Source organism: Pseudomonas sp. SWRI81, assembly GCF_014268545.1.
Classification (GTDB): domain Bacteria; phylum Pseudomonadota; class Gammaproteobacteria; order Pseudomonadales; family Pseudomonadaceae; genus Aquipseudomonas; species Aquipseudomonas hamedanensis.
In genome coordinates this window covers 57,672-115,342 of record NZ_JABWQS010000011.1, presented here as the reverse complement: position 1 = coordinate 115,342, position 57,671 = coordinate 57,672, and the positions used below count along the sequence as shown (strand labels likewise).

Annotated in this window: 45 protein-coding genes and 2 pseudogenes (2 of these 47 cut by a window edge); 6 read left to right on the top strand and 41 right to left on the bottom strand. The window is 59.5% G+C overall.

Going from position 1 to position 57,671, the window contains the following annotated elements; all coding sequences use genetic code 11:
• Positions 1 to 4,395: the end of a filamentous hemagglutinin family protein gene (locus HU765_RS10005; RefSeq protein ID WP_186620079.1), read on the top strand. 8,079 nt of this gene lie to the left of the window's left edge; the window shows 4,395 of its 12,474 coding nt (coding positions 8,080-12,474); its start codon lies beyond the left edge, outside the window; the stop codon is at positions 4,393 to 4,395.
• 55 nt (positions 4,396 to 4,450) lie between these two features.
• On the opposite strand, the gene HU765_RS10000 is transcribed toward HU765_RS10005, so the two are convergent.
• The 11 genes from HU765_RS10000 to HU765_RS09950 all read right to left on the bottom strand — a co-directional run bounded on the left by HU765_RS10000 (position 4,451) and on the right by HU765_RS09950 (position 11,844).
• A complete protein-coding gene (locus tag HU765_RS10000) occupies positions 4,451 to 4,777 on the bottom strand; it encodes a type II toxin-antitoxin system RelE/ParE family toxin (protein ID WP_186620077.1) in 327 nt (108 codons plus the stop codon).
• On the bottom strand, positions 4,710 to 4,904 hold the full coding sequence (locus HU765_RS09995) for a stability determinant (RefSeq protein WP_186620076.1): 195 nt from the start codon (positions 4,902 to 4,904) through the stop codon (positions 4,710 to 4,712). The genes HU765_RS10000 and HU765_RS09995 overlap by 68 nt, the downstream gene beginning before the upstream one ends.
• A gap of 211 nt (positions 4,905 to 5,115) precedes the next feature.
• Positions 5,116 to 5,472 carry a type II toxin-antitoxin system RelE/ParE family toxin gene (locus HU765_RS09990; RefSeq protein ID WP_346727522.1) on the bottom strand — a complete coding sequence of 119 codons (357 nt, stop codon included), beginning with the start codon at positions 5,470 to 5,472 and terminating at the stop codon, positions 5,116 to 5,118.
• Positions 5,435 to 5,629, bottom strand: a complete 195-nt coding sequence (locus HU765_RS09985) for a stability determinant (RefSeq protein ID WP_186620074.1) — start codon at positions 5,627 to 5,629, stop codon at positions 5,435 to 5,437. The genes HU765_RS09990 and HU765_RS09985 overlap by 38 nt, the downstream gene beginning before the upstream one ends.
• A gap of 230 nt (positions 5,630 to 5,859) precedes the next feature.
• The gene (locus HU765_RS09980) at positions 5,860 to 6,078 is read right to left on the bottom strand and encodes a hypothetical protein (RefSeq protein WP_186620072.1); all 219 of its coding nucleotides are present in this window, start codon (positions 6,076 to 6,078) and stop codon (positions 5,860 to 5,862) included.
• Between the two features lie 109 nt (positions 6,079 to 6,187).
• Positions 6,188 to 7,867 (bottom strand): MFS transporter, encoded by a 1,680-nt coding sequence (locus HU765_RS09975; protein ID WP_186620070.1) that lies wholly within the window; start codon positions 7,865 to 7,867, stop codon positions 6,188 to 6,190.
• A gap of 178 nt (positions 7,868 to 8,045) precedes the next feature.
• Entirely contained in the window at positions 8,046 to 8,813 is a 768-nt protein-coding gene (phnE, locus tag HU765_RS09970; protein WP_186620068.1) for a phosphonate ABC transporter, permease protein PhnE, read from the bottom strand.
• A complete protein-coding gene (locus tag HU765_RS09965; RefSeq protein WP_186620067.1) occupies positions 8,810 to 9,637 on the bottom strand; it encodes an ABC transporter permease in 828 nt (275 codons plus the stop codon). The genes phnE and HU765_RS09965 overlap by 4 nt, the downstream gene beginning before the upstream one ends.
• The gene (locus tag HU765_RS09960; protein WP_186620066.1) at positions 9,631 to 10,428 is read right to left on the bottom strand and encodes an ATP-binding cassette domain-containing protein; all 798 of its coding nucleotides are present in this window, start codon (positions 10,426 to 10,428) and stop codon (positions 9,631 to 9,633) included. The genes HU765_RS09965 and HU765_RS09960 overlap by 7 nt, the downstream gene beginning before the upstream one ends.
• Positions 10,425 to 11,288 (bottom strand): putative selenate ABC transporter substrate-binding protein, encoded by an 864-nt coding sequence (locus tag HU765_RS09955; protein ID WP_186620064.1) that lies wholly within the window; start codon positions 11,286 to 11,288, stop codon positions 10,425 to 10,427. Before HU765_RS09955 ends, HU765_RS09960 begins: the two co-directional genes overlap by 4 nt.
• A 157-nt stretch (positions 11,289 to 11,445) precedes the next feature.
• On the bottom strand, positions 11,446 to 11,844 hold the full coding sequence (locus tag HU765_RS09950) for a RidA family protein (protein ID WP_186620062.1): 399 nt from the start codon (positions 11,842 to 11,844) through the stop codon (positions 11,446 to 11,448).
• Between the two features lie 113 nt (positions 11,845 to 11,957).
• Between HU765_RS09950 and HU765_RS09945 the strand changes: the two genes are divergently transcribed.
• Positions 11,958 to 12,851: a LysR family transcriptional regulator gene (locus HU765_RS09945; RefSeq protein ID WP_186620060.1), complete on the top strand. Its 894-nt coding sequence runs from the start codon at positions 11,958 to 11,960 to the stop codon at positions 12,849 to 12,851.
• A gap of 154 nt (positions 12,852 to 13,005) precedes the next feature.
• On the opposite strand, the gene HU765_RS09940 is transcribed toward HU765_RS09945, so the two are convergent.
• The 16 genes from HU765_RS09940 to tssB form a co-directional block, all read right to left on the bottom strand.
• Complete coding sequence (locus tag HU765_RS09940; RefSeq protein ID WP_346727520.1) at positions 13,006 to 13,611, bottom strand: contractile injection system protein, VgrG/Pvc8 family; 606 nt, start codon at positions 13,609 to 13,611, stop codon at positions 13,006 to 13,008.
• Positions 13,612 to 13,758: 147 nt separating this feature from the next.
• Positions 13,759 to 14,052: a hypothetical protein gene (locus tag HU765_RS09935; RefSeq protein ID WP_186620046.1), complete on the bottom strand. Its 294-nt coding sequence runs from the start codon at positions 14,050 to 14,052 to the stop codon at positions 13,759 to 13,761.
• A gap of 7 nt (positions 14,053 to 14,059) precedes the next feature.
• The gene (locus HU765_RS09930) at positions 14,060 to 14,359 is read right to left on the bottom strand and encodes a DUF2380 domain-containing protein (protein ID WP_186620045.1); all 300 of its coding nucleotides are present in this window, start codon (positions 14,357 to 14,359) and stop codon (positions 14,060 to 14,062) included.
• 78 nt (positions 14,360 to 14,437) lie between these two features.
• Positions 14,438 to 14,770 (bottom strand): hypothetical protein, encoded by a 333-nt coding sequence (locus HU765_RS09925; protein ID WP_186620044.1) that lies wholly within the window; start codon positions 14,768 to 14,770, stop codon positions 14,438 to 14,440.
• A gap of 16 nt (positions 14,771 to 14,786) precedes the next feature.
• Positions 14,787 to 19,418 (bottom strand): RHS repeat-associated core domain-containing protein, encoded by a 4,632-nt coding sequence (locus HU765_RS09920; protein WP_186620043.1) that lies wholly within the window; start codon positions 19,416 to 19,418, stop codon positions 14,787 to 14,789.
• A gap of 49 nt (positions 19,419 to 19,467) precedes the next feature.
• The gene (locus HU765_RS09915; protein ID WP_186620042.1) at positions 19,468 to 19,896 is read right to left on the bottom strand and encodes a DcrB-related protein; all 429 of its coding nucleotides are present in this window, start codon (positions 19,894 to 19,896) and stop codon (positions 19,468 to 19,470) included.
• Between the two features lie 49 nt (positions 19,897 to 19,945).
• A complete protein-coding gene (tssI, locus tag HU765_RS09910; RefSeq protein WP_186620034.1) occupies positions 19,946 to 21,877 on the bottom strand; it encodes a type VI secretion system tip protein TssI/VgrG in 1,932 nt (643 codons plus the stop codon).
• A gap of 88 nt (positions 21,878 to 21,965) precedes the next feature.
• The gene (locus HU765_RS09905) at positions 21,966 to 22,478 is read right to left on the bottom strand and encodes an Hcp family type VI secretion system effector (RefSeq protein WP_186620028.1); all 513 of its coding nucleotides are present in this window, start codon (positions 22,476 to 22,478) and stop codon (positions 21,966 to 21,968) included.
• A 105-nt stretch (positions 22,479 to 22,583) separates the two neighbouring features.
• On the bottom strand, positions 22,584 to 23,429 hold the full coding sequence (gene icmH, locus HU765_RS09900) for a type IVB secretion system protein IcmH/DotU (protein ID WP_186620026.1): 846 nt from the start codon (positions 23,427 to 23,429) through the stop codon (positions 22,584 to 22,586).
• Positions 23,422 to 24,768, bottom strand: a complete 1,347-nt coding sequence (gene tssK / locus HU765_RS09895) for a type VI secretion system baseplate subunit TssK (RefSeq protein WP_186620025.1) — start codon at positions 24,766 to 24,768, stop codon at positions 23,422 to 23,424. The genes icmH (HU765_RS09900) and tssK overlap by 8 nt, the downstream gene beginning before the upstream one ends.
• A gap of 37 nt (positions 24,769 to 24,805) precedes the next feature.
• Positions 24,806 to 26,155 carry a type VI secretion system lipoprotein TssJ gene (gene tssJ / locus HU765_RS09890; RefSeq protein WP_186620023.1) on the bottom strand — a complete coding sequence of 450 codons (1,350 nt, stop codon included), beginning with the start codon at positions 26,153 to 26,155 and terminating at the stop codon, positions 24,806 to 24,808.
• Positions 26,152 to 27,174, bottom strand: a complete 1,023-nt coding sequence (gene tssG, locus HU765_RS09885) for a type VI secretion system baseplate subunit TssG (RefSeq protein WP_186620020.1) — start codon at positions 27,172 to 27,174, stop codon at positions 26,152 to 26,154. Before tssG ends, tssJ begins: the two co-directional genes overlap by 4 nt.
• Positions 27,138 to 28,904, bottom strand: coding sequence for a type VI secretion system baseplate subunit TssF (tssF, locus tag HU765_RS09880; protein WP_186620011.1), 1,767 nt, complete (start codon positions 28,902 to 28,904; stop codon positions 27,138 to 27,140). The genes tssG and tssF (HU765_RS09880) overlap by 37 nt, the downstream gene beginning before the upstream one ends.
• 7 nt (positions 28,905 to 28,911) lie before the next feature.
• A complete protein-coding gene (tssE, locus tag HU765_RS09875; protein WP_186619999.1) occupies positions 28,912 to 29,325 on the bottom strand; it encodes a type VI secretion system baseplate subunit TssE in 414 nt (137 codons plus the stop codon).
• Positions 29,326 to 30,798 (bottom strand): type VI secretion system contractile sheath large subunit, encoded by a 1,473-nt coding sequence (gene tssC / locus HU765_RS09870; protein WP_186620194.1) that lies wholly within the window; start codon positions 30,796 to 30,798, stop codon positions 29,326 to 29,328. It abuts the gene before it with no gap.
• Positions 30,799 to 30,835: 37 nt separating this feature from the next.
• Positions 30,836 to 31,339 carry a type VI secretion system contractile sheath small subunit gene (gene tssB / locus HU765_RS09865; protein ID WP_186619997.1) on the bottom strand — a complete coding sequence of 168 codons (504 nt, stop codon included), beginning with the start codon at positions 31,337 to 31,339 and terminating at the stop codon, positions 30,836 to 30,838.
• Between the two features lie 335 nt (positions 31,340 to 31,674).
• Between tssB and vasI the strand changes: the two genes are divergently transcribed.
• The 3 genes from vasI to tssM (HU765_RS09850) are packed head-to-tail and all read left to right on the top strand — an operon-like array spanning position 31,675 to position 37,382.
• Positions 31,675 to 32,337, top strand: a complete 663-nt coding sequence (gene vasI, locus HU765_RS09860) for a type VI secretion system-associated protein VasI (RefSeq protein WP_189684216.1) — start codon at positions 31,675 to 31,677, stop codon at positions 32,335 to 32,337.
• Positions 32,325 to 33,761: a type VI secretion system protein TssA gene (gene tssA, locus HU765_RS09855; RefSeq protein ID WP_186619989.1), complete on the top strand. Its 1,437-nt coding sequence runs from the start codon at positions 32,325 to 32,327 to the stop codon at positions 33,759 to 33,761. Before vasI ends, tssA begins: the two co-directional genes overlap by 13 nt.
• Before the next feature lie 9 nt (positions 33,762 to 33,770).
• Positions 33,771 to 37,382 carry a type VI secretion system membrane subunit TssM gene (gene tssM, locus HU765_RS09850; protein ID WP_186619976.1) on the top strand — a complete coding sequence of 1,204 codons (3,612 nt, stop codon included), beginning with the start codon at positions 33,771 to 33,773 and terminating at the stop codon, positions 37,380 to 37,382.
• 469 nt (positions 37,383 to 37,851) lie between these two features.
• Here the strand turns inward: tssM (HU765_RS09850) and HU765_RS26775 are convergent.
• From HU765_RS26775 to tssF (HU765_RS09785), 14 genes and pseudogenes are all read right to left on the bottom strand, one after another.
• Positions 37,852 to 38,003, bottom strand: a pseudogene (locus tag HU765_RS26775) (hypothetical protein); the annotation flags it as partial.
• A gap of 117 nt (positions 38,004 to 38,120) precedes the next feature.
• The gene (locus HU765_RS09840; RefSeq protein WP_186619972.1) at positions 38,121 to 38,384 is read right to left on the bottom strand and encodes a PAAR domain-containing protein; all 264 of its coding nucleotides are present in this window, start codon (positions 38,382 to 38,384) and stop codon (positions 38,121 to 38,123) included.
• Positions 38,385 to 38,509: 125 nt separating this feature from the next.
• Entirely contained in the window at positions 38,510 to 39,199 is a 690-nt protein-coding gene (locus HU765_RS09835) for a hypothetical protein (RefSeq protein ID WP_186619971.1), read from the bottom strand.
• The gene (locus tag HU765_RS09830; RefSeq protein ID WP_346727517.1) at positions 39,171 to 41,021 is read right to left on the bottom strand and encodes an RHS repeat-associated core domain-containing protein; all 1,851 of its coding nucleotides are present in this window, start codon (positions 41,019 to 41,021) and stop codon (positions 39,171 to 39,173) included. Before HU765_RS09830 ends, HU765_RS09835 begins: the two co-directional genes overlap by 29 nt.
• A gap of 403 nt (positions 41,022 to 41,424) precedes the next feature.
• Positions 41,425 to 41,688, bottom strand: a complete 264-nt coding sequence (locus HU765_RS09825; protein WP_186619970.1) for a PAAR domain-containing protein — start codon at positions 41,686 to 41,688, stop codon at positions 41,425 to 41,427.
• 84 nt (positions 41,689 to 41,772) lie between these two features.
• Positions 41,773 to 42,114 carry a hypothetical protein gene (locus tag HU765_RS09820; RefSeq protein ID WP_186619969.1) on the bottom strand — a complete coding sequence of 114 codons (342 nt, stop codon included), beginning with the start codon at positions 42,112 to 42,114 and terminating at the stop codon, positions 41,773 to 41,775.
• A gap of 2 nt (positions 42,115 to 42,116) precedes the next feature.
• A complete protein-coding gene (locus HU765_RS27090) occupies positions 42,117 to 44,492 on the bottom strand; it encodes an RHS repeat-associated core domain-containing protein (RefSeq protein ID WP_346727525.1) in 2,376 nt (791 codons plus the stop codon).
• A pseudogene (locus HU765_RS27085) lies at positions 44,466 to 44,564 on the bottom strand (RHS repeat domain-containing protein); the annotation flags it as partial. The pseudogene HU765_RS27085 and the gene HU765_RS27090, both read right to left, overlap by 27 nt.
• Before the next feature lie 93 nt (positions 44,565 to 44,657).
• A complete protein-coding gene (locus tag HU765_RS09810; RefSeq protein ID WP_186619967.1) occupies positions 44,658 to 44,921 on the bottom strand; it encodes a PAAR domain-containing protein in 264 nt (87 codons plus the stop codon).
• Between the two features lie 35 nt (positions 44,922 to 44,956).
• Positions 44,957 to 45,319 (bottom strand): hypothetical protein, encoded by a 363-nt coding sequence (locus tag HU765_RS09805; RefSeq protein ID WP_186619965.1) that lies wholly within the window; start codon positions 45,317 to 45,319, stop codon positions 44,957 to 44,959.
• Position 45,320: 1 nt separating this feature from the next.
• Positions 45,321 to 49,895, bottom strand: coding sequence for an RHS repeat-associated core domain-containing protein (locus HU765_RS09800; protein ID WP_186619963.1), 4,575 nt, complete (start codon positions 49,893 to 49,895; stop codon positions 45,321 to 45,323).
• On the bottom strand, positions 49,892 to 52,654 hold the full coding sequence (gene tssI, locus HU765_RS09795) for a type VI secretion system Vgr family protein (protein ID WP_186619961.1): 2,763 nt from the start codon (positions 52,652 to 52,654) through the stop codon (positions 49,892 to 49,894). Before tssI (HU765_RS09795) ends, HU765_RS09800 begins: the two co-directional genes overlap by 4 nt.
• A 190-nt stretch (positions 52,655 to 52,844) precedes the next feature.
• On the bottom strand, positions 52,845 to 53,642 hold the full coding sequence (gene icmH / locus HU765_RS09790; RefSeq protein ID WP_186619958.1) for a type IVB secretion system protein IcmH/DotU: 798 nt from the start codon (positions 53,640 to 53,642) through the stop codon (positions 52,845 to 52,847).
• A gap of 15 nt (positions 53,643 to 53,657) precedes the next feature.
• On the bottom strand, positions 53,658 to 55,424 hold the full coding sequence (tssF, locus tag HU765_RS09785) for a type VI secretion system baseplate subunit TssF (RefSeq protein WP_186619957.1): 1,767 nt from the start codon (positions 55,422 to 55,424) through the stop codon (positions 53,658 to 53,660).
• A 313-nt stretch (positions 55,425 to 55,737) separates the two neighbouring features.
• Here tssF (HU765_RS09785) and tssM (HU765_RS09780) point away from each other — a divergent pair, with 313 nt between their 5' ends.
• On the top strand, positions 55,738 to 57,671 hold the 5' portion of the coding sequence (gene tssM, locus HU765_RS09780) for a type VI secretion system membrane subunit TssM (RefSeq protein WP_186619954.1). Its footprint extends 1,747 nt past the window's final position; only the first 1,934 of its 3,681 coding nucleotides appear in the window; it begins with the start codon at positions 55,738 to 55,740; the stop codon falls past the right edge of the window.

Sequence of the window (57,671 nt, the reverse complement as noted above, 5' to 3'; positions counted from 1 at the left end):
CAAGGCGATCTGGATTTGTCCGGTTATCGCTATGCCAGCCTCAATCCACACACGCCAAAAACCGCCGTTTATGGTTCGGGAGAATCCGGCAGCCTGCTGATCCGCGCGGGTGGCAATCTGGATATTTACGGCAGCATCAACGATGGCTTCGCACCGCCACCGGAAACCGTGGACGACGCCGGGTGGAAACTGGTGCCGGGCATCCAGCCCTTCGGTGGCGACTTGATCGTTCCCGGTGCCGGGGTGACGCTGGCAGCAGGCACTTTGTTTCCGGTCGGCACGACCCTCAATTACGACTTGCCGATACAGGGCGCGACGCTGGCCAGCGGCACGCTGCTGCCAACCCAGGGCATTCTCGCCGGGCTTTACACAATGACCGCCGGCACGGTGTTGGCGGGGGCAGTGCATGATGCCGCCGGCAACCTGTTGTACGCCGCCGGCACCGTGCTCAACGACACCGTGACCTTGCCGGCCGGCAGCCGTCTCGGGGCCGGAACCCGGTTGAACGCCGCCACAGACATGCAGGCGATGCTGTGGCCAAAAGGCGTGCCGTTGCCGGGCACGTTTGCCGATAACCAGATCGTCGGGGTGAAATTAAGCACCGAACTGGCGTTGTTGCGCGGCTCGCTGATTCCATCAATGACTGACGTCGTGCTGGCCGACGGCACGGCGTACATCGATTTACGTTCGTTGAACGGCACGCAACAGGGACGCAACTGGGCCCTGGCGAGCATGCTGCCGTCGGGCAGCACGTCGTGGTCGATGCGCGTGGTTGCCGGGGCAGATCTTGACGCTGCCGACAGCCGCACCGTGAAACCGCTGACCAGCGAAGGTCATTTGCGCCTGGCGGATACGCATTACGGCATGCTCGTCACCACGAAAGCGCTCGACACGACCTGGGCGGTCGACAATGCGTTGGGGTTCCCTGCCGGGGAGGTGGTCAAGGAAGATGAAATGTTCTGGTGCGATTACATTCCTGGTGTCTGTGTCGCGCCGGCCAAGTTCCTCTGGGCGGATGGCAACGTGTTGGGCATGCCGACTGGCACCCCGGTTTCCGAAGGCGATTTGTTCTGGTGCGACATAGATCCCAATTGGTGCCTGCCCAACGTCGGCGGCACCACGGTGTCGACGCATACGCAGATGTTCAGCGTACTGCGCACAGGCACCGGTGACCTCGATGTGCTGGCGGCTGGCAACCTGAGTATGGAATCACCCTTCGGTGTTTACACGGCGGGTACGCAGTCAGGCGATGTCGAGGCGCGTTACAACCAGCCACGTGGTCGCCTGTCGGACAACGGTTCAGTGCTTGGCAGCGCTGGCAGTGATAACGAGAAATGGGTCGATGGCAGCAGTGACAGCCTCTATCAAGCGTGGTACCCGCAACTGGGTGGCAATCTGACGATCGGGGCCGGCGGGTCGGTGTCGGGCGATGTCATCGGGCAACGTACGGTGAGCAACAAAGTCGAAACTCGCGAGCAAGTAGCCAGCGTGGCCGTGGGCAATTGGTTGTGGCGTCAGGGCACGGGCAACGACGAGATACCGACCGCCTGGTGGATCAACTTCGGCAGTTACGCAACGCAGCCGTTATCAGGCGAGACCGGTACGGCGCCTTATCTTGTCGGTTTCACCGGGTTCGGTACCCTCGGCGGCGGCAACATCAGCCTGCGCGCGGGTGCCGACGGCGGCATGCTTGATCCGGTCGGCGATGGTCGCTCCAATCTTTATCCAAGGGGGCAGGGGCTGATCGTTGCGGTGGGCAGCACCGGACGAGTGGGGAGCGATGGCAGCCTGCAATTGACCGGTGGCGGCGACATCGATATGCGTCTGGGCGGTTCGCTCAACCCATCGCTACTGGCGCGGGCGCGGGAAACCGGAACGCAAGCGCCGCGCCACGATCTGCAAGGTGCGGTGATCAACCTGCGGGGGGCTGCGCAAGTCAGCGCGAGTGCGTTGGGCGGCGTCAATTTGCAATATGGCGCGTTTGCACAGGACCAGGATCCGCGCGAAGTTCGCGCCTACGACCCGTTCAGCTCAACCCTGAGCAGCGCCACCGGCGGGCTGGTGTTGATTCCCGGTGACTCGGGCATGCGCCTGAGTACGCGAGGCGATCTGGTGCTGGGCGGCGCCGCGGATCCCGGGCGTGTGCGCCTGCAAAACTCCACGGCATTTACCGACGACAGTGGCGTGGCCCATGCGGGCGGCGGTTTGACTGGCTTCTCGCTGTGGGCCGAGCACACCGCGATTGATCTGTTCTCGGCGGGGGGCAACCTGACGCCGAGCACGCAGTTGGCCGAAAGCGATCTGCTGACCAATGCCAGCTATAACGTCTCACCCACCGACGGACGCTTTGTATATCCGTCGATCCTGCGTGCGGTGGCGGCCCAGGGCTCCATCTATGCCGGTCCTTCTGCGGCCTACAGTCCCGGCAATGCCCCACCTGCGTTAGGCTACTCGTTGTTGCTGGCGCCGTCCGGTTCGGGTCAGCTGGAAATGCTGGCAGGCGACTCGATCTATGCCGGTGGTTACGCGATCAATCAATCGGGCGCCAGTCCTTCGGCAATCACTACAGTGTTTGCGCCATCCTTTAACGGCTATGACAACGACAATGCGAGCCGGCCGGTCATGACCAATAACAGCCCGGACGGCGTCGCGACGAAAACCAATGCGTTGTACCCGTTGTTTGTGTTCGGGGCCAACAGTTATTCGGGGCTTGCTGATGTGCAGGGACCGGCACGGTTCTATGCGTTGGCCGGGGACCTGGTGGGGGTGCGCAGCGGCGAAACGCTGACGTTCAGCCGATTCGGCGTACCGCAGCGCACCTGGTACGAAGCGGCCGGCCCGGTTCGGATGCTCGCCGGCCGCGATATCGTCGCATCCGGCACTTATCTGGGCCAGCCAACCAAAGCACCCACTGACGGGATGGGGCGTAGCGACGAAGACATCGTTTCCAGCGGCAACCTGTTCATTCATAACCGGCCAAATGATGTGTCGCGGATTTCGGCGGGGCGCGACATTCTTTACAGCAGCTTCGATATCGGCGGCCCAGGCGTACTTGACGTCAGTGCAGGACGCAACATTCTGATGGAGGACCGTGCCAGTATCACCAGCATCGGGCCGGTGTTGGCAGGCGACCGCCGCCCTGGCGCGAGTGTGGTGTTGCAGGCCGGTGTCGGCGCGCAAGGGGCGGATTATTCGCGCTTCATTGCGCGTTATCTGAACCCGCAAAACGTAGCGGATTCAGCGGTGGCCCTCAGCGCGCAGCCGGGCAAAGTGGTGAAGACCTACGTCGAAGAATTGCACAGTTGGCTGAGCCTCGGTTATGGCTTCAAGGGCAGCGATGAACAGGCGCAAGCCTTCTACGCCACACTGCCGAGCACTGAACAAGCCATCTTCGCTCGCCAGGTGTACTTCGCCGAATTGCGTGCCGGTGGCCTGGAATACACCGATGCCAACGGCCCGCGCACAGGCAGTTATCTGCGCGGTCGCAACGCCATTGCGGCGCTGTTCCCGACCACGGATGTCGCGGGCAATCCGATCCGCTACGACGGCGATATCACGATGTACGGCGGCGCCGGGGTCAAGACGCTGTTTGGCGGCGACATCCAGATGCTCACGCCGGGCGGTGGTCAGGTGTTCGGCATAGAAGGCGCGGCGCCGCCGTCTACAGCGGGGATCATCACTCAGGGTTCGGGCGACATTCAGCTGTACTCGCAGGGCAGCATTCTGCTCGGCCAGAGCCGGATCATGACCACCTTCGGCGGCTCGATTCTCGGCTGGTCCGCCGAGGGCGACATCAACGCCGGTCGCGGCTCGAAAACCACCGTGGTCTACACCCCGCCGAAACGCGTCTATGACACCTGGGGCAATGTCACGCTGTCGCCGTCGGTGCCGAGTACCGGCGCCGGTATCGCCACGCTCAACCCGATCGCCGAAGTGGCACCGGGCAACATCGACCTGATCGCGCCACTGGGCACCATTGATGCGGGCGAGGCCGGGATTCGCGTGTCAGGCAACGTCAACATCGCCGCGCTGACGGTGGTCAACGCCGCGAACATCTCGGTGCAGGGCAAGGCGACCGGCGTGCCGGTGGTGTCGGCGGTGAATACCGGCGCAATCACCTCGGCCAGCTCGGCGGCATCCTCGGCCACCCAAGCGGCAGAAGACGTTGCCCGTCAGCAACAAGCGGCGGCGCGGCAGAATCAGGCTTCGGTGTTTACCGTGCAGGTGCTCAGTTTCGGCAACGAGCAACTGGCGCCGTCGCGCGATGGCGCCAGTCGCACGCCGGCGACGGGCTACAACCCGGACAGCCCGGTGCAGGTGCTGGGCGCCGGGGCGCTGGATGAACAGGCGAAACAGCAGCTGACCGAGGAGGAGCGTGGGCAGCTGACGTTGTAAAGGACTCTCGTGCAGTACGTTTGGGCGGCCGGTTGGCCGCCTTTTTTTAGAGTGTTTATGGATATTTTTTTCGGGCGTGCAACACGGTCAGAATATTGATGTGGTCTGTCACCCGATAGACCAGTAAATAATTCGAGTTAATGACCATTTCGCGAGTGCCCGGTATTCGACCGGAGCGAAAACCATGCGGTATCCACGAAAGCCTTTGCGCTGCGGCGCTGAGCTTTTGGTGCAGTGCAACTGAAGCGACAGTGTTGCGTTGTTCAACGTATTCGATGATGTCAGCCAGATCTCCAAGAGCCGGTTTACTCCAGTTAACCGGCAGCGCGTCGATTCTTGCGTCTCTCTTCGAGCATCTGATCGAGCAATACCATTGCCTCATCGTGGGGAACAGGCGGCCGTGGATCATCAAGTGCGGCTTGTACCTTGGCGCGATACCAAAGGTCGTAGCTCGCAGCCTCTTCTTCGGTTTCGAAGTCTGAAACGATAAGTGAAAGTTCAGCGCTCATAATGACCTCCATGATCAATGTGCAGCAGTCTAAGGGGATGTGGGCTCGTTGTCGTCACTGGCGGGACGAGGAACACATCATCCCTGAACAGGCCATTCATATCTGTCAGACGCTTCGCTTGTGAAGGGCGTGAAGTCGATCAGGGGTGTAGTTCGATTCTGTAGGAAATTATCACTTTTCATTGGGCTGATATAAGCCTCCAACGCATGACTCAGCGCCAACCCAAGTCGTCATGGGGCGGCCGGTTGGCCGCCTTTTTCAGGTTGAAGGGGTTAGGGGATATTTTTGTCGAGCGTGAAGCACTCTGAGTATGTCGATCTCCCCATTCCCGATAAACCAGCAGATAGTTTGGATGAACCACCATTTCGCGAGTGCCAGGCACCCGACCGGATCGGTAGCCATGAGGTATGGAAGAAAGTTTTTGCGCTGCGGCAAGGGCTTTGCGTTGCAAGGAAACCGAAGCAATGGAGTTGTGCTGGTCGATGTAATCAATGATGTCAGCCAGTTGACGAATTGCCTTGTAGCTCCATTTAACCTGCAGCGCGGCGCTTCCTGCGGTTTTCTTCATTCATCTGGTCGAGCATCACCATGGCTTCGGCATGGGGAATGCCCGGGTGCGGATCATTAAGTGCTTCCTGTACCTCAGCACGAAACCAAAGGTCGTAATCCGCAGCCTCTTCTTCGGTTTCGAAGTCTGAAACGATAAGTGAAAGTTCAGCGCTCATAATGACCTCCATGATCAATGTGCAGCAGTCTAAGGGGATGTGGGCTCGTTGTCGTCACTGGCAGGACGAGGAACACATCATCCCTGAACAGACCATTCATATCTGTCAGACGCTTCGCTTGTGATGGGCGTGAAGTCGATCAGGGGTGTAGTTCGATTCTGTAGGAAATGGGCTTTTGGTCACCGAGCTGACAGCCGCCGCTCAAAGCAACGGCCACAGCTACGCCGCCTTCAATTGCCGTCCGCCACCTTGCGCTCGATCTCGTCGACCTTGCGCTGCAACTCTTCCGCGTCCTGCTCTTTGACCCGGGTGGAAGAGGGCGTAATGGTCTTGTCCACGCCCTCGGTGCTGCCGTCGCGGTCCTGCAGATCGCGCTCGACCACGTTCACCGGTTTGCCGCTGGCATCGGTGGGCGGGGCGTTGGGGGTTTTGTCGTCATTGGGATTCATGTCGCTGGCCTCCTGTGGGTGTAAATATTGGAGACAGCGCGGCGGCAGACGTTCGAAATATTTCAGCGCTACGGCCCTCTCCTGAAGGAGAGGGCACAGCGGCGACTTTTCAGTCTTTGAGAATGTCGCGATCTTTGGTTTCCGGCAGAAAGAACGTGCCGAGGATCGCGGTCGCCACGGCGATCACGATCGGGTACCACAGCCCGTAATAGATATCACCGGTGGCCGCGACCATGGCGAACGCGACGGTCGGCAGGAAGCCGCCGAACCAGCCATTACCGATGTGGTAGGGCAGCGACATCGAGGTGTAGCGGATACGTGTCGGGAACAACTCGACCAGCCACGCGGCAATCGGGCCATAAACCATGGTCACGTAGATCACCAGGATCGTCAGCAGAAGCAGCAGCATCGGGTAGTTGGCTTTTGCCGGATCGGCTTTTTCCGGATAGCCGGCTTCTTTCAGCGCGCTGCCCAGGCTGGCGGTGAAGGTGTCGTTGCGGGCCTTGAAGTCGGCAGCCGGCAATGCGCTGCCTTCAAAACTCTCGATGACTTTGTCTCCGATGCGCACTTGCGCCACAGTCCCCGGCTCGGCCGTGACGTTCTCGTAAGGAATCGCCCGCTTCGCCAGCAGGGTCTTGGCGACGTCGCAGGAACTGGTGAATCGCGCCTTGCCGACCGGGTCGAACTGGAACGAGCACTGGTCCGGGTTGGCGATGACCTTGACCGGGTTTTTCTCTTGCGCGACGAACACGTCAGGGTTGCCGAATTGGGTCAGCGCAGTAAAGATCGGGAAGTACGTCAGTGCCGCCAGCAGGCAGCCGACCATGATGATCGGCTTGCGTCCGATGCGATCAGACAGGCTGCCGAAAATCACGAAGAACGGCGTGCCGATCAGCAACGAACCGGCGATGAGCAGGTTGGCGGTCTGTGGGTCGATCTTCAGCGTCTGCAACAGGAAGAACAGCGCGTAAAACTGTCCGGTGTACCAGACCACCGCTTGCCCGGCGGTGCCGCCGAGCAGCGACATGATCACCACTTTGAGGTTGTCCCAACGGGCGAAGGATTCGGTCAGCGGCGCCTTCGAGGCCTTGCCTTCGTCCTTCATTTTCTGGAACACCGGCGACTCGCTCAGTTGCAGGCGGATGTACACCGACACGGCCAGCAGAATGATCGACAGCAGAAACGGAATCCGCCAGCCCCAGGCTTCGAATGCTTCGGTACCCAGCGCCGTGCGGCAGGCGAGGATCACCAGCAGCGACATGAACAGACCGAGGGTGGCGGTGGTTTGAATCCACGAGGTAAAAAAACCGCGCCTGTTACGCGGCGCGTGTTCGGCCACGTAGGTCGCGGCGCCGCCGTATTCGCCACCCAGGGCCAGACCTTGGAGCAGACGCAGGGTAATCAGGATGACCGGTGCCGCCACGCCAATGGTCGCGTAACCGGGGAGCAGACCGACGATGGCGGTGGACACGCCCATGATGACGATCGTGATCAGAAAGGTGTGCTTGCGTCCGATCATGTCGCCCAGGCGGCCGAACACGATGGCACCGAACGGCCGTACCGCGAAGCCGGCGGCAAAGGCCAGCAGGGCGAAAATGAACGCGGTGGTTTCGTTGACGCCGGCGAAGAAGTGCTTGGCGATGATCGCCGCCAGAGATCCGTACAGGTAAAAGTCGTACCACTCGAAAACCGTGCCCAGCGAGGAGGCAAAGATGACTTTGCGTTCCTCCTTGGTGATGCCCCCGCTGCGCGGTGGCGTGCCGGTGGATGCTGTGTCGATTGTGGCCATGGGTGTTCTCCGTCGTGCTTATTGTTGTAGGCCGGAGTCCCCCGTTACTGCCTGTCGCACTCTGGCCCGTTGGCATCTGCCGCCATTGCTGTCGCGTGAAGCTTGCACAGTCTGACCGCCTCGCAGGGCTGCAAGGTTTCCTCAAGCATAATCAGCTTTTGCCAGATATCCACTCGGCCTACGCTTTCACCCAACGCTGGCGGCTCCAGGCACTCAACCAGTCGACCAGAAACACCAGCAACAGCATCGCCAGAATCACCGTACTGGCCTGCGCTTCCTGAAACAGGCTCAGGCTGACATAGAGCATCTGGCCCAGGCCGCCAGCGCCGACAAAACCCAGCACGCTGGCCATGCGGATGTTGTTTTCCCAGCGATACAGGCAGTAGGCGAGCAGTTGCGGGGCCAGATTCGGCAGGGTGCCGTAGCAGAACGCGAGAATCGGATTACCGCCCTGCAAACGGATCGCTTCGGCCGGTTGCGGCGGGGTGTTTTCCAGCGCTTCGGCGAACAGCCGACCGAGTACGCCGGTGGTGTGCAGGGCGAGGGCGAGGGTGCCGGCGTTCGGCCCAAGCCCGGCGGCGAGCACCATCAGCGCCGCCCAGACCAGCTCCGGAATCGCCCGCAAGCCGTTGAGCAGCAAGCGCGCCGCGCTTTGCAGCGGCCAGCCGAAACGCCCGGCGGCGGGCAGCGCCAGAACGATACCAAATAGCGCCGCGAGCAGGGTGCCAAGGGCCGACATGGCCAGGGTTTCCAGCGAACCGTGAGTGATGGCTTTCAGGTAACCAGCGCTTAAGTCGGGGCTGAGAAAACGCTGCACATAAGCGCCCATCTGCTTGAGGCTGTTGGCGCTGCCCAGCTCGCCGAGATCCAGCTCCAGATAAGCGAAGGAGGCGACCACGGCGACGGCAATGCCGAGGATCATCAGCACATTGATCAGGCGCCTCATGTCAGTCTCCAGCGCAACAGACGGCTGAGCTGATCGGCGCACAGCACCAGCAGCAAAAACGTCAGCAACATGCTGGCGACTTCACCGCCGGCGAACATGCGGATCGATAAATCGATTTGCTGGCCCAGACCGCCGGCCCCGACAAAGCCCATCACCACCGATGCGCGGATTGCACATTCCCAGCGATAGACCGTGTACGACAGCAGCTCTGCGGCAACATTGGGTAGCGTGCCGTAGGCGAACGCCGCCAGCCGACCGCTGCCGGCCTGCAGCAAGGCGTGCGCCGGGCGCTGGTCGGTGGATTCGAAAATCTCCGCGTAGACCTTGCCGAGCATGCCGCTGTAAGTGATGGCGATGGCCAGCACGCCCGCCGCCGGACCCAAGCCGACCGCGCGGACGAACAACAGCGCCCAGACGATTTCCGGCACGCTGCGCAGAAAAATCAGCAAGCCGCGCACCGGCCAGCGCAGCAAGCGCCCGGGCAGGCTCGGCACGCCGCCGCGTGAGGCGGCAGAAAGTGACAACGCGCGGCTGGCGATCAGGCTTGCCGGCACTGCCAGCAGCAAGGCCAGCGCCATGCCCGCCGTGGCAATCGCCAAGGTTTGCAGGGTGGCTTTGAGCAGCAATCGCAGGAACGCTTCATCGTGCGCAGGCGGCCAGAACGCCGAGACGAAACGGCCCATTTCGCTTTGGCTGTCGGCTTGAAACAGCACACCCAGATCGAGTTCACTGAGGAGGATGCCCGGCCACAGCAGGGCAATCGCCAGGACGGTCAGCAGTAATCGCGGCCACGCCGCAGGGTCGCGTGTGTCCGTTTTCAGCATCGCGGGATCTGCACAATCAACGGCGCCACCGCAGCGGTTGGCGATTGCAGTTGTTCGTTGGCGTACAGCGCATCGAGCTTGTCGCGGCTGACCTGATCGGAAGGGCAGTCGAAAAGGACCTGCCCGTCGCGCAAACCGATGATCCGTGGGAAGTGCGCCAGCGCCAGTTCCACCGCGTGCAGACTCGCCACCAGCGTCACGTTATGCTCGCGGGCATGGCGCGCCAGGATCGACAGCGTATGCCCGGCCAGCACCGGGTCCATCGCCGAGACCGGCTCGTCGGCCAGCAGAATTTCCGGCGCCTGATACAACACCCGGGCAATGCCGACGCGCTGCAATTGCCCACCCGACAATTGCTGGCAATGGGCGAACAATTTGTCGCCCAGGTCCAGTTGCGCCAGTGCGGCGCGCGCACCGGCCACGTCCAGCGGATGCAGCAGATTCAGTAGACTTTTGCCCAGGCTCCACTGACCGAGCTTGCCGGCCAGCACCGCGGTGATGACCCGCTGACGCGGCGGAATCGGCGGCGCCTGATGCACCAGACCGATGCGCGCCCGCAGGCGCTGGCGTTGTCGGGACGACACGTGCCAGGCGCATTCGCCAAGCACCTCGATCTCGCCGCTGCTGGGCTTCAGCGCGGTTGCCAGCAGGTTGAGCAAACTCGACTTGCCGGCACCGGACGGGCCGATGATCGCGACCTGTTCGCCGACGCCAATCTGCACGTCGATACCGCGAAGGGCTTCGACGCCGTTGGCGTGGCGCAGGCTGCCCCGGTGAAGGCGTAGGGTCATTTCAGCAGTTCGGCGGCGCGGGCGGCTTCCTCGATGCCCTTGTAGTTTTCAGGCTTGGTGTCGATGAAGCGACTGGCCGCCTGCAGATCAAGAATCTTCTTCTGCTCAGGATTGGCCGGGTCGAGGTCGAGGAAGGCTTTCTTGATTTTCGCCGCCAGCTTCGGATCAAGGGTGCCGCGCACGGTCCAGTTGTAATCGAAGTAGGTTGGCGTGGTGGCGAAGACCTTGACCTTGTTGGTGTCGACCTTGCCGGCATCGACCAGTTTCTGCCAGACACTGGCGTTCAACACACCGGCATCGACCTTGCCGGCCTGTACCCAGGCAACGGTGGCGTCGTGAGCGCCGGAGTAGGCGACGCGACTGAAATAGGCTTCCGGCTTGATGCCGTCATTCTTGAGCATGAAGTAACGCGGCATCAGGCTGCCGGACGTGGAAGAGACGGAACCGAAAGCGAAGGTCTTGCCCTTCAGATCAGCAAGGCTTTTCACGTTCGGGTCGGCGGTGATGAACTTGCTGGTGAACTGCGCATCCTGTTCGCGCTGCACCAACGGGATCACCGGGGTGGTCGCGTCAGTCTTCAAACGTGCCTGGACAAAAGTGAAACCGCCGAGCCAGGCGATGTCGAGGCGATCGGTGGCCAGGGCTTCAACCACCGCCGGGTAATCGGCAACGGGTACGAACTGCACCTTCATGCCCAGTTGCTGCTCAAGATAGGCACCCAGCGGTTCGAACTTGCGCAGCAGCTCGGTCGGGGCTTCGTCGGGAATCGCGCTGACGCGCAACACATCAGCGGCTTGCGTCATCAGGGCAGAAAAGGACAGCGCCAGACCGGCGGTGAGGACGAGGGTACGCTTGAACATAGAATTCTCCGTTTCGTAAGCGTCAACATTCGAAGGGCCACCGGTAGTTAACGGCGCGCCACGTCAGGGTAGACGAAACGGCGAGGTTATACGCATTCGCGAGGAGATTGGCCAGCCTCCGTGCCGGCGCGTTGTGTCTGTTTATGTGCTGTACCGGTCAGGCCGCTTCGGGCAGTTTCGCAATCACCTTGAGTTCAAAATCGAAACCCGCCAGCCAGGTCACGCCGACAGCGGTGACAGTCGGAAACGGTGCTTCGCCCCAGAACTCCGGCACCACACTCCATATCGTTTCGAACGTCGACTGCGGATCGACCATGAACACCGTGACATCCACTGCATCATCGAAGCTGCAACCAGCCTCAGCGAGGATCGCGTTGAGGTTGTTGAAGGCGGTGCGCACCTGATCGCGCAGGTCCGCCTCGGGTGAACCGTCCTCGCGACTGCCGACTTGTCCGGAGACAAACAGAAAACCGTTGGAGCGAATCGCCGGCGAGTAACGGTGGCGCTCATACAGGGCGTGGCGGGCTGGAGGAAAAACTACATCGCGCTTGGACATGAAGCTGACTCCATCAGTGATTGATGGGCTGACTTTAGGTATTTGCAGCTGCAGGATAAACGCGCAAGCTTGGCGTTCACTGTTTGCAAATCCCAAACAATCGAGGGGCGCGGATGGACCGGTTCGATGCAATGCAGGCCTTTGCCCGGGTGGTCGAGGCGGGCAGTTTCACCAAGGCCGCCGAGACCTTGCACATGAGCAAGACCACCGTCACCCAACTGGTGCAGCAACTTGAGGCCCGCTTGCGGGTCAGGTTGCTCAATCGCACCACGCGCAAAGTCAACGTCACCGCCGACGGCGCGGCGTATTACGAGCGGGTGATCAAGCTGCTGGCCGATCTGGACGACGCCGAAACCAGCCTGCCCGGCGCTGCAACACTGCCGCGGGGGCGTTTGCGGGTCGACGTACCGAGCCCGTTCGCGCGGCTGATTCTGGTGCCGGCCTTGCCAGCGTTTCATGCGCGCTACCCGGATATCCAGATCGACATGGGCGTCAGCGACCGCATCGTCGACATCATCGATGAGAACGTCGATTGCGTGGTGCGCGGTGGCGAACTGCTCGACCAATCGTTGATGGCGCGCAAGGTCGCTGATCTGCCATTGGGCGTGTTTGCCGCGCCAGTGTATCTGGCTCGCGAGGGCACGCCGGCGCATCCGCTGGAACTGGAAGACTCCCATCACCGCGTCGTCGCTTTTCTCTGGGCCCGCACGGGCAAACCCGTGCCTTATGCCTTGCACAACGGCCATGAACATCTGCAAATCAAAGGCCGCCACGTGCTCGCGGTCGATGACGGCAACGCCTACCTCGCGGCGGGCCTCGCCGGGTTGGGCGTGCTGTGGTTGCCCACGTACATGTCTGACGCGCCTGTGGCAAACGGAGAATTGCTGCCGCTATTCGAAGACTGGCAGCTTGAACCGATGCCCCTTTACATCGCCTACCCGCCGAACCGGCATGTCAGCCTCAAGTTGCGGGTGTTTATTGATTGGGTGGTGGAGTTGATGGCGTAAGAGAGTGGTAGGGCTAGGGGAAGGCAAAGACCAGTGCGACTCTTGATGGTCATCCGCGTCTTGTGTTTGGGCAGTTGGAAGGGCGGCAGGTTGGTCTGTCTGTATGCGCTGCCTGTCGCCAGCGGCTGGTCGGGATCCCTGTCTAAATAGCTGATCACCAATTGCTGACCCACACGCGGGATGGCCATCGAGCCCCCGAGTCGCCGCCACCCATGGCCTGGTAGATCACCGGGCAATCGGTGTGGATGCCGATGGTGCCCAGTCCGCCGACGCGGTCGCTCAGGATCAGCGTGTGGCCGTCGGCACGGTGTTCGAAGGTGTAGAGCAGGCCTTCCTCGGCGGCGAGGCGGGCGATGAAGTAGAGGTCGGTTTCGCCGGCCTGCACACAGTATTCGCGGGGTTGGTGCTCGAAGCAGATTTCGCTGCGGATGTCGGTGAGCTTTTGTCCGGCGAGCACGTTGGTGATGATGTCGGGCACGGTCTGGGCCTGGAAGATGCGCCAGTTGGAGCGTAGATCGAAACGCTTCAGGGTCGGCTCGACCACGGCGGTGTAACGGGTGCGGCGAAAGGCGGTGTCGCCCCGCTGGAACAGGCTGACCAGGCCATGGACGTAGCGGCCACCAGATTGTCGCTGGCGTCGTACTGGTAGTCTTTCTATAACAGCGGCAGCGCTTCGCGGGTGGCGTTGCGGTAGTGCAGGGCTTTCTGACTGAGACGACCGCTGCGGGTGGGGGGGCAGGCTGCCTTGGGTATGCAGCACTTAGTCGTGCAGTAGCGCTCGAAATCGTTGGTTACCCCTGCCGTTGAGGTTGAGATGATGCAGGTGGCCGCTGCCGTAGCTCATCAGGTTGTTGAGTTAGCGCAGATCGGCAGGGTGAAGGTTTGAAATGGTCTGTGAGTGATTTTATCATGGCTTTTTGGAAGCTCTAGACAGTAGCTCGGTTGCTCGATCAATTTCATAAGTTAACGCTTCATCGTCATTCTGGAACGTTAGAGCTCTATTTAAAGTGCGGATCGCCTCTTCAGGTGAACCCAGCTCAATTAGTAACTCACCAAGGCATACCAATGATTGAATTAGTGTCACTGTGTCATTGGTATCGTTTGCCTGGGAGATGACATCTTCCAGTTTTTGGCGGCCCCTCTCCACGTCTCCACGGTCTAGTAACAAAAGCGCCTTCTGAAATTCGAGTTCGGTTTTCATATTGATTTCATTTGCATCCATATTTTTTGGCGAAGGTTCTTGATGATTTGGGGATGTTGTACTGCCTCATCATGTTTTTTATATTTCTTTGTAGATCGGACTTCTTAAAGTCTGGGTTTTCGGTGAACCAATTTTTCCATTGTTGATTCCAGCCGGATTTATGAATGTTGGAGTGCTGGGCATTGGGGATTCGTGAAATCTGTCGGTGAATATAGTTCTCTGGATCTGGTATTCCAGCCTTTTTCATCTGAGCTAAGAAGGCTTCGTCTTTCATCATCGCCTGAGGGATCAAATGGTGATCTCTCATGGACGCAGGGCCGTACCGATCTCTCCAAGTTATTGCATTGGTTGAATTTAGATTTGACTTTAAATTTCTAGTCTTGACTTAACTTGGGTCGTAGAAGTCATCGTTCTCTAAATAGTAATTTAAGGCATGCACGTAATCGTGGATGTTAGAGTTGTGAGTCCTGTCTCTTTGAAAGTCGATGACGCTCTTGAAAATTTCAACATCCAGTAAGTAAGATGCATTGTTGGTTTGGGCAAGGCGTGGCAGTTGATCTTCGGTCAGGTCTTCAAGTTCGTCGTCTCCCTCTAGTAGTAAAATTTCAGTTTTTGTAGGGGAGATTTCCCAAGACTGCTTATTTGTAAAAAGTGTTCCGCTCCAGTCTAGTGATTCATAGGTTGCGATTAGCTCGGGCAATGATTTGAATTTTTTCACTTGATAGCTCCAGAGATTATCTACAAAGGGATCCGCCGCCCCATATTTTTCGGCCACCCTTACCTTTAGGGTGGTAGTCGTTATGTCTGCTTTTATGATCGGCTGTGTCAACCAACTGTAGTAGTCCTCCGGCTCGACCGTGATGATGCCATGTTGTGTTTTTGAAGGATTTTCCTCTAAATGTTCCGAATTTTGTAGGTGATACATGTTTGTAAATGCCGGGATACTTGGACTCCAGTCGGTTCTTTAATGAGGCATCATTTTTCATTGCGTAGTAGAGCTGCCTGTTCGATTCACTAAAGTGTGCGGGATCCCCCATGCGATACATTTCTCGCGAAGGTAGACGGGCTTCAAAAAATACATCGTATTCGCCCGGTGAGTGACTCGCCAGGCCCCATGGGTCAACCCACCCAATCGGGTTCGGCGCATACTGATAGAGGTTCAAACCTCCTGATAACCCAATCGGATCCGGCTGGGTAAACCGCCCCACATCCGGATCAAAAAACCTGAAGGTGTTGTAGTGCAGCCCGGTTTCGCGGTCAAGGTACTGGCCTTGAAAACGCAGGTTCTGTTCACGCCCTGGCTGCTGATCATGCCATTCGTCCCGCGCCTTGCCCCAGGCCTGGTACTCGCTGTGCCACACCGTGTTGCCGGCGGTGTCGGTGAGCTGTTCCGGCAGCCCGGCCAGGTTGGTGTGGAAGTAGAAGATCGCCTCGCTACCCGGTTTGCCATCGACACGGGCCAAGGGTTCATAGCTGGCTGGGTCTGCGTAGACATAGAGGCTGGGCCTGCCGTCCTGCACCTCTTCCAGCAGCCGCAACCCTTGCCAGTGGAACAGCGTGCGGTTGCTCGGCTCGCTGGCGTCGTCGTTGTACACCTGCTTGCTGATGCGCCGGCCCAGTGGATCGTAGCCAAACACCACGCGTTGGCGCAGGGCGCCGTTCTGTTGATGTACTTCGATCAGTCGGTGTTCGGCGTCGTACTCGAAACGCTGAATACGGCAGCTGCCACTGCGCTTTTCGCTCAGCCGCCCAAAGCGGTCATAGCGATAACGCTTGTCCTGATACACATGCACGCGGTTGTGCTTGATCAGCCCATTGACCCGACAGCCATCGAACAGGTTGCCGGCCGCGTCGTAGTTGAGGCTCTCGATATGCTGGCCCAACGACGTGGGGCCGCTGCGGTGCATGCTTTGGATCTGCTCGACGGGGTTGTAGCCATATTGGGCGCTGCCTTGATAGGACTTGCCGGTTGTTGCCTGATTGTGAAATCGCCCGATCAGGCTGTCGTCATTGGCCGCTGCGGTCGGGCGGCTGCTGCCGGGACGCTGGGTCTGGGTGAGTATTTCGGCCACCAGGTTGTCGCTGGCGTCGTACTGGTAGTCCTTCTGCAACAACGGCAACACCTCGCGGGCCACCTGCTGGTAGTGCAGGGTTTTCTGGCTGAGTCGGCCATTGCGGTCGTAACGGATGCGGGTGTGCAGGGCGCCCTGGGTGCGCAGCACTTCCTCGCGCAGTGAGTCGCGCTCGAAGTCGCTGATCACTCGGCCGCCCAGATTGATTTGATGCAGATGGCCGCTGCCGTAGTACAGGTGATTGAGTTGGCGCTGGTCGGGCAGGGTCAGGGTTTGCAGGTTGCCCAGTTCGTCGTAGTCGTACTGCAGCAGGCCGGCGCTGTTGGTCTCGCTGAGCAGTTGGCCGAGGGCGTCGTAGGTATAGTCGAGCCGCTGCTGGTCACCTTGGTTATCGGTAAAACTGATCGCCAGCAGGTTGTCGGCGTTATCGTAGGCATACTCGGCGACGCCATCGTCGGTGCGTTTGCGGATCAGGCGGCCGAGGGCGTCACGCTCGAAATGATGTACCAGTGGCGTGTGCGGTTCGGCGCTGTCCTTGCTATCCAGATCAGGTTCTGCATTCGGCGCGGGGATATGGCGGATGCCGGTGACCTCGCCCAACGGGTCGTACTGGTAGATATGTCCGCTGCCGTCCAGATCTTGCTGGGCCAGCAGGCGGTCCAGCGCGTCCCACTCGAAGCGGTAGCGTTCGTGGTTTTCATTGCTCAGGTGCAGCAGGCGACCATAAGCGTCGTAGCCAAACTCGACGCTGTGGCCGAGGGCGTCAACCCGCTGGACCAGCCGGCCACTGCGGTCATAACGCAGGCGGGTGATGTGCTGGGCCGGGTCGGTATAGGCGGTCAGTTGGCCTGCGGCGTCGATATCGTAGCGATCGATTCGGCCGTCGGGGCGTTCGCTTTCGATCAGATAACCACGGGCGTCGTAACGGTAATGAGTGTGCTCGCCGCGGGCGTTGATGCTTTCGCACAGGCGCCCGTCGGTGTCGTAGTGGTACAGCGTTTGCGCATTGGAACAATCGCGGTAACTGACTAACTGCCCGTGCGCGTTCCAGCTCAGGTACTTGGTCTTGTCCAGCGCGTCGGTGACGCGTACCACCCGGCCTTCGGGATCGTAGTGGTAGTGTGTCGTGCGGCCCAGCGGATCCGCTTCCCAGAGCAGGTTGCCCTGGGCGTCGTAGCGGGAACGGTACGTGCACCCGGCAGTGTCGGTGACTTCGACAGGCAATGCCCAGTGCCGCAGGTAGCGGATGTGTTCGCTACGCCCCAATGGATCGCGCGTCTCGATCAGGCGGCCGATGTCATCATAGCTGTAGTGCCATTCGCCGTCCTGTGGATCGACACTCTTCATCAATTGCCCGGCGATGATTTCCTCCTGCCAGCAATTGCTCAGGGGATCGATATGCTTGTAGATCTCATAGAACGGGCCCCAATAGTAATGGTCTTGGCGCCCAAGACTGTCGGTGACGTGGGTTTCACCCCGTTCCAGGTCGTATTCGAATCGATACTCTTCGCCGTCGCTGCCCCAGTGGCGGGTGACGCGCCATTCGTGGTCGGGTTGCGGCTCCAATAGTGGCGGAAGTTGGTACGCGGTGCCGTCTGCACGCTTGGGTGTGGGGCGGTTCTCGGGGATGGCAAAGCGTGCCCATTCGTACTCGCGGACGGCGCCACTGGCGATCTGGTGGCTGTTCAGGTAGCCCTCGGCGGTGTAGGTGAAGCGGCGGACCACGTGGTCGGTGGCGTCCAACACTTCATGCAACTGACCTCTGCGTGTGTAGCGATAGCTGGCCAGCGTCTTGTTGCGCTCGATGCTGGGGTTTTCGCCGGCTTTCAGGAATACACGAGACACCTTGCTGACACGCTTTGGATGGTGTTGATCATAGTGAAGCTGCACAACGGTTTGGCTGTACTTGTCGACGAGGTAGTGCAGGCAGCCCTGTTCGTCGTACAGCATGTCGAGGACGTTGAGGTTGCGGTCGCCCAAGCGGATCAGTCGCGAGCGTTGCGGGTCATGCGGGTCAGGCTGGAAAACCTGATAGCGGCCTGCGTAGATGTCTTCGACAACGGTCTGACCATCCTCCAACTGGAAGAAGGCCAAGCCATCGATGGCGCTGACGAACGCATTGCCGGCTATGAGTTGGCCCAGCTCCAGGCGGTTGCCTGTCTCGTCGACATAGATCCATAGCTCGCCGCCGTGGGGATGCGGGACACGGACGATTTCCACCTCATAGGGAACGCTCCAGCCCCGACCGAAAAGACCGTTGGTTCGGGAGTCGTTGCTGTCGTAGCTTCGGGCCCACTCGATGCCCAGCAACCCAGGTAGGCTGAAGTCGACGTCTTCTTCACCGCCGAGGATTTTGCCACCGGTGGAAACCTGCACGGGATTGCCTTTGAGCCCAGGGATTGTGAATTTAATTTTCGTTTCTGAACACCGACGACGGCGAGCCCCCATTCGTCGGGATATAAGCAGTGCCGCTACAATCCCCACGATCTGCGCAGTCTTGCTTTTGCCATTGTGAATGTTCCGAACGGTCACCGTTCCGCCGCCAATACGCACATTGGGCGAGACGTTGGCGTTTACATCAATGGTGGCATCGCAGGTGGCCTTATCTCCCGAGCGTGCCGCCGGCCGACTATTGATCTGCACCTTGTCTGAGCCCTGTGCGATGTAGGTCTCAGGCATGGGGGGATGACGGGTGCAGGTGATCTTGTCTTCTTCCTTGGGGGTGAACCCCGGCGCTGCGGAGGTTGTTACTGGAGGGTTGAAAATTTGATGAACCGTGTCAAAGAAGTCTTTGACCAACTTGAAGGGAGGAAATGCATATCCCAGAGCCGTTTGGGCTATCGCACTTACGTTCTCCAGAACTGAGGGCTCCTCGCCTTTTTCCTCTTCTTCAGACCCATTGGGGGAACTGATCGCCGCAGCGCGAGCGGCGGGTTTGCCATTGATAAAGGTATTTTTGGAGCCGCTTTTGATTTCGCCTAAGACCGTCGGAGACGACATTGCGTTGCCAACGGAGTCGCTAAAGTCGGAGATGGCGTCACCGATACTTCGATCCTCTCCTATGGGCATCGAGCTCATGGCGCCTACCGCAACGCCGGCAGCCATCCCGATTACAATCCCGAACGCGCCGCCCGTGAAGGCGGTGCCCACGACAGCAAGACCAATAGCCGCAGTCACCGCCAACGCAGCTGCCGCATAGATGACAGTTTCCACTGCTGCGCTGATCAATTCGGCGAGGAGTGATGGGTGAAGAATGGCGTCACCCTGCCGGGCGGCGTGGACAATTTGTGCCATTGGCAAGTAGCTCCTTGCTGATCGAGAACCGGTTTCTTAGGGGAGAAGTTCAGGAAAAGCGCAGCGTTTGCTTGATGGCGCGCCAATGGCTGATATCGCCGTCGCTTAATGGGCCTTGTTTGCTGTAGTTGAGAACCAGCATGCGTTGTTGGCCGGGGATCAGACAGGCGACCTGCAACTGGAAGTTAGACTTGTCGCCGGTCATGAACTGGACGGCCATTTCTCGGCCCTCCACTTGCTGCTGGTGCCCCACGTGCGTGATTTGTGCCGGTGTGATGCTCAATGCTTGAGTCTTGTTGCGCAGTTGATCCAGCTGAGCCGTCAGTGCTTCATCCAGGGTCTGCTGTTTACCAACGGGACTGCGGGCAATCACCAGCGTGGTATTTCGCGCTTGAAAGCGCAGGACGTTCAGTGTCGCGTCCTCGGGTGTTTCATCTGCAAAATCAAGGATTACATCATGGGTCAGATAATCAGCCATTGCAGGCACGTCCTTTTCTTTGATAGCTGGGTAATGAGAAGGGTGGGGGCTATGCAAAATGCCCATCTACACCGGCCTTCAGCGCACCACTGTCTTGCCCATTCGCGGTAGCGCCGGCCGCCGCACCTTCCGGGTTAAGGTCGAGTTTTGCGCTCAGCGTGTTGATCTGGCCGGTCTGCGCACCGGTAATGTTGAATTCCTCGCACGTGATGTTCAGCTTGCCGTTTGCATGCAGCTCAATGAGCGTCTTGCCGCACTTCAAACGCAGCGTGCCGCCAACTTCGATCTCGTACTCGCCGACGACCGTGTCGTTCTTGTTGCCACCGACTTTCACGGTGTCGTTGGTCCTCACCACGCGTGCACGATTTCGACCGACACTGACGTTTTCGTCATGACCGATACTCTTGGTTCTGTCCGCTCCAATAGTCAGGGTCTGGTTGTTCTTGACCACGGTGTTCTGGTCTTTCTGAGCATGGATAAACACCTCCTCCTGGCCCAGCTCATCCTCAAAGCGCAGCTCATTGAAACCTTCGCCCTTATGGGTTCGGCTCTTGATGGTCATCCGCGTCTTGTGTTTGGGCAGTTCGTAGGGCGGCAGGTTGGTTTGGCGGTAGGTCCGCCCCGTGGCGATCGGCTGGTCAGGATCGCCGTCCAAAAAGCTGATGATCAGTTCCTGATTGATCCGAGGCACGGCCATGGCGCCCCAAGTCGCACCGGCCCAGCCTTGGGCCACACGAATCCAGCACGAGCTCTGGTCGTTGTTTTTGTCCGAGCGATCCCAAGGAAACTGCACCTTGACCCGGCCCCATTCATCGCAATAAATCTCTTCACCGGGAGGCCCAACCACCGTGGCGATCTGCGGGCCGTCGATGCAGGGTTTGTCGCGCATCGGAGCCTTCCAGTCCGAGGTCCAGCGGATGGCACTGGCTTTCAACGAGTAAGAGGTTCCGAGGCCGCTACCAAAGGATTCTTCCTGCAAACTGGTGTGCTGCTTGCCCTCGTGCTTGATGGCGATGGTGCGCCAACGATCATTGAAGTCCTCGCGGGGATGATCGTTGAGGTCGAAGGCCAACCCCGGTTGCAGACGTTGATCGTCGCCTTCCACATGGGCCAATTTGGCGTCGTTGCGCAGGGCTGCCAGGCGGGTCTTGGTAAAGGGCTTGCCGGCGATATCCCGTTTGTAGCGCCCGGGATAGTCGTACCGTTCGTAGTCCTTGTGCTGGTTGTTCAGGTCCTGGTCGCCGGTGGCGGTGTGTTGCTGGTTGTAGCGCGGGTGGGTGAAGGTGTAGTCGCGCTGTACCTGCACGGCAGTGCGCACCTGTTCGGTGTAGTGGAAGCGGGTCAGGGCCGGCTCCATGGAATCGCCGCCACCCATGGGCTGGTAGATCACCGGACAGTCGGTGTGGGTGCCGATGGTCCCCAGTCCGCCGACGCGGTCGGTCAGGATCAGCGTGTGGCCGTCGGCGCGGTGTTCGAAGGTGTAGAGCAGGCCTTCTTCGGCGGCGAGGCGGGCGATGAAGTCGAGGTCGGTTTCGCCGGCCTGCACACAGTATTCGCGGGGTTGGTGCTCGAAGCAGATTTCGCTGCGGATGTCGGTGAGCTTTTGTTCGGCGAGCACGTTGATGATGATGTCGGGCACGGTCTGGCTCTGGAAAATCCGCCAGTTGGAACGCAAGTCGAAACGCTTCAGGGTCGGCTCGACCACGGCGGTATAGCGGGTGCGGCGAAAGCCGGTGTCGCCTTGTTGGAACAGGCTGACCAAACCATGGACGTAGCGCACCGGGGTGTCGTCGCGCCAGATGGTGAACACGGCGGCCAGGTCGAGCATGCGGTAGAAGTCGATGGCTGGGTGGTGACTGACCAGCTCCAGTTCGAGTTTGAAGGGCTGGGAGAGTCCTTCTTCAAGGGTAAACGAGACCACTTCGAAGGGATCGCCCCGCAGCGGTTCGAAGGTGTAACGCAGGTCGCTTTGACGGGGCATGAGACCTCCTTGTGGTGAGTGAGGGGGCAGTTGATCAGTGGGGACTGAACATTCCGCCGCCTGCGCGGCGGAACGTGCCGGTTGGCGATTAAGCCGGTTTGCGCCAGTCGTCGGACGCTTCGGTGCCGGCTACGACATGGCTCCAGCTGACCTTGCGATACGCCAGGCTGGTCTTGATCAGTTGGCTGTAGTTTTGGTTGTCGCTGTTCTGGGCATGGGGCAGCACGGTGTGGATGTCGACGACGGTGGCGTCTTCCAGTTTGGTGGTGAAGAAGTGCTCCTGTTTGCCATCGGTCGAGGTGCGGAACCACTTGACCTCAACGGTCGGCAGCATTTCCCCGGTGGCCAGGGCCTGATAGAGCAGCGGCGAGGCTTTGCTCAAGGCGCTGGTGAACGTCAGCGGCTTGTGCACCCGTTGTCCGGATGGCTGACCGCTCTGTGGATCGGTGGGGGTACCGATTGCGTGGTCGATTTCCTGGGCGAGGATTTCGTCTTCGTGACCTTCCACATAAACGTTGCCCACCGAGTCAGCGGTGAACGCGCCCTTGGTGATATGCCCTTGGTTTTTGCCGTGGATGCTGATGTACGCGGGTGTTGGCATGACAAACTCCTTGTCGCGATCAAGTAACGACCCTTGTAGGTCGCGGGTTATGGCCGACACGGCCATGGCTTTGCAGGCGCTCGGGATGAGTGCGCTGAAAATCGGTTACAGGTGCAGCACCCGCTCCAGCGACACCAGCACTTGCTGGGTGATGGTGTTCAGGCGGATGGAGTAAATCGTGTAGGCCACCGTCAGCACGACGGCGGCCATAGCCCAGGGCGTCCACAGCGGCCAGGCGCGTTTGATTCGGTAGTTGCGCGGCGCGACGTTTTTCAGCGGGTCGGTCAGGCGTTTGGGTGTCTCGCCGCGCAAGGGGCGCAACAGGCCGTGCAGTTGGTCGATGATTTTCTGTATTTCGTCATCGCCGTTGATATGGACGCCGTATTTCCCTTTAAGACCGGAGATCAGGCACTGGTACATGAACTCCAGCACGTGCTGGTATCGGGCCGCTTCGGGGATCATGTTGTTCATCACGGTGAAGAATTTTTCACCACCTTGGGTTTCCCCGTGGAACTGGCTGAGCAACGAGCGTGCACTCCAGCTGGAGAGCTTGCCCCAGGTGGTGCGCATGACCACCTCGTCCACCAGCAGGCACAGGCTGTAGGAGTAGGCCTTGAGCATGCCAGCGTCGTAGTCGAGCAGGCTGACTTCCTCCATGATTGTGGTGATCTGGTTGCTGACACTCAGGTACAGCGCAGGTACGTCATCGTGCTGGTCCAAACGGCGCAGGCGGATGACCAGGCCGATCAGCGGCGTGGCGGCATCGCACAGCGGGTTCCAGGCCACGCCGCGCAAGTCGAATTCAGGGTCGGCGAGCAGCACGGGCGGCTTTGGCTTGGTCTGCTCCTTAACGGAGTCCGGTTCTTTGCTGCCGGTCGCCTGTTGCAAATAACCCAACAGCTGATGGTTGCCCGCAGGTGGCGGGGTTTTGGTGGGCGTTGCTTCACTCATCTCTCTCACTCCTGATCGCCCAGAACTGCAACTCCAGTTCCGGGAATTCACCGGCAATATGAAAACCGAACCCGCTGCCACTGCTCAGGCTTTGCCAAGCGGGGTGATGCCGGTCGAGCTCGAAATAGCTGAATCCGGCATGGAAGGGCAGGTGCCGCGGCGCCACCGGCAGCGGCCGCAATGGGATGCCCGGCAGTTGCAGGCTGACCAGTTGCTCCAGCCCTTCGGTAGAGGTGATCTTGATCTGCTTGGGCAGTTGCTGACGCAGGGTCTCGGCGGGCAGTTCGGCGCGCACTGCCAGAATGAATTCGGCGTTGTCCAGCAGGCGTTTGTCGTTCAAGGCGGCGCTGCGCACGCCGTATTGCTGCTCGATGATCGGCAACGACACGGCGCGCGGTTGCAACACGGTGCCGAGGGCGCGGCGCAGGGTGTGTTCCAGCACCTGGAAGGATTCGCGCAGGTTGTCGTGCTGGTAGGCCGGGTATTCCTGGGGCAGGTGGCCCTCATCGGTAAAGGTCACCAGTTCACCGCAGGCCTGGGCCAGGGCGATGTACAGCCGCTCCGGGTGGACCTGATGCTGACGGGCCAGGTGCTGGAACAACGGGAACAAGCGGTTGAGGGTTTGCAGCAGGTTGAAGTCAGTGACATCAGCCACACCCGACTGCCCCGGTGAACCGATGCGCTGGGCCAGGTTCTTGGCACGTTCACGCATCAGGCCGGCCACTTCACCCAGGTAGCGGTGCAGTGCCGGCACCGCTTGCAAGGACAGGCTGGTGGGGTAGAAATGCTCGTCCATCACCAGGCTGCCGTCCGGGCGTTTGTCTTTGATTCTGCCCAGGGCAATGCCGGTGAAGGCACTGCGGTCGCTGCGTTCGAGCATCAGTTGCAGGTTGGGCATGGCCAGGTCCATGCCGACCTGATCGCCGTCATCGCTGTGGGTGTCGCGGATTTCCTCGCGGCGGGCGATGTAGCGGCTGTTGCCGTACTGGTCGGGCCAGCGCACTTCGAGGGCTCCGTTGGAGCGCAGTGGCAGGGCCAGGTAGACGATCTGGCCGACCGCGCTGCTGTCAGCGATCTCCAGCGGGGAGGGCGGCGCCAGGTCGTGGGGAATGTCGAAGACACTGCCATCGGGCATGATCCCGCGTGCCCGGGTAATGGCGATTTTGCCGAAGCTCAGGTATTCGTCGTTCAACGTCATTTCGCTGAAGCCATAGAGCGCGTCGTTGAGGCTGTGCAGGCGCTGGTGCACGGCGGCTTCGGCGGCGCGGGCCTGTTGCTGGAAGTGCTGGGGTTTGACGAACAAACCTTCATGCCAGATGACGGGGTTGCGTGAACTCATCGGTAATTACTCTGGGCAAAAACGGCTGGAAAAGGCGTCATCGGGTTTCTCCTTTAAGCTCGACCTGATCGGCGTTCAGATGCACCAGCACGGCGTACTGGCGGCCCTTTGGCTCGACGCGCAAACGCTGTTTCCACTGGCCGACATCGCTGTTGTGGTAATGGGCGATCACCGCGATAAAGCGGGTGTCGTCGTCCAGGGCGCGCAGGTCGATGAACTTGAACTGACCGGGCTGAAGCAGGTAATCGTCGGCGCGGACATAGGTGCTGCCGAGGGTGTCTTTCAGGTCCTCGGTTATCGCTTGCGGACTGGCGTTGACCAGCAGCGAGTCGTCGGTCAGTTGCAACACCTTGAAGGCGATCGGCGTGGCGACGTGCTGCATGGCCGGATCGCCCCACGGCGTGGTCAGGCTCACGCCTTCGGCGTCGTAATCACCCAACAGCGTGTCTTCCAGCGGCGACATCGGCACGACGGGCTCTGGTTTCAGACTCAAGGGCGACTGGGCCGGCACGCTTTCGTACAGATGACCGAGCAGGGTTTGCACTTTGTCCGTCAGCGCCTGCGCACTGGCGGCCTGCACGTTCAGGGTGTAAGGGAGCTGGCTCTCGCCTTCATCCGGTGCCGTGCCGGTGCTGATCAGGCGCGGGTTGACGTTGTCGTTGGCGTACAGGCTCAGGGAATAGCGGCTGGGCTGATCGTCGGGGCCGCCGACCGGGATCGATGGGGTCCAGATCACCTGGCCGATCTTTCCGAGCATGGTGCAGCCGCCCAGGGCCAGGCAGGCCAGCAACAGGGTGCCCAGGCGCAGGTTGCTGAACCGGCTGACGCTGCGCTTGGGCGCGGTCATGCAACTGTCAGGCAAAGGTTCGGGCGGCAGTGCTTCATGCATCGCCCGCAGCGGGTCGCCTTGCTCGGCGAAATCCACGGGCCGACAAAGGCGCTCGAATTCTGCGCAAATGGCAGGTCGTCCATCCGCCGGTGGCCTGCTAGGCGCATCTTCCTGGTGCCACACGTGCATGCCCTCAGGGTGGTCGCCGAGCAGCTCGTCGAGCGAACGCTGCCCTGGGGCATGCTCACCCAACTGCACCGCGACCTGGTACGCACCAATCTGCAACCGATCACCATCGTTGAGGCTCACCGCAATGTTGCGTCCCAACGGCAAGTCATGGCCATTGGCGTAGGTACCGCCGCTGCGGTCGATCACGCAAAAGCGCCCTTCGACGACGCGAATATCACAGTGGTTGGGCCATACACCGTTCTGGCGGTCCTCCAGGCGCCAATCCGCTGTAGCACTGCCGATGCTACCGCCCTGTCGGCCAAACCGGTGAAGGGGCAAATACCCGTGCAGCAGCTGCGCAGGATTGGTGATAAGCAAGGTCAGCGTCATGCGCGCCCCCGAATCCGCACCACGGCGGGATAGCGGTGGCGCTGATGTTCGATAAAACTGGTCCAGCCCAGGTGGGTGCCGCTGGCGCGTTGCAGGTTGAACGGCGGGACGTCTTCTTCGCGCAGCCCCAGTTCCAGGTCGTAGGCGGTGGCATCGCGCAGGAGAAAATCCATTAACTGGCGCAAGCGCCCGAACTGATCGCCGCTGGGCAAGAACTGACGAAAACGCGCCTGGGACAAGTCGGGGATCACCAGGGTGAACTTGCTGGCGCGGGTCCTGCTGCGATCGCCCACCACGAAATCGTTGCCGAGAACACCGTTGGCCTTGCCAAGTGACAGGCGCTGGCGCTGCGGCAAACTCACCGAGCGCGCCTCGAACTCACGGATGTGCACGCCGTGCAGGTCGAAGCAATGCGCGACGATACCGGACACCACCGAGGGCGAGCGGCTGCGGCTGGCGATCAAACCAGCGAAGCTCAGCAGGCGGCCCCACGGTAGGGGCGTCGCACCGCGCAGGTCGTTGTCGTTCAGCCCGACCATGGAAAATACGTAGCGCGAAAAGCGGTCGCTGGCCTCGGCCTGAAAGCGAATGTAGTAGCGGTTCTTGCGCCAGCTGGTGTGCAGCAGGGTCAGCAAGCGATGGTTGAAAAAATCCATGAACGCTGGACGAATCCCGCGCTCCTGGGCCTGCTCGTAAGCCAGTCGGTCCAGGTAATAACCGGGCAGCGGCGAGTCTGTGCCGTGCAGGCCAAAGAAGCTGGTCTGCAAGCGATAGCGCACCTCTTCGCGGTCCTCCTCAATGCGTGCCGCCTCGACCACGTCGGAGGCCGGAAAGCCCAACCCCGCATGGCTTTGCAGGCGCACGCGCCGACGCGTCGCCGCACTCAAGGGACGTGCTTCCAGGTCGTCGCCATGCAAGGCGTGCAAATGCTCCAGCAGACGGTGAAACGAATAGTTCCGCGCGTCGGCCAGCAGCACATCGGCTAGATCACGGGTTGTCTGCCGGTCAACAGTGGCCATTCATAGCACTCGTTGTTGGTGGTATTGATCACTTCCAGGCGATGGAAGGAATTGATGCTCGCGTACAGCGCGAAGAAGTGCGAAAGCACACTGGCGAACAGGTACAGCTCGCCTTCGCAGAGAAAGGCGTTCTGGTTCAGTTGCAAACGGGTTTGTACGCCGCGCACCGGCAAGCCCTTCATCAGCCAGTCGATGGGGGTGGTCACTGCATTCTGGATACCGTTGAGGCGTTTGCGGGTAGCGCGGGCCTGTTGCAGGTCGTGCAGGGCGGCGAAGTCATAGGCGCGGATTACCGCCTTGAGCGGCTCAGCCGACAGCAACGACAGGTAGTTCAGCGACAGGTTGGAAATCAGCGTCCAGTGCAGGCTGGCATCCAGCACCGGCCGGTAGCTTCGGGTCGGCGCAATCAGGTTGGTGTAGGTGGCAAACGACGGCGTGATTTCGGTGGACAGCGACACATCACCCACCCCCAGCAACTGCGGTAGGTCGCGGTTGGTGCAGGTCAGCTCAATCGAGGCTGCTTCACGTTGGCCGATGTACAGGCTCTCGTCGCCACGCACGAAGGCGATGCGATGGCGCAAGCCTTCACGCCCGTGGGACTCCTCGATATGTGTGCGGAAATACAGTGCCGTGCGGCCCCGCGCATGTTCGATCTCATGCTGAAACGACTCGAACGGGGTAAAGCGCCGCAATGGATCACCCTTGCGCTCCTTGTCGGCGGCATCCCAACTGGCCACCTTGTCGACGCTGAAAATCTCGTAGGCTTCGGGGCGGTTGCCGCTGGGGCTGATACGCCGTTCCAGACTGCGCCCATCCAGCGCAATCGGATTGGCGTCGTGACGGAACAGGTTGACCGCCGGCGCGCAGTACAAGTGCAGATCGCTGGTACGCAGGCGAATATCAGGCGGCATGGGCCGGCTGAACTGAAATTCAAAGCGCAGACGGGTGGCGCTGACCTCGGGCCAGACGCGCGCCAGTTGGGTCAGGCTGAAAAAGTGAAAACGCTGCGGGAACACAAAATACTCCTGCAGGATCCGGTAGCCATCGAACACATTGCGCGGGTAGGGCAGCAGCGCCTCGTCGGGTGTGAAACCTGGAAAGCCGATAGCGTTGGCCGACAGGCGATAGCTTTGCTTATCAATGTGCAACGTGACGCTGTCCAGGTAGTGGGCGAGCCACAGGTACAACGTCTGTGCAGTGGCGTTATCCCCGCCCAGATGAAAATCCAGCTGGTCGCAGGCCATGCTGGTCAGCGGTTGCTCGGTCAACACCTTGAGGTCGATGCGCATCACCGAGGCTTCGCGGCTGTGGGCATCGCTGACGTCCTGCAACGCCAATGGGTACAGGTTGACGTCAGTGCAGGTACGAAACTGGCAGGAGATGCCATCCACCGGTTTGGCAAACAACGGCGTGCCTTTGGGGATCACCTGGCGCTGGCTGATCGCATCCGGCAACGGTGTAAAACGGATGATGGTCGCGCTGGGCAGGGGCCGCAGGTAATTGGGCCAAAGCATCTGCAGCAGCGGACGGGTCAGCTCCGGCAAATCGTCGTCGATCTTCAGGCCCAGCTTGGCGGTGAGAAAGGCAAAGCCTTCCAGCAATCGCTCCACGTCGGGGTCGCCGGCCTCGTCGCCGAGAAACTGCGCCAACTGTGGGTTGTCCTCGGCAAACTCGCGACCGAGTTCGCGCAGGTAGCGCAGCTCCTCGGCAAAGCGTTGTTTCAAGTCCATTGCATCCTCATCTCACGCGGGTGTAGCCGTCGCGGCCATGCATGGCCACCTCGATCTGCACCTGTTCTTCCTTGTGGTGGACCCGCACCTGGCAATCCAGGCGAAAGTTCAGCTCCAGCGGCAGGTCCGGGTCGGGCTGATAGCGCACGCCCGTGACCCTGATGCGCGGTTCAAACGCTTCCACCGAACGCCGGATATCGGCGCTGATGGCTACCACCAGATCACTGCTGGCCTGGGTGACGCCGTTGAAATCGCGCAGGCCCAGTTCAGGGCTGCTTTGCGAGCAGCCCTGACGTGAGTTGAGCACCTGTTCCAGGTGGCGTTTGATCGCCGCGACCCGCTGGTGCGCCTGTTCATCCGCGCTGCCGGGGCGGTAGCGCGGTGCGTCGGGCTCCAGGCGTTCGAACAGGCTGCCGCCCACTTATTGGGTGTCCAGCCGACCGACCAGGGAAATCTCGAAGTTGGCGCCCATGTACTTGAAGTGCGGGCGCACGGCCAACGACACCTGGTACCAGCCCGGATCGCCGGCCACGTCCTGCACGACGATTTGCGCGGCACGCAAGGGCCGGCGGCTGCGCACGTCGGACGAAGGGTTTTCCTGATCGGCGATGTACTGCTTGAGCCAGGTGTTCAACTCGCGTTCCAGATCCTGGCGCTCCTTCCAACTACCGATCTGCTCGCGTTGCAGCACCTTGATGTAGTGGGCCAGGCGATTGACGATAAACAGATAGGGCAACTGCGTGCCGAGCTTGTAGTTGGTCTGGGCCTCCTGGCCTTCGCGGGTCTTGGGAAAGTTCTTCGGTTTTTGTACCGAGTTGGCAGAGAAGAACGCCGCGTTGTCGCTGTCCTTGCGCATGGTCAGCGGGATGAAACCGGCTTCGGCCAGCTCGAATTCCTTGCGGTCTGAGATCAGCACTTCGGTCGGGATCTTGGCCTGTAACTGGCCGAGGGACTCGTACAGGTGCACCGGCAAATCATCCACCGCGCCGCCGGACTGCGGGCCGATGATGTTCGGGCACCAGCGGTAGCGGGCGAAGCTGTCGGTGATGCGCGAGGCCATCAGGAACGCGGTGTTGCCCCACAGGTAGTTGTCGTGGTTGCCGTCGACGGTTTCGTCATAGCCGAAGCTGCGCGTTGAATTGTCGTCGGTGCTGTAGGGCGGGCGCAGCAAGAAGCGCGGCAGGGTCAGGGCCAGGTGGCGGGCATCTTCGGATTCGCGCAGGCTGCGCCATTTGGTGTGGCGTGGGCCTTCGAAAATGTCGCTGACCTCCTTGAGGTCAGGAAGACCCTGGAAGCCTTCCAGGTTGAACAACTCGGGACCCGCAGCCGAGACAAACGGTGCATGGGACATGGCGCCGATGGAAGCCACATAGCTGAGCAACTTGATGTCTGGCGAGCTGGGGCCAAAGGTGTAGTTGCCAACGATGGCGCCCACCGGCTCGCCGCCAAACTGACCATAGCCGGCGGTGTAGACGTGCTTGTACAAGCCGCTGCGGGTGATGTCGCCGGCGTTGTCGAAGTCGTCCAGCAGCTCGTCTTTGGTAACGTGCAGCATTTCCAGCTTGATGTTCTCGCGAAAGTCCGTGCGATCCACCAGCAGCTTCAGCCCGCGCCAGGCCGATTCCAGTTGCTGGAACTGCGGCTGATGCAGGATGACGTCCATCTGCTTGCCCAAGGCGCGGTCGATTTCGGTAATCATCTGGTCAACCCGGTGCTTGTTGACCGGCTGCTGGTGATCGCCGCTTTGCAGGATTTCGCTGATGAACGCGGCCACGCCTTGGCGGGCCACGGCATAACCTTCCTGAGACGGACGCATGGTGGTGTTGGCCAGCAGTTGGTCGAGCAACGACAGGGGTTCGTCAGCCACCAATACTTGGGCGGCGGCGCTTTCCATAGGCATGGGGAGTACTCCGTTGAGAAGGGTGTTCAAGTCAGTTGTTGGGTGCGTCGAGCACCAGGTTCAGTTCGCTGGCCAGACGTTGGCGGGCGGTTTCATCGGTCAGCAGGCTTTGCAGGTGTTTGCGGAAGGCCGGGACATTGCCCATGGGGCCTTTGAGTGCAATCAGGGCTTCGCGTAATTCCAGCAACTTGTTTAACTCCGGCACTTGGCGGGCGATGGCGTCAGGGCCGAAGTCATCGATGCTTTTGAATTGAAGTTGCACATTCAAATCGGCGTCATGGTCGTTGTTCAAAACGCACGGAACGGCCATGTCCAGAGCAACTTCGGCTTTGGTCAGTACTTCGTTGAAAGTGTCTTTGTCTATTCGAACGGATTGCCGATCTTCAAGGGCGGTTAGTTCGCCGTGGCCTTTGAAGTCACCTGTGATCAATAACTTTAATGGTAACTCAACTTCAGCCTGTTGATCGCCCGTGGCCGGGACGTACTTAATGTTGACGCGTTCTTTTGGCGCGACAGAGCCATGAGATTTCGACATGAGAAAAATCCTTTTCGGAAGGTCGGCGTATTAGAAACAGCTGTCGCGGAGTTTGTCATGTAGGACGAAGCGGACGCGATTCGTGGCTTTCGGATGTAGGAAAAATGCCAAATAGTGGTTTTGTAATTTTTCCTACGTTTTTCATGGATCGGTCTGAAGGGCGTCTCTTTTAATTCAGATATTAATGACGAGTTGTTCGTCTTTTACTTGCCTAAAATTCGTAGTCGGGTGACGCTCGATAAGTTAATTGAATGAACTTCCGGTCGGGCTGCGTTAGTTAAAAAACTGCAGCAGCGCCCGGTTCGGATTTCGCTAAGGCTTATCAGGAGGCGTTGATGCACAACGGATGGCGAGGATGGAAATGGGGGCTTTGCCTCGCGGTTGTGGCCGTAATAGAAGCGCAGGCAGCGACCCAGGATTGCCCTGCCATCGTCTCGCCCTTGAAGCGCCTGGAATGCTTTGATCTGGCGGCCGGCACGCCCATTCATCAGCCACCTTCGCCGCTACGAGCCTTGGGCCGGGTGCTGCCGATTGTCGATCTGGTGCAGCGCAATGAAGCCAGGCGTCCTGCGGAGGATCAGCGTTTCCTGTTGTCGTCATTTCCGGAGCCGGACAACGATCAGCAACAACGCATCGTAATCTCAGCCCCAGCGTTGGGCGCGCTACCACCTCGGCCTTACCTGGCCATCAGTTGCGAATCGAAAATCTCGCGCCTGCAACTGGTGCTGGATGAGCCGGCCAAACCGAACAAGATTCGCATCCAACTGTTCAAGGATGAACGCCCGGTCTCCGCGGCCTATCAGTGGCAGGTGCTGGACGACGCCGGCCTGGTGGTCGATGCCGGGCGCGGGCTACAGGCGATTGCCTTGTTGCGCAACATGGGCGGCGGCCAGCGCCTGCGACTGGAGAGCGACTATCCGCGGCTGCACGGCCTGGTCTTCGACGCTGAAGGGCTGGGTGAGTTGATCGAGCAGGAGCGCCAAGTATGTCGCTGGTAATCGACGTGCCAGCGGACACCGTCAAGTTGTTGCTCACCCCCATCGACCCGAAGCAACCCGCCGGGCATTTCGATGTGGAGGACGAAACCTACCAGAGCATCGACCAGGAGATGGTCAAGCTCGGCGGCCTGCGTGAAGGCGACATCGACTGGCCGTATATTGACGAAGCGTCCCGCCAGTACCTGGCGACCCAGTGCAAGCACTGGCGCGTCGTCGCGCACCTGCAAGTGGTGTGGCTGCGCACCCGCCAATGGGCGCGCTGGGCCGATGCCCTGGGTTTGTTGGCCGGCATGGTCGAACTGTATTGGGACAGTGCCCACCCCAAGCCCGGCCCCACCGGTTACCTGAACAAGCGCAAGCAAGTGCAGCGCCTGTTGGGCGACCTGGGGCAGGTGTTGCCGGCCCTGGAGCGCAGCAGTTTTGAACCGGCCTACCAAGCCGCGGCGGAACTGGCCCTGGCCAATCTGCAACGCTGTGTCGAAAGCGCCAAGCTCGACCCTGCGCCGCTGGACGCGTTGCAACGCCAGTTGGACAAATACAGCGAGCCGGTCGTTGCCACTGAGTCCGCCCGTGCGACCACGTCCAGCAGTGTGCTGGAGTCAGCCTTTTTCACCAGCCACAAACCGCAAGCGCCGAGCAATGAGCGCGAACAACGCCGCGCCGTGTTGAACATGGCCGAGCAGATCAATCAACAAGACCCCTACGACCCCACCGGCTACCAACTGCGACGCTTCGGCCTGTGGTCGCATTTGCGTACTGCGCCGCTTATTACCCGCGACCGTCGCACCGAATTGACCGCTGTGCCCAAAGATATCGTCGACGGTTATCAGGACGCGCTGAACCACAACGCCATTGAGCCGAACCTGCTGCTGCGCATCGAAAAAAGCGTCTGCGCCTCGCCGTACTGGCTACGCGGCAGTTATCTGGCCGCCGAGGTCGCCTCGCGCCTGGCAATGGAAGAAGTAGCCGGCGCCCTCCGCCAAACCTGTGAACGTTTCGTCTGCCGCCTCCCGGCCCTGCTGGAATTGTGCTTTAGCGACGGCACTCCGTTCGTGGATGCGCAAACCCAAGCCTGGATAACCGGCGCCGACCAGGCGCAAACCACCGGCAGCCCGGTGCAGGAGTACGCCGGCCTGCGCGACGAACTGGCCAGCCAGCTAAACACCGAAGGCGTGGAAGTGGTGCTGCTGCGCCTGCAGGAGCTGCACGCCACCCAAGATGCCCCGCGCCAGCGCAGCTACGCCACGGTGATTGCTGCCGACTTGCTGGCCTCGCGTGGCCTGTCGTGGCTGGCGGACGACCTGTACGCCAGCGTTGCACGGTTGATGCGCGAGACCACGGCGCTGGGGTGGGAGCCGGAGTTGTACCGGAAAGTGGCGCAACCCATCGACGACAGTCATTTGATCAAAGCGGTTAAGGAGTAGGAGCGATTTATGGGGATGGTCTGGGGTTACCTCAAACGCTGGGGCCTGCCGGTGCTGCGTCAGTTCAACCAAGCGGTGCCAGTGTTGGTGCTGCTGGGCGTGGTGTTCTTGCTGATCGCCATCTGGTGGTTGGGCCCGCAGTGGACCTGGCGTGAGCATCAGCCGCTGGGTGAACTGGCGATGCGCGTCTCGGCCAGTGTCGTGGTGCTGGTGGTGCCACTGCTGATCTGGGCATGGCGGGTGCGTAATCGTTATCAGCGTTTGCAGGTTGAACGTCAGCATGAGGCCGCGGTGCAGGCCGATCCTTGCCTGCCTTATATCGAGGCGCAGGAACGGGCCCTGGATCGGAGCCTGGGCAATTTGCTGAACAATATGGAGCGCCGCCGTTCGCTGTATCAGCTGCCGTGGTACCTGGTACTTGGCGAGGAAAATGCCGGCAAGACCAGCCTGATCACGCGTTCCAACCAGAGCTTTGCCTTGTCTCATGTGACTAAGGCTGGGGTCAGGGTCCATCAGGAAGAGCAACTGGCCTATTCGGTGGACTGGTGGATCGGTGACGAGGCGGTGTTGATTGACCCACCGGGTGAGTTCCTCAGTCACTCGGATTCACCGGCTGAAGACATCGAGCAGCAGGGTAAGGTCAAACCGGTATTGCCTGCGGGCACCCACTCGCGTCTATGGCGACACTTGCTCGACTGGTTGACGCGCAACCGTAGCCGTCGCGCGTTGAACGGCGTGGTGTTGGTGATTGATGTGCAGGCTTTGCTGGCGCAGCGTCCCGAACAACGCAAGGCCCACGCGAACCTGCTACGCACCCGGCTGTTTGAGCTGACGCGGCAGTTGGGCACGCGCTTGCCGGTGTACGTGACACTGAGCAAGTTCGATCTACTGGAAGGCTTCGAAGAGTTTTTCGCCCGCTTGTCGCGCACCGGACGCGAAGACCTGTTGGGCTTCACCTTCAGCCTGGACGCTGTGGATGATTTCGATGCCTGGCTGGCGGAACTGACGCGCCAATACCAAACCTTTGTCGACTGCCTGACCGAGCAGGTTTTCAATAGCACCAGGGCGTCGCGCACGTTGGATGAGCGTGATCGCTTGCAGGCGCTGATGCATCAGACGGCGGGGTTGCGTCCGGCCCTGTTTGGCTTCCTCAGCGAAATGCTCGGCAGCGATCGTTTCACCACCCCGGCGCTGGTGCGTGGGCTGTATTTTTCCTCGGTCTTGCAGCAAGGCACCCTGAGCAACGCCTTCGTCAAAGAAGCAGGGCAAGCCTATCAACTGCCGCCACCGCCACCCGAGGTCAAACCCGCCGGTGGCACGGCGATTTACTTTGCCCAGCAACTGTTCCACCGGGTGATCTACCCGGAAGCGGGCCTGGCGGGCGATAACATCAAGGTGGCCCGCACCAAGCGACGATTGCTGATCGCCGGGTTCAGCGTTGCATCCTTGGGCTGCCTCGTGGTCCTCGGCACCTGGCAGTATTACTTCAATATCAACCGTGACAAGGCCGCGAACGTATTGGCCCAAAGCCAGGAATTCAGTGGCCGGAACATCGACGTCCGGGTCGACCCCACCGGGCGCAACCTGTTGCTGCCTCTGGATCAGATTCGCGATGCGGTGCTGGTCTACGGCGACTATCGCCAAGCATGGCCGTTGATCTCGGACATGGGCTTGTATCAGGGGAGGGCAATTGGCCCCACCGTGGATGAGGCCTATCTGAATCTGCTGTCCAAACGCTTCCTGCCGGCGATTGCCAGCGGGGTGCTCGATGCCATCAACACCGCGCCCGCCGGCAGCAACCGACAACTGACGGCCTTGCGCGTCTACCGCATGCTCGAAGAACGGCAAAACCGCCGCCCGGCGATTGTCGAAGAATGGGTCGCCAAACAATGGCAGCGTGCCTATCCGGGCCAGGGTCAGTTACAGGCGGATCTGATGAGGCACCTGGGCTACGCGCTGAAATACGCCGATGCAGACCTGCCGCACTACCGTGAACGCATTGCCCAGGTGCAACAGCAATTGCGCCAGTTGCCCATGGCCGAACGGGTTTACATGAGCCTGAAGCAGGACGCCCTCGAGCGTTTGCATCGCCCGCTGGACCTGCGCAATGAGGTCGGCCCCGCGTTCGATATCGTCTACCGTCCACTGAACACCGATCAAGAAGGCAGTGGCCTGCAGTTGCCGCCGCTGCTCACCGCCAAGGGCTTCAAGGACTATTTCGAACCCGGCACCGAGGGCATCATCGAACTGGCGATGATCGACCAGTGGGTGCTCGGCGAACGCCAACGCCTGGACTACTCCGACGAAGACCGCAAAGTGCTGACCCAACGTGTCCGCGCCCTGTACAGCGCCGACTACGTGGACAGCTGGCGGCGGGCGCTGAATCAGTTTGCGGTCACCGATTTCGATGACCTCAGTCACGGTGTGGCGGTACTGGAACAAGTCACCGGCCCGGCCGCACCGCTACGACGGTTGCTGGCAACCCTGCGTGACAACAGCGTGATCTACCCGGCCGTGCCCTTGGCTGAAGGGCAAGCGCCGCTCAAGCTGGACAAGTTGCCGGAGGGGCAACAACAGGCGGCAGTGATTCGGCGCGCGTTCTCCAGTCTCTCAGAGCTGATCAGCGCACGAGGCGAGCAGCCGTCCTATTACGAAGAGACCCTGCGCTCGGTCAGCGCCGTCTACGACTACGCCAAAACCGTGCACGACAACCCCGATCCCGGCAAGGCGGCGCTGAAAACCGTACTCAACCGCTTCTCCCTGGACGGTGCCGACCCCATCGCCAACCTGCAGCGCGTCGCCGTGGGCCTGCCCGAACCGCTGAACCAGCACGTCAAAAAACTCGCCGACCAGACCTCCCAAGTGTTAGTCATTGCGGCTTTGCGCGAACTGGAAAAACGCTGGGACAGCGAAATCTACAGCTTCTACCGCGACCGTCTGGCAGGGCGCTATCCGTTCAAGGCAAGTGGCGAGGATGCCTCGCTAGAAGACTTCGAAGCCTTCTTCGGCCCGCAGGGCCGACTGCAGCAATTCCACGATCAGTACCTGAACGTGTTCCTCAAAGACAACCTCGACGCCCTGTACTCCGACAGCCTCGGCGGTTACCTGGTGCGCAGCGACGTATTGGCGCAGTTGAAAAAGGCCGAGCGCATCCGCGACACCTTCTTCAACCACCGCGGCCACCTGGCCGTGCAACTGACCATCGAACCCGTGGCCCTGAGCGCCACCCGCCTGAGCAGCATGCTCAGCGTCGACGGCCAACTGATCCCCTACCAACACGGCGCACCGCAACGCACCGGGCTGGTGTGGCCCAACAGCCTGGGCAACACCAACGGCAGCCAACTGACGTTGGTGCGCAGCACCGGCAACACCGCCAGCCTCAGCTATCGCGGGCCATGGTCGTTGTTTCGGTTGCTTAGCCGCGGACGTCTGAACGGCCGTAACGATACCAGCGTGGACCTGACCTTCTCCGTCGCCGAGGGGCTGATGCGTTATCGCATTGGCGCAGAGAAGGCCAACAACCCGATTACCCAGCGCAGTTTTGAAGGGTTTGTGTTGCCGAGGACGTTGCTCGAAGAGCGACCAAAAAGGGCGCGCAGTGTTGAAATCACGCAGCGGTAAGAGGGGCAGCATGAGGCCATCACTCCCGCAGCGACGACTGACACTGTTAGTGCACCGGACAACCGCGTCCAGAAGACCGGATAAGGATTCAGAACTATCGAAAGCTGCCGCGAATTGAGTCGCGGCTATGCTTCCACACCGCCACATGCGGTTCCTGCAGGTAGCGCAGGTATTGATGTTCGCGAGTGTTGTTACCCGCACGGTCGTAGAACCATTGCAGTTTGCAGGCGGCGTTTTCGGCGAGCAGCAGGTTGCCGTTGCCGTCATAGGCGAAGGTTTCGGTCTGCCATTCAGGCCTTCCTTGTGCCCTGCATGGCGGGCGATCAGGCGGCCGAGTGGGTCGTACTCGAACTCGTTGACGCGGTCGCCATCGAGACGGCGGGTCGGCTGGTCGCTGCCGTGGTCGTACAGATAGTGGGTAGTTTGCTGGTCGAAGCCGGTTTCCTTGAGCAGGCGCCCGGCCGGGTCATATTTGAAGCTGGCGGTGCTGTTGTTTTCGTTGCGCAATTCGATCAGTTGGCCGAGGCGGCCCCAGCGGTAATCGAGGGTTGTGTCGTTGGCGTCCTGGCGCTGTTGGATCAGCCCGGCTTCGTTGTAGTGCCAGGTGGTGCGTTGGCGCAGGGCGTCGGTGTGGCTGAGCAGGCGGCCTTCGGCGTCGCGGTTTTTTACACGGGCAGGGGCATTGGCGCGATCAAGCCAATGCCGATGACGTCTGGTTGTTAAAGAGCGGTGCGCCTGTCAGCGATGTACGGCACCGCGCGAGCCGCTGGCGATCAGGGTCGCGCCGCAAGTGGTCTTCATGCCATCCAGCGCCACGGGAATGCCGTTGACTGAATAGGTGCAGCTACCTTCGGCAATCGGGAAGGGGCCTTTGCATAACGGGCACATCACCATGTGACCTTTGCCGGCCATGGGCTTGCCGTTGAGGTTAGTGTGGGGGATGGATTCGGTGACAATGCCACCGTGGTCGGTGGTGTCGCCGAGGCGAACAATATTTTTCAACCGAGGTACTCCTATTACACATCTTCTTTTTTCTGTTTTAATGGTGTTGGGTTGCGTGAGGTGATCTTAATTTGTTATCTCTTGCTAAGTTTGGATTTGTGGGGAGGCATACATGAGGTTGTGGGCTAAAGCGGTTTTAAGCGGGAAATATGTGCCTTGATTTTATTTATTTTTCCCGCTATATCAGATGGCCCTAAATACAAAAAGCCGTGTTCTGGATCATCAAACTCACCAATAGATTTCAATACAAAACCTTTTAAATTGCTAATTTCGCAAATAAGATTTATATCTTTAGTGATTGTTCCTGTCCATCCCGAGTTTAAAAAATTCGAAACTTCGCAATCCTTAGGCAGACCTACAATATATGAGCAACGCTCACTCAGCATGGCGGACAATGTAGACATTAGGGCCGGTTTGGACAGACTTACCGCCCCAAAAAATTTTATACCTTCCCTTCCTTCAATGACGAAATCTTGATAGTTTTTGCCATGAAGAATTTCAATTCCCCTTGCTTTTAAACCGCCCCATAATCTTCTGTGGCGGGTAATTCGATTATCTGGTTGCCATGAGCAATTCCCAATCAGGAGCCAAGTATCTTGTTCTGGTATTGCGCTATTAATGTTCGCATACAAATATTCTAGTATATCTAACTGAGTGGTGCGCCATGAAAGTTTTGTCGTTGTCCAGCTGATAGCGGATAGGCTGCATTTGTCTGGTTTTATAATTCCGTCAAGATTGATCAGGTCATTGCCCTGAAGCGCATTTTTAGTGCTGATAATTTTAATGTCAGTAATCATAGTGGTTGCCTGGCTCATCATTGAAATGAGCTCCTCTGTTCTGAGGATTCCCCATGCCGAAATTGTGTCCGTTAGAGTCATCTCTAATTCTTACAGTTTTTGTTCCACCCCCAGGAGCAGCAATCTCGTATTCATAAATCCTGCCAGGTTGAGGGTTTCCACGTCTGTCCACATTTTGCATGACCTTACTAGGCTGCTGGCTGGTCGGAATTCCTGATTTTCGCTTAGCCTCATTAAATGCACCCTTACGACCTGCACCGGAAGGAGTCATATTCTTGGGTGCGGAGTCTATCGTGTCACTGTCACAAGGACACCGCGTCAATCCCAGCGGATCAATCCATTCCACCGGATTGGGCGCATACGCATACACATTTAGTCCACCCGCAAACCCAATCGGATCCTTGCCAATAAACCGCCCGACCTGTGGATCATAGTACCGATAACGGTTGTAGTGCAGCCCGGTTTCCACATCGAAGTACTGGCCTTGAAAGCGTAACGGGTTGCGCAGATCCGCACGTTTGGCGCTCTCGCTGCGCTGCTCCTTGGCCAATCCCCAGACTTTGTAGACCCCGGCCCAGGCGATGTCGCCCTGTTCGTCGGTCAGTTCCATCGGCGTGCCGAGGTGGTCGCATTGATACCAGGCGAGCGCGCTGAAGCTCACCGGCTTAGGCTTGTGCTGCCACACCGGATCACGGTCGATGTCGTAAGCGCCTTCATAGGTCGGCTCGGGCAGCAGCTGAATGCTGCGTTGCTCCACCGCCTGCGCCACCGGCACAAAACTACCCGGTTCAAAAAAGTAGTGGGTCAGGCGTTCGCTCTTGTCGTTGTTACGGCTTTCAAAGGCCAGTACATCACCGTCCCAGCCGTAGATCGTGTAGCCACAGCCGTACTGTTCATCGAGCTTGGCGCGCTCCAGCTTGTTCCACATCGGCCCGGCTTCGCGGCGGTCGTGGTACTTGGCTTTGGACAGTTTGAACAGCCGCCTCCCCAGCGCGTCGTAGGCAAAGCTGACGGTCAGCCGGTCATCTGCGTAGCCGATCAGGCGGTCGTACAAATCCCAAGTGAAGTGAGATTTTTTGCCGTTATGCAGGCGCTCCTTGAGGTTGCCGCGTTCGTCGTAGCTGTAGTGGGTGCCGACGTAGTCGCGCAGCAGGTTGTCGAGCAGTTTGGATGGGCCGTACTGATTGGGACGACGCGGCGCCTGCGGGTCCAGCAGATTGCTGGCCGGATCGAAGGCGAAGGTCTCTTCGCCGCTGATGGTCTGGGCTGAGAGCAGGCGACCGAGCGGATCGTAGCGGTAGCTAAGGGCGCCGCGCCGGGTATCGTCGATGCGGGTCAGTTGGCCGGCGGCATCATGTCGGTAATTGCGTACCACCAGGCGTTGGGAGTCGCCGCGTTTTCCCAGCGCTTGTTCCTGTAGTTGACCGTTGGGCGTCCAGGCTTGCCGTTGTTGCAGGCCGTTGCCTTGGTCACGGCTGATCTCGCGGTGCAGGTTGTCGCGTTGGTAGCTGAGCAGCTCCTGATCGTCGGCCTTCAAAGCCAGCAGGTGGCCGCTGCCATAGGTCAGCCAACTGACCCGATGCCCATCCGGCCGGGTGGTGGCCATGCGCTGGTTGAGGGCATCGTATTCATGTTTCCACACCGCCACATGTGGTTCCTGCAGGTAGCGCAGGTACTGATGTTCGCGGGTGTTGTTGCCCGCACGGTCGTAGAACCATTGCAGTTTGCAGGCGGCGTTTTCGGCCAGCAGCAGGTTGCCATTGCCGTCGTAGGCGAAGGTTTCGGTCTGCCAGTCCAGGCCTTCCTTGTGCCCGGCATGACGGGCGATAAGGCGGCCCACCGGGTCGTACTCGAATTCGTTGACCCTATCACCGTCGAGGCGGCGAGTCGGTTGATTGCTGCCATGATCGTAGAGGTAGTGGGTAGTCTGCTGGTCGAAGCCTGTTTCCTTGAGCAGGCGCCCGGCCGGGTCGTATTTGAAGCTGGCGGTGCTGTTGTTTTCGTTGCGCAGTTCGATCAGTTGGCCGAGGCGGTCCCAGCGGTAGTCGAGTGTTGTGTCATTGGCGTCCTGGCGCTGCTGGATCAGCCCGGCCTCGTTGTAGTGCCAGGTGGTGCGTTGGCGCAGGGCGTTGGTGTGCGTAAAGAAATCGGCCTTCGGCGTCGCGGGTTTTTACACGGGCAGGGGCATTGGCGCGATCAAGCCAATGCCGGTGACGTCAGATTGTTAAAGAGCGGGGCGCCGATTAGCTGTGCACGGTACCGCGCGTGCCACTGGCGATCAGGGTTGCGCCGCAAGTGGTCTTCATGCCATCCAGCGCCACGGGAATGCCGTTCACTGAATAGGTGCTGCTACCTTCGGCAATCGGGAAAAGGCCTTTGCATAAGGGACACATCACCATGTGGCCTTTACCGACCATGGGCTTGCCATTGAGGTTGGTATGGGGGATGCATTCGGTGACAACGCCGCCGTGGTCGGTGGTGTCGCCGAGTCGAATTATCTCCGTCATTTCTTTGTGCTCACTCTGTTTGCCAAGTAATGTTTTAACGTCGAGAATTGATTTGCAGTGTCGATAAAAATGTTTTTCATCGCCTTATGGCTGTGTTTGGTTTTTTTTAACGAATTGCTCAATGTCATCCAGAGCATCTCTGGCGTGCCCGGAGAACTCTTTGGTTTTTAAGAGCTTGTTTAGTAGTGGGATAGTGGTGTTCATATTTATTGTTCTGTGAATTCGTGCTACATGCCCTAGGCATGTAATAGATAACTCAGTGATATTAGAGCTCTTTTTTGAGTTAATTTGCTCGCTGCATTTGTTTTGAATCCATTCTGGATCGTTTATGTTGAATGTCATATACATGATTGCATCTATGACTGTTTGCTCGTCATTAGATTTCAGTAGTAGTTCTATTTTGTCTTTGTCGTGAGCTTCTGGCATGGTTATCTCCTTATTTTTCCTTTGCTTGTGACTTGTTGTATTCTTTTTAGTGCGTTTTGTTGGTCGGTGTGAAGGTCACACCAGCATCGAACATGCCCATGGAATTCCTCGTCATCATTGGGGAGTGTTTGTGTCCTGTCCAAGACAACTAGTTCATTATTTTTGACGTCAACTCCAACTCTCCGAGGAGAGGAATCTTTGACTTGAATAGAGTTGTCCAATGCGGCCTGCCCATTTGAGGGGGCTCGACTTTTGACTGAGTTATCTGCTGTCCCATGATAAGGTGCGTCTTTATAGACTCTTGATAACCCAAGCGGATCAATCCAATCAATCGGATTCGATGCAAAAGCATAGACGTTGAGTCCTCCTGCAAACCCAATCGGATCCTTGCCAATAAACCGCCCCACTTGCGGATCATAGTACCGATATCGGTTGTAGTGCAGCCCGGTTTCCACATCGAAGTACTGTCCCTGAAAGCGCAGTGGATTGCGCACATCCGCACGCTTGGCGGTCTCGTTGCGCTGCTCCTTGGCCAGACCCCAAGCTTTGTAGACCCCGGCCCAGGCGATGTCGCCGTGTTCGTCGGTCAGTTCCATCGGCGTGCCAAGGTGATCGCATTGGTACCACGCCACGGCGCTGAAGCTCACAGGCTTAGGCTTGTGCTGCCACACCGGATCTCGGTCGATGTCGTAAGCACCCTCATAAACCGGTTCGGCCACCAGTTGGATGCTGCTCTGTTCAATGGCTTGCGCCACCGGCACAAAGCTGCCCGGTTCAAAAAAGTAGTGGGTCAGGCGTTCGCTCTTGTCGTTGTTGCGACTTTCGAAGGCCAGCACATCGCCGTCCCAGCCGTAGATCGTGTAGCCGCAGCCGTATTGTTCGTCGAGCTTGGCGCGCTCCAGCTTGTTCCACATCGGCCCGGCTTCGCGGCGGTCGTGGTACTTGGCTTTGGACAGCTTGAACAGCCGCCTCCCCAGCGCGTCGTAGGCAAAGCTGACGGTCAGCCGGTCATCTGCGTAGCCGATTAGGCGGTCGTGAAGATCCCAGGTGAACTGGGACTTTTTGCCGTTGTGCAGGCGCTCCTTGAGGTTACCGCGTTCGTCGTAGCTGTAATGGGTGCCGACATAATCGCGCAGCAGGTTGTCCAGCAGCTTGGAGGGGCCGTATTGATTGGGACGACGCGGCGCCTGCGGGTCCAGCAGGTTGCTGGCCGGATCGAAGGCGAAAGTCTCTTCGCCGCTGATGGTCTGGGCAGCGAGCAGTCGTCCAAGTGGATCGTAACGGTAGCTGAGCGCGCCGCGTCGGGTGTCGTCGATGCGGGTCAGTTGGCCGGCGGCGTCGTGCCGGTAGTTGCGCACCATCAGGCGTTGGGCGTCACCGCGTCTGCCGATGGCTTGTTCCTTCAATTGGCCATTGGGCGTCCAGGCCTGGCGCTGTTGCAGGCCGTTGCCTTGGTCGCGGGCGATTTCACGGTGCAGGTTGTCGCGTTGATAACTCAGAAGTTCTTGATCATCTACTTTTAGCGCCAGTAGATGGCCACTGCCATAGGTCAACCAACTGACCCGATGCCCGTCTGGGCGGGTGGTGGCGATACGTTGGTTGAGGGCATCGTATTCATGCTTCCATACCGCTACATGCGGTTCCTGCAGGTAGCGCAGATACTGATGCTCGCGGGTGTTATTACCCGCGCGGTCGTAGAACCATTGCAGTTTGCAGGCGGCGTTTTCGGCGAGCAGCAGGTTGCCGTTGCCGTCATAGGCGAAGGTTTCGGTCTGCCATTCCAGGCCTTCCTTGTGCCCTGCATGGCGGGCGATCAGGCGGCCGAGTGGGTCGTACTCGAACTCGGTGACCCGGTCACCGTCGAGGCGGCGGGTCGGTTGGTTGCTGCCATGATCGTAGAGGTAGTGGATGGTCTGCTGGTCGAAGCCGGTTTCCTTGAGCAGGCGTCCGGCCGGGTCGTACTTGAAGCTGGCGGTGCTGTTGTTTTCGTTGCGCAATTGGATCAGTTGGCCGAGGCGGTCCCAGCGGTAATCAAGCGTTGTGCCGTTGGCGTCTTGACGCTGTTGGATCAGCCCGGCTTCGTTGTAGTGCCAGGTGGTGCGCTGGCGCAGAGCATCAATATGGGTGAGCAGGCGGCCTTCGGCGTCGCGCTCGAACTGCTCTTCGGTTTTATCCGGGTGGATCAGTCGTACCAGCTGCCCGGCGCGGTACTCGTAGGTGGTGAGGTTGCCTTCGGCGTCAGTGAAGCGGCTGAGCTGGCCCAGTGCATCGTAGTCCCACTGACTGATTTTGCCCGAGCAGTCGGTGTAGCGGATCAGTTGGCCGTCGGCGTTGTAGGCCAGTTGCTTGCTGCCGCCGTTGGCGTCGGTGATGACCACGGGCAGGTTGTCGCTGTTGTAGCTGTACTGGGTTTTGTTCTCCAGCGGGTCGACGGTCTCGATGATGTTGCCGCGCTGATCGTAGCGGGTTTTGGAGTTGGCATAGGCATTGGCGCGATCAAGCCAATGCCGGTGTCGTCAGGTTGTTAAAGAGCGGAGTGCCTGTCAGCGATGTACGGTGCCGCGCGAGCCGCTGGCGATCAGGGTGGCGCCGCAGGTGGTCTTCATGCCATCCAACGCCACGGGAATACCGTTGACGGAATAGGTGCTGCTGCCTTCGGCAATCGGGAAGGGCCCCTTGCATAAAGGGCACATCACCATGTGGCCTTTGCCGGCCATGGGTTTGCCGTTGAGGTTGGTGTGGGGGATGGATTCGGTGACAACGCCACCGTGGTCGGTGGTGTCGCCGAGGCGGACGATGGGTTTCACATTAATTTCTCTCTTTGTGTCCTGTAATTAAAAGATCAACATGTCTTATTGTTTGAACGAATTTTTGAAAGTGTTTTCTCAAGAATCGTCATGTCGGGCGGGTTCTTTTGAGCGCCCTTGGAATCTAACCATGAAGATACTTTGCGCTTGAGTAGCTCCATCCCATCTTTTGTAAAATCGTCACGATAGTAATTGCGATCAATGAGTTTCCCATTTGCGTCTTTTTCAAAATTGCTCAAAAGCTCATTTTCATAAAAAAAAGTGCGTAGTGCGGTTAACGTCCTTCTCGCAATAATTTGCTTTTCGATGTCTGGAATGTTCTGGTCGTTTTTGTCGATCATTTGATATCTAGCGACCACTGAGTCTATATCTGACCAAACCAGGAAGTTTTTGTCCATGTTATGGAATTCTCATAATTGTGGATGGCCCATTTATGGGGACTAGGTCTTTTGTCTTTCTGTCTCGTATATATGTTCCTCCGGCGTCAATTATTCTATTTTCCTTGTCTATTTGGCTTTGCTTGAGTGCTGTTGGGCTGGTTATTTCATATGTTTGTGCTCGGCCATTATCAATGATGGCTGTGTCAACCCTGCGCCGCTCTTCGGTAATAGGATCTTTTACTGAATTGCCATTTGAGTCTCTCAAATAACATTCGCACTGAATGGTTGCGTTAGGATGTTGTTCCCTCATTCGATTGTTAAATGTTTGGTGTCTTCTATCGCCATCCACCGCATTTTTTATACGGGCTAATCCATATGGATCAGTCCAGTACACCGGATTGGGTGCATAGGCATACACATTCAGCCCACCCGCAAACCCAATCGGGTCCTTGCCAATAAACCTCCCGACCCGCGGATCATAGTACCGATAGCGGTTGTAGTGCAGCCCGGTTTCCACATCGAAGTACTGTCCCTGAAAGCGCAATGAATTGTGGATGTCCGCCCGTTTGGCGGTCTCACTGCGCTGCTCCTTGGCCAGCCCCCAAGCTTTGTAGACCCCGGCCCAGGCGATGTCGCCGTGCTCATCGGTCAGCTCCATCGGCGTGCCGAGGTGGTCACACTGGTACCAGGCCACAGCGCTGAAGGTCATCGGTTCTGGTGTGTGCTGCCAAACCGGATCACGGTCGATGCCGTAAGCGCCTTCATAGACCGGCTCTGGTAGCAGCTGAATGCTGCGTTGCTCCACCGCCTGCGCCACCGGCACAAAACTGCCCGGTTCAAAGAAGTAGTGGGTCAGGCGTTCGCGCTTGTCATTGTTGCGGCTTTCAAAAGCCAGCAGGTCACCGTCCCAACCGTAGATGGTGTAGCCACAGCCGTACTGTTCATCGAGCTTGGCGCGCTCCAGCTTGTTCCACATCGGCCCGGCTTCGCGGCGGTCGTGGTACTTGGCTTTGGACAGTTTGAACAGCCGCCTCCCCAGCGCGTCGTAGGCAAAGCTGACGGTCAGCCGGTCATCTGCGTAGCCGATCAGGCGGTCGTACAAATCCCAAGTGAAGTGAGATTTCTTGCCGTTATGCAGGCGCTCCTTGAGGTTGCCGCGCTCGTCGTAGCTGTAGTGGGTGCCGACGTAATCGCGCAGCAGGTTGTCCAGCAGCTTGGAGGGGCCGTATTGATTGGGACGACGTGGCGCCCGCGGGTCCAGCAGATTGCTGGCCGGATCGAAGGCAAAGGTCTCTTCGCCACTGATGGTTTGGGCCGCGAGCAGGCGACCCAACGGGTCATAGCGGTAGCTGAGCGCGCCGCGCCGGGTGTCGTCGATGCGGGTCAGTTGGCCGGCTGCGTCGTGCCGGTAGCTGCGTACCACCAGGCGCTGGGCATCGCCGCGTTTACCGATGGCTTGTTCCTGCAACTGGCCGTTGGGTGTCCAGGCTTGCCGCTGCTGTAGGCCGTTGCCTTGGTCACGGCTGATCTCGCGGTGCAGGTTGTCACGTTGGTAGCTGAGCAGTTCCGTATCGTCGACCTTCAAGGCCAGCAGGTGGCCGCTGCCATAGGTCAGCCAACTGACCCGATGCCCATCCGGCCGGGTGGTGGCGATGCGCTGGTTGAGGGCATCGTATTCATGTTTCCAGATCGCCACATGCGGTTCCTGCAAATAGCGCAGGTACTGATGCTCGCGGGTGTTGTTGCCGGCACGGTCGTAGAACCATTGCAGCTTGCACGCGGCATTCTCGGCGAGCAGCAGATTACCGTTGCCGTCATAGGCGAAGGTTTCGGTCTGCCATTCCAGACCTTCCTTGTGCCCTGCATGGCGGGCGATCAATCGACCGAGCGGGTCGTACTCAAACTCGTTGACCCGGTCGCCATCGAGGCGGCGCGTCGGTTGATTGCTGCCGTGGTCGTAGAGGTAGTGGATGGTCTGCTGGTCGAAACCGGTTTCCTTGAGCAGGCGCCCGGCCGGGTCGTATTTGAATGTGGCAGTGCTGTTGTTTTCGTTGCGCAGTTCGGTCAGTTGGCCGAGGCGATCCCAGCGGTAGTCGAGGGTTGTGCCGTTGGCGTTCTGGCGCTGTTGGATCAGCCCGGCTTCGTTGTAGTGCCAGGTGGTGCGCTGGCGCAGAGCATCAATATGGGTGAGCAGGCGGCCTTCGGCGTCGCGCTCGAACTGCTCTTCGGTTTTATCCGGGTGGATCAGTCGTACCAGTTGCCCGGCGCGGTATTCGTAGGTGGTGACGTGACCTTCGGCATCGGTGAAGCAGCTGAGCTGGCCCAGCGCATCGTAGTCCCACTGACTGATTTTGCCCGAGCAGTCGGTGTAGCGGATCAGTTGGCCATCGGCGTTGTAGGCTAGCTGTTTGGCGCTACCGTTGGCATCGGTGATGACCACGGGCAGGTTATCGCTGTTGTAGCTGTACTGGGTTTTGTTCTCCAGTGGGTCGACGGTCTCGATGATGTTGCCGCGTTGATCGTAGTCGTACTCCCACAGCCCGCCTTCGGCATCGCGGGTTTTGAAGAGCTGATCCTGATCATCATAGGCGTGATGAACTGACGAACCGTCGGGGCGGGTGTGCTGGAGCAGGTTACCGCGATCATCGTAGGCGTAACTGTCGGTACTGCCGTCGGTATGAATGTGCTGGGTGATGTTCTTGGCGTCGTCGCGGTAGAACCACTCCTCATTGCCGTCGGGGTAGATGATGCGATAGGTGTAGCCGAGGATGTCGTAGTAGTGCCAGGTTTCCTGGCCCAGGGCGTCGGTCACGTAGGTCAGGCGGATGTTCTCGTCCCACTCTAGGCGGGTGTCGTAGCTGCCGTCATCGGCCCACTCGCGTATGGCCTTGGCGTCAGCCCCTTCACCTTGCCATTGCAGGTTCATGCCGCGCCCGGTGCGGTCGGTGTAACGGGTGATCAGGTGATATTGGTATTGGTAGTCCCATTGCGCGGCATTTTCGTCACGGGCGGCGATCAGGTCGCCGTGCTCGTCGTGGTCGTAGCCAGCCAGTTGCCGGGATGGTAGACCTTCGTGCATCAACCACAGCGCTGAGATGTGACCGTGTTCATCAAGTTGGGTGTGGATATGCTGGTGTTGAGTGTCGCCTTGGTAGGTGACCAGGTCTGAAAGTACGGGCTGGCCGGCAAACTGGTGCTCATAGTGCAAGGCGATGCGGGCGCCGCCGCGTAGGCTGATGGCGATCAGGCGGAAGTGTTTGCCGATGCGTTCGTAGTGTTCTTGGCTGTCGTGCCCCCGCACAATCCTCAACTGGCTGTCGTTGACGTGCACGAGTACGACGTTTTCAATCGGGTCGTAGTGGAATTTGCCCAAGCCGGGCAGCGGGTAGGCGTGGCTTCGGCCGTCGTTGGCGTGATAGGTGAGCGCCTGCCCATCGAGGTCCAGTCGCATCGAAAACGGAGTAATCCAGCGAGCCCCTAATTCGCTGCCGTCGAAAGCGTCAAGGCTGGAGCGGTAGGTGCGCGCCCACGACAGGGGAAACGCGCCCGGCAGGTTGAAGTCGGTGTGCACCAAGGTCTCGGTGCCGCGGGCGAAGCTGATGCTGTTGCAAGACCCTGAGCAGGCGCGATTGATGGTTGGATTTGGATCATTTGACGCCTGACGTTCGCTCCCTCGTGTCGTCAGGCTATTCTGATCTTGGGTGGTCTGGACGCGATTAGTTTGATGGTTTGAGGCGTTTGCGGTTCGGGGACCGCGACCCTTTCGAGCAGCTAGAGCAATGATAAGTACATCTATCAAGTGGCCAATGCTTCCCTTTTCCGCTTTGTCAGCCAATTTTGTGATTTGGGTCGCAACCATTTTACCGATACTCTCTGCCTTCTCAGATAGAGATAGGAGTTGTCGACTGAGTTGTTCTGAAAATATATTCTCGTCTATCAGAAAATAGGCTGCGCCACTGATAGCTATGCCCACTGGGCCCGTCGCGGCCATTAGTATCGATGCTTTTTTGGTCGTTTTAATTGCTTTTTTTAGAGATTTTTGACCCTCTTCACTCGCGATGCCTTTGAGCATCTCAGCGAAAGAGTTGCAGGCCGCTACGATTTTTTCTGCTATTTTCTCGAGCAGTTCGCTGAGGCGGGTATCAATTGCCTTTACAAAGTCTTCAATTGTACCTTTACTCTTTTCGTTTAGATTTTTTTCAAGTGCCTCCAGCATTGCGATGCTGATTCTTTCGATCCCTTCTTTACGTACTGTTGTAAGCGTTGTTCGTATAGCCAGCCGTGCTGGACCTACTCCGGGAAATGTAACGAGTCCTACTACATTGACGCCGAAGCTGACCCAAGTCAGAAAATCATTCGGATTGTCGTCCATGAGGGTTAGCAAATCCCCGATGGCATCCATCGCCGCGAAAACAGTGCCCACGCCGGGAATTACCGAGCCTACTGCGTAAACGTGTGTCCATCCAATTTTGTCGTTCGTAAGTTGGCGTATCCACTGATCTAGCTTCTCTTCACCTGATTTGAGATCCTCTACGGATACAGTATTGGTTGGGCCCGTGGCTACTTGTCTTGGACGTTGAGGTGGTTGGGTCATCGAAGCTTCTCCGAAGAAGTGTGCAGAAGTTCAGTAGCCGTCTGACTCTGGGTCATTGTTGATAGTGTTTTTGAAAGGTCAGATGGACCGGTCCTTGGGAGTGGGAACTTCGTTGGTGCGGGGGTTGATGGAAAGTCGGTGAGAGCGTCTTTCAACCGCTTCTGCAACGGCTTGGGTAGTGTTTTGTTAAGTGAGTCTGCATCAGTGATTTGCAACTGTTCGAACGGTCCGGGAAAGCTGTCGTCGGTCCAGGCATCGACTGGGTCGTTGCCGAGAACTACCTTTGCAGGGCCAGCTGCCAGCCCTGCTACGGTCGCAAACCCATTGCCATCCAACTTGCCCTTGATGACCTTGCCCAAGGCATCCGTCACCTGATACTCCGCGCCCTTGAACGCATGACCATTGGCATACTGCTGAAACAACTCCAAATTCCCTTTCCCAGCCTTCGGCTCCTCCGGGAACGCCGCCGCCTGGCTCTTCGCTCCCTTGTAGAAAAAGTCCGTGGCGTGCGCCGTATACAACCCACTGGTGGCATGAGTAATCCCCCCAGCGTTGTAGGTGGTGCTACTCCCAGCCGCCTGAATCACGATCTCTTCCTTGGCACTCAACGTAATGCGCTCAGCCGTCACGGTGACCTTGAGTTTGGCCAGCAAGTTGATGTTGTCTTTCAGCGCCCGGATATCGATATCCCCGGAGGCGGCCACCAACCGCCAGCCCAGGCTCTGCACGAAGGTGCGTACACCACGGCTGGCGCTAATCAGCAGGCGTTTGCCGATGGCTAGACTGGTGTGGCCGCCGCTGCTTAGGGCGAGGTGTTCGCCGCTGGCGATATGCGTGGACTGCGGGGTGCTGCTGGCGATGCCGGCCGGGCTGTGTAATACCAGATGCGGTTCGGCCAGTTCCGGGTAGTGGTTGGCGCTGGGGTTGCCGCCGCTGCCACGGATGGCGCTGTGTTGGGCCTTGAGCGCGTCGGCGACTTCGTCCTGGTCGCCGCTTTCCTGGGCCAAATGGTCGCGGGCTTCGCTGGCGAAGGTGGCGTGGTGTTGGCGGGCGGTGTCGAGTTGTTCGGCGGTTTCGGGCAGGTCGGTGTGGTGTTCGGCGGCGCGTGGGCGTGGTTGGGTGGTGAGCAGTAGACCGCCGCCAGCGCGCAGCACGCCGTGGGCGTCGGTGCGCAATTCAAAACCTTCGCCGCGCGGCACGCCGCCACCGGGGCGTGGGTGGGTGAGGTAGCCGAGGGTGAGGGCGCTGGCGGCGTGGTCGCTCATCAGTGCGGCGCTGATTTGTCCGGTGGTGTCGTCCAGGCGCAGTTCGTTGTGGCGCTCGCCGTGCAGTTCCTTGCTGCGGATCGGGCTGAGGGCCTTGAAGTCCGGCAGTTTGTAGGGCGCGCGGTTGATGGCGTGGTAGCTGCGGCCGATGATCAGGGGCTGGTCCGGGTCACCTTGCACGAAGCCGACCAGCACTTCCTGACCGATCCGGGGCAGGGCGACGTGGCCCCAACCGGCGCCGGCCCAGTTATGGGTGACGCGTACCCAGCAGGAGCTGCGGTCGTCGTCCTGGCCTTGGCGATCCCAGGGAAATTGCAGGCGTACGCGGCCGTGTTCGTCGCAGTAGATTTCTTCGCCGGACGGGCCGACCACGGTGGCGATCTGCGGGCCTTCGATGCAAGGCTTGGGGCGCGGCGGTGCTTGCCATTCGACGTTGTCGGGAATCAGTGTGGCGGTGAAGCTGTAGTGGGTGCCCACCTGGCTGTCGACGGCTTCTTCTTCCATCGCGGTGTACTGGCGACCGATGTGATGGATGGCAACGGCGCGCCAGCCGATGTTGAGGTCGTCACGCGGGTGCCCGGTCAGATCAAACGCCAGCCCCGGCACCAGGCGCGCATCGTCGCCCGTGACTTCGGCGGTGCGCGCATCACCGCGCAGGCCTTGCAGGCGGGTCTGGGTGAAGGGCTTGCCGGCGTCGTCATGTTTGTAGCGGCCGGGGTAGTCGTAGCGTTCGTAGTCGGGGCTTTGGTGTTCCAGCTGGCGCGCCTGTTCGTGCTGCTCCAGGTTGTAGCGCGGGTGGGTGAAGGTGTAGTCGCGCTGGGCCTGTTGAGCGCTCCGCACCTGCTCGCGGTAGGTGAAACTGTGCAGCGCAGGTTGCGCTTGATCGCCACCGGGATTGGCCTCGTACATCAGCGGTTCGCCCTCGATCACACCGAAGCTGGCGATGTGGTCGGCCTGGATCAGCTGATGTCCGCCCTCGCTGTGTTGGAAGATCGTCAGTAGGCCTTCTTCGGCGGCCAGGCGCTGGTAAAAATCCCAGTCCAGATCGCCGGCCTGCACGCAGTATTCGCGGGGCAGGTGGGTTTCGGTCAGGTGCTGGGTGCAGGCACCCCAGCGGCGTTCGGTGGCAAGTTGTTCGAGGATCTGCGGCACGCTGCGTTGCTGGAAGATGCGCCAGTCCGATTGCAGGGTGGCGCGGGCCAGTTGCGGTTCGATCACGGCGCGGTAGGCGGTGCGACGAAAACCGGTCTTGCCCTGCTCGAAACGGCTGATCAGGCCGTGCACGTGGCGCACCGGTTGTTCGCCTTGCCAGATCGTGAGGGTGGCGGGTTGATCCAGCAGTTGCGCGAAGTCGGCAGTGGCCGAAGTGCTGACCAGGTCCACGGTCAGGCAATACAGTTTGCAAAGTTCTTCGGTGAGTTCAAACGAGACTACGTCGAAGTTAATGGCTGCGGTTGAACTGAAAGTAAAGCGCACATCGCGCGGATGAGGCATGGCAACTCCTGCGGGCGATCCCTGTGGCAGGTCTTAATAGCCTCGAACTTTAAAGAGGCACTGTCTGCCTGTCGCCTTCACGCTTTCCGTATGTGCTGTGGGAAGTTTCCTTAGTTGTGCGTAAGGATGATTTTTTTCGGGTGTAAAGTTGCATGGGCGCTACGAAAAACAACGAAATTTCCTACAGCTGTTAGCGCAGCAAGATGGCTTCCAGTGATTGCATGACTTGCTGGGTCATGCTGTTCAATCGGATGGCAAAGAACGCATAAGCTCCCAGGCAGATCGCAAAAGCCGTTGCCCAAGGTGTCCACCACGGCCATTGCCGGTTCATCTGGTAGTGGCGCGGTGCAACGTTGTCCAGCGGGCGGGTCAGGTGTGCAGGCACCGGGTCGTGCAGGTCGTCGATCACGCGCTGTAATTGGCTGATCAACAGCTGCAACGCTTGGTCGCCCTGGGTCTTGACGCTGTATCGCCCCTTGAAACCCAGACACAGGCACAGGTACATGAACAGCAGCACGTCGCGGTATTGCTCCGGGGTTTCCTGCAGGCGGGTCAGCAGGGTGAAGAAGGTCTCGCCGCCCCAGGTTTCATGGTGGAAGGTGCTCAGCAGCGACTTGGCCTGCCACACCGACCCTGTGCCCCAAGGCGTGGCCAGTACCGCCTCATCGACAAACACGCACAGCACGTAGGAGAACACCCGCAGTTCGGCCTCGCTGTAGTCGTGCTGGCGCAGTTCTTCCAGCATCACCTTGATCTGGTTGGTGAGGTGCCCCTGTAGCTGTTCCACCGGCGGGTAGACCTCGGTCCTGCGCAGGCGCATCACCAGCCCGAACAGCGGCATGGCGACATCCACCAGCGGGTTGAGGCTGTGCCCGCGCAACTGGAATTCCAGCGGGTCGTGATGGCAGAACAGCTCGCCGTCGGGCCGGCCGTCGCGGGCGTCACCGTGGGTACTGGAAAAGGTTGTGGTAGGGGGTAGGGTCGGCATGCCGGTCTCCGCGGATTAAATAATGGGTTGCTGGCCGGTGCGCATGGGCCAGGTGAAGGTGCTGTGGTCGGCGGCATTGATGATTTCCAGCTGTTGGAACGCGTTGGTGCTGGCGTATAGCGCCATGAAATGCGAGAGCACGCTGCCAAACAGGTGCAGGTCCCCGGCGTTGCTGAAGGCGGCCGGGTCGATGGACAGGGTGGTGCAACTGCCGCGCACGGGCACGCCCTTGATCCACCAATCGACCGGCGCGGTGCGGACTTGGCGAATGCCTTCCAGGCGGCGCTGAGTGGCGCGGTGGTGGGGCAGGTCGTGGGCTGCGATGAAGTCATACACCTGCAACACCGCCTTGAGCGCCGCCGGCGATGACAGCGACAGGTTGTTCAGGACCAGGTTGGAGATCAGCGCCCATTGCACCTGGCCGTCGAGCATCGGTGGGTAGGCGCGGGTCGGGCGGGTGAGGTTGCGGTAGGTGGCGAACGAGGGCGTGGTCTGAGTGGTTCGGTTGAGTTCGCCCACTTGCAACTGCCGAGGCAGGTCGCCATTGCTGCAGGTCAATTGGATGTTGAGCACTTCACGCTCACCCAGGTACGGGCGCTGATCGGCATGAATCAGGCGCAGGCTGTGTTTGGCGCCGTTCGTGAGCAGCTCCGGTTCAATGAGGTGGCTGTAATAGCGGGCCGTGCGCTCGCCGGCCGGTTCCACCTGATGCTGCAATGACTCATACGGGGCGAAGTCGAGGCGATAGTCGTCTGCCGGGGTTTGCGGTTTGCGCCGCCGGGCGCTGACCTGGTCGATGCTGAATATTTCATAGGCGCGGGCGTGTGGGCCGCGCGGTCGCACGGGTGCGTGCAGTGCTTCGCCATCCAGCTGGATCGGTTCGGCCGGGTGTTCGAACAGGTTGATAGCGGGGGTGCAGTACAGGCAGAGCGTGTCGGGGTTGACCTGCACGGCGGCCGGCAACGGGGTGGAAAAGTGCAGCTCCAGGCGAATGTGCCCCACCGTAGCCTGGGGCCAGAGGCGGCGCAGCCCACTGACACTGAAGCCGTGAAAACGCTGGGGGAAGTAAAAGTACTCCTGGAGCAGGCGGTAGCCCTCCAGTTGGTGCTCCAGGCCGGGCAGCAGTGCGTCGTGGGGTCCGAAGCCGGGAAAGCCCAGCGCATCCGGAGGCAGGGCCAGGCGTTTGTCGTCAAGGCACAGCACCATCTTGTGCAGATGCTGGGCCAGCCACTGGTAGAGCGTCAGCGCGTTGAGGTCACCGCCACCGAGGTGGAAGTCCAGGCGGTCGCCGATGATATCGCTCAACGGCTGGTCCGACAGGGCTTGCAGCTCGATGCTGAGTATCGACTTTTGCACGCTGTGGGAGACGCTGGCGTTGCTGATCTGAAACGGATAAAGGGTTACGTCGGTACAGGTGCGAAAGGTACAACTGACGCCGTCCACCGCCTGCGAATACAGCGGCGTGCCTTTGGCGATCATCTGCGGGCCGCTGAGGGCGTGCAGCACCGGGTCGAAGCGCACCTGGGTCAGGCTGGGCAACGGGCGCAAGTAGTTGGGGTAGACCTGTTGCAGCAGCGGATGGGTGATCTGCGGCAGATCGTCTTTGATCTTCAGGGCCAGCTTGGCGGTCAAGAACGCGAACCCTTCCAGCAAGTGCGCAGCCCCCGGATCCGACGCCTGCTCACCCAGGAAGGGCGCCAACTGCGGATTGTCTTCAGCGAACTCATGCCCTAATTCTCGCAAGTAACGGAGTTCTTCTGAAAAGCGATCTTTAAGTGACATTGTTTGGTCCGATGGGTGTGTTTAAGTTGCAGTGATTAGTTGTGGGAAAGCTCTGTAGGAAGTTGTGCGCTGTTGTGGCTGTTGCGAATTAATAAATATTTACGGATGTTTCTAGTGGTGGGGCGGCTTCGTCAAGGTAATTAATGGCGTAGATGTAAATTTATGTTTCTCTGCTATTTAACATTGATCGTTAGTTGTGCGCGCTGTTACTGTCTGCCCGACGGCGCGAATGAAATCCTTCAAAGTACTTAGCGTTTTCGCATACGGCGCGGGGACGATTTTTATCTTGGAAAAAGTTCAGGGGCGAACAGTAATGAACAAGAGGCTGGGTGCGTTGACGCGCGGGTTTTCCGCTCTTCAGCGCCATGGAGCGCTGACCGGCATCACGGTCGGGATCGTGGTGATGGTTGTGGTGCTGGGCTGGCTCTGGTGGCTGGGGCCGAACTGGACCTGGCGCGACACGCAACCGCTTGCACCCTGGCCGCTGCGCCTGGCGATCAGCGTGGTGCTGATAGTGCTGCCGTTGTTGGTGTGGACCTGGCTTGTGCACCGTCGCCAGCGCCGGTTGCAACACGAACGCAAGCAACAAGCGCAACGGGTGCAGGATCCTTGCCTGGTGTATCTGCAAGCCCAGGAACGTTCATTGGAAAACAACCTGGCGCGGGTGCGCGACAACCATCAGGGTCGCAGCCTGCACCAGATCCCCTGGTACTTGGTGCTGGGAGAAGAGAACGCCGGCAAGTCGAGCTTTATCAGCCGTTCCAGCCAGAGTTTCGCCCTGACCCGCACCGCGCGTAGTAGTGGTGCCGCGCAGACTGCTTCGGATCCAGACTTGGCGTTTGAGATCGACTGGTGGATCGGCGATGAGGCGGTGCTGATCGACCCGCCCGGTGAGTTCATCAGCCAGCCCGAGCGGCAACCGCCGCTGACGCCAGCTCCAGCCGCGCCCACTGAGAATGCGGCGGCGGACACTGACGCGATCGCCGAACCCGTGGTCGTTGCCCAAGTCGAACAACCGGGCGGGCTGCCCGCCGGCGCCGAGAAACGCCTGTGGCACCATATGATCGACTGGCTGGCGCGCAGCCGCAGCCGCCGTCCGCTCAACGGCGTGGTGCTGGTGGTGGACATGGTCAGCCTGTTCGAGCGTCCGCCCAACGAGCGCCGCAATCTAGCCTACCTTTTGCGCGCCCGCTTGAATGAATTGGGCCATGAACTGGGCACGCGCTTGCCGTTATACGTGGTGCTGAGCAAGTTCGATTTGCTCGATGGCTTTGAAGAGTTGTTCGCCAAGCTTTCGGCATCGGCACGGGAAGAGGTGCAGGGTTTTACCTTCAGCCTGGATGCCGTCGAGGATTTCGATGCATGGCTGCAAGAGTTGACGGTCGCCTATGACCGCTTCGTCGATGCGCTGAACAGGCAGGTCATGCTGGCCATGGGTGACCCCGGACCAGCCGATGTGCGTGAGCGGTTGTTTTGCCTGATGCGTCAGCTCAGCGGCTCACGAGAAATTCTGCTGCGCTTTCTCGGCGATGTGCTGGGCAGTGACCGCTACACCACTCCGGCGTTGGTGCGTGGCGTTTACCTGTCGTCGGTGTACCAGCGTGGCGTCGTATCCAACCTGTTTGTCGAGGCTTCTGCGCGGGCCTATGGCTTTCCCGCGCCGGTCAGTTCGGCCAAGCCGCAGGGGCATTCGGTGGTGTATTTTGCTCAGCACCTGTTGCAGCAGGTGGTTTACCCGGAAGCCGGGTTGGCCGGAGACAACTTCAAGGTGGCACGGCGCAAGCGTCGCCTGCTGCTCAGCGGTTCGGTACTGGCTGGTATTTCCGGCGCGTTGCTGGTGGGCGGTTGGTGGTATTACTACGGTATCAACCGCGACAAGGCAGACCAGGTTCTGGCCCAAAGCCAGGCCTTCAGCAGCAAGGCCAGCGACCTGCAGGCCGACCCCACCGGGCTGAACTTGCTGGTGCCGCTGGATGAAATTCGTGATGCGGTCACGGTGTATGGCGATTATCGCGACACCTGGCCGCAACTGGCCGACATGGGCTTGTATCAGGGGCAACTCATCGGGCCGATGGTCGATCAGGCCTACCTGAGTTTGTTATCCCGGCGTTTCCTGCCGGCGATTGCCGAAGGCGCGGTTGAGGTCATCCGCCGCGCTGAACCGGGTAGCGACGAACAACTTGCCGCCCTGCGCGTGTACCGCATGATCGAGGACCGCGACAATCGTCGCCCGGAGATCGTTGCGCA

Excerpts from the sequence above, each read along its gene's own strand:
- HU765_RS09985 (WP_186620074.1), bottom strand. The coding sequence starts at position 5,629 with ATGAGCGCTGAACTTTCACTTATCGTTTCAGACTTCGAAACCGAAGAA.
- HU765_RS09980 (WP_186620072.1), bottom strand. The coding sequence starts at position 6,078 with ATGAATCCCAATGACGACAAAACCCCCAACGCCCCGCCCACCGATGCC.
- tssF (WP_186620011.1), bottom strand. The coding sequence starts at position 28,904 with ATGGACTTGAAACAACGCTTTGCCGAGGAGCTGCGCTACCTGCGCGAA.
- HU765_RS09990 (WP_346727522.1), bottom strand. The coding sequence starts at position 5,472 with ATGAAGAAAACCGCAGGAAGCGCCGCGCTGCAGGTTAAATGGAGCTAC.
- tssM (WP_186619976.1), top strand. The coding sequence starts at position 33,771 with ATGGGGATGGTCTGGGGTTACCTCAAACGCTGGGGCCTGCCGGTGCTG.
- tssF (WP_186619957.1), bottom strand. The coding sequence starts at position 55,424 with ATGTCACTTAAAGATCGCTTTTCAGAAGAACTCCGTTACTTGCGAGAA.
- HU765_RS09975 (WP_186620070.1), bottom strand. The coding sequence starts at position 7,867 with ATGGCCACAATCGACACAGCATCCACCGGCACGCCACCGCGCAGCGGG.
- tssG (WP_186620020.1), bottom strand. The coding sequence starts at position 27,174 with ATGGCCACTGTTGACCGGCAGACAACCCGTGATCTAGCCGATGTGCTG.
- HU765_RS09965 (WP_186620067.1), bottom strand. The coding sequence starts at position 9,637 with ATGCTGAAAACGGACACACGCGACCCTGCGGCGTGGCCGCGATTACTG.
- HU765_RS09945 (WP_186620060.1), top strand. The coding sequence starts at position 11,958 with ATGGACCGGTTCGATGCAATGCAGGCCTTTGCCCGGGTGGTCGAGGCG.
- HU765_RS09905 (WP_186620028.1), bottom strand. The coding sequence starts at position 22,478 with ATGCCAACACCCGCGTACATCAGCATCCACGGCAAAAACCAAGGGCAT.
- HU765_RS09950 (WP_186620062.1), bottom strand. The coding sequence starts at position 11,844 with ATGTCCAAGCGCGATGTAGTTTTTCCTCCAGCCCGCCACGCCCTGTAT.
- HU765_RS10000 (WP_186620077.1), bottom strand. The coding sequence starts at position 4,777 with ATGAGGCAATGGTATTGCTCGATCAGATGCTCGAAGAGAGACGCAAGA.
- phnE (WP_186620068.1), bottom strand. The coding sequence starts at position 8,813 with ATGAGGCGCCTGATCAATGTGCTGATGATCCTCGGCATTGCCGTCGCC.
- icmH (WP_186620026.1), bottom strand. The coding sequence starts at position 23,429 with ATGAGTGAAGCAACGCCCACCAAAACCCCGCCACCTGCGGGCAACCAT.
- HU765_RS09800 (WP_186619963.1), bottom strand. The coding sequence starts at position 49,895 with ATGACCCAACCACCTCAACGTCCAAGACAAGTAGCCACGGGCCCAACC.
- HU765_RS09825 (WP_186619970.1), bottom strand. The coding sequence starts at position 41,688 with ATGACGGAGATAATTCGACTCGGCGACACCACCGACCACGGCGGCGTT.
- tssI (WP_186619961.1), bottom strand. The coding sequence starts at position 52,654 with ATGCCTCATCCGCGCGATGTGCGCTTTACTTTCAGTTCAACCGCAGCC.
- HU765_RS09835 (WP_186619971.1), bottom strand. The coding sequence starts at position 39,199 with ATGAGCCAGGCAACCACTATGATTACTGACATTAAAATTATCAGCACT.
- HU765_RS09955 (WP_186620064.1), bottom strand. The coding sequence starts at position 11,288 with ATGTTCAAGCGTACCCTCGTCCTCACCGCCGGTCTGGCGCTGTCCTTT.
- tssJ (WP_186620023.1), bottom strand. The coding sequence starts at position 26,155 with ATGACGCTGACCTTGCTTATCACCAATCCTGCGCAGCTGCTGCACGGG.
- icmH (WP_186619958.1), bottom strand. The coding sequence starts at position 53,642 with ATGCCGACCCTACCCCCTACCACAACCTTTTCCAGTACCCACGGTGAC.
- HU765_RS09920 (WP_186620043.1), bottom strand. The coding sequence starts at position 19,418 with ATGGCACAAATTGTCCACGCCGCCCGGCAGGGTGACGCCATTCTTCAC.
- HU765_RS09805 (WP_186619965.1), bottom strand. The coding sequence starts at position 45,319 with ATGGACAAAAACTTCCTGGTTTGGTCAGATATAGACTCAGTGGTCGCT.
- HU765_RS09915 (WP_186620042.1), bottom strand. The coding sequence starts at position 19,896 with ATGGCTGATTATCTGACCCATGATGTAATCCTTGATTTTGCAGATGAA.
- HU765_RS09930 (WP_186620045.1), bottom strand. The coding sequence starts at position 14,359 with ATGAGAGATCACCATTTGATCCCTCAGGCGATGATGAAAGACGAAGCC.
- tssK (WP_186620025.1), bottom strand. The coding sequence starts at position 24,768 with ATGAGTTCACGCAACCCCGTCATCTGGCATGAAGGTTTGTTCGTCAAA.
- HU765_RS09935 (WP_186620046.1), bottom strand. The coding sequence starts at position 14,052 with ATGAAAACCGAACTCGAATTTCAGAAGGCGCTTTTGTTACTAGACCGT.
- tssC (WP_186620194.1), bottom strand. The coding sequence starts at position 30,798 with ATGGAAAGCGCCGCCGCCCAAGTATTGGTGGCTGACGAACCCCTGTCG.
- vasI (WP_189684216.1), top strand. The coding sequence starts at position 31,675 with ATGCACAACGGATGGCGAGGATGGAAATGGGGGCTTTGCCTCGCGGTT.
- tssA (WP_186619989.1), top strand. The coding sequence starts at position 32,325 with ATGTCGCTGGTAATCGACGTGCCAGCGGACACCGTCAAGTTGTTGCTC.
- HU765_RS09820 (WP_186619969.1), bottom strand. The coding sequence starts at position 42,114 with ATGCCAGAAGCTCACGACAAAGACAAAATAGAACTACTACTGAAATCT.
- tssI (WP_186620034.1), bottom strand. The coding sequence starts at position 21,877 with ATGCCCCGTCAAAGCGACCTGCGTTACACCTTCGAACCGCTGCGGGGC.
- tssB (WP_186619997.1), bottom strand. The coding sequence starts at position 31,339 with ATGTCGAAATCTCATGGCTCTGTCGCGCCAAAAGAACGCGTCAACATT.
- HU765_RS09995 (WP_186620076.1), bottom strand. The coding sequence starts at position 4,904 with ATGAGCGCTGAACTTTCACTTATCGTTTCAGACTTCGAAACCGAAGAA.
- HU765_RS09960 (WP_186620066.1), bottom strand. The coding sequence starts at position 10,428 with ATGACCCTACGCCTTCACCGGGGCAGCCTGCGCCACGCCAACGGCGTC.